This window comes from Salinicola salarius (genome assembly GCF_003206135.1).
GTDB lineage: Bacteria > Pseudomonadota > Gammaproteobacteria > Pseudomonadales > Halomonadaceae > Salinicola > Salinicola salarius.
The window spans coordinates 59,387-115,597 of the sequence record NZ_PZJT01000009.1 but is presented as its reverse complement, the minus strand read 5'-3'; the positions used below and the strand labels follow the sequence as shown (position 1 = coordinate 115,597).

Below are 56,211 nucleotides of genomic sequence, written 5' to 3'. Positions count from 1 at the left end.
GAGCGCGAGGCCACGCCGCGAGAGCTGTCCGGTGGCGTGATGGCCGATGGTCTTTCCAGCAGTTTCGCGGCACTGTTCGGTGCCTTCCCGCAGATCAGCTTCAGCCAGAACGTCGGGCTGGTTGCCCTGACCGGTGTCGCCAGCCGTTTCGTGGTCGCCATTGGCGGTGGCTTCCTGGTGCTGGCGGGGCTGATTCCCAAGCTCGGCGCGGTGGTTTCGGCGATTCCCGCCGCGGTGCTGGGCGGCGCAGTGATCATCATGTTCGGGATGATCGCCAGCGCGGGGGTGAAGATGCTTTCCCATGCCGCGTTCAACAAGCGCAACATGCTGATCGTCGGCGTCTCGCTGGCCGTCGCCATCGGCTTGCCGGCCCAGAGCGGGCTTTACGCGGGCGCGCCCGATCAGATCGGCGTATTGCTGGAATCCGGCTTGATCCCCGGCGCGCTGGTATCGATCGTGCTCAACCTGATCCTGCCAAAGGCCGCTGACGAATCGGCAAAGGCGGATGATCCGGCATTCTGAGCGCCCATGACCAACGGATTCGATCGGGGACAAGGACAAGCCGTCGCCGGTCGGTCTACGCTGGATGAGAGTTGGCTAATTCGGCAGCAAGGAGCATGCCATGGGCATTTACTGCCTGACCTTCGACAGACCGCTGGGAAGAATGGATAGCCATCGCCTGGAGTCGATGCTCGGACGGTTCGAATCCATCCCGCTGTTTCGCACGACCTGGCTGATCGAGTCGACCGATCCGATCGAGTTTCTGCGTTCGCGGTTGAACCGGGCGTTCGGCAAGCAGCCCCGCTTTTTCATCACCCGGCTGAGCGAGCCCTGGTGTACGGACGGGATCGGGCCGGTGGGCAAGTGGCTGAGCGACCCGAAGCGCCAGTGGTAGACGCTCAGCCTTTGGCCGCATCCTGCACGCCCTGGACATCCTTCTCCAGCTTGCAACGCACCAACGCGGCCATCAGCCTGGGGTAATCCTCGCGGGATACCTTGTCGGCCAGCTTGTCGGCGTCGGCCTTGAGCCCCAGTTTCTCGGCCGCGGAGAGCGCGGCCTTGTCAGCATAGGGGTAGCATTCGTCCCACACCAACTGGATCTCGCGCAGAAAGATATCGGCACCGGTGCCGCCGATTCCCTTGAAGGCCTTGAGCCGTTTCCGCAACGCCTTGGGGCTACCTTCCGCCGCCTCGCGCAACTTGCGCAGATCGCCACCGTAGGTCTCCAGCAGTGCGGCGTTCATGTCCGCCAGCTGCGTGGCGGTCTTTTCGTCGACGCGCGCGTAACCGGACTCGTTGAGTACCCGCGCTCGGGTTTCCCAGTCGCTCGCCTGCAGTTTCTGCGGCGTCGTCCAGCCGGCCCTGGCCATCGCCCTGGCGCCACGCATCGCCAGCTCGGCACTGATCGGCGCACTGGTCAGCAGCGAATAGCAGAGCAGACGAAACAGTGGCGACGGCGTGTTCTTGCGCAGGTCGATCCCCAGTTCGCTGGCGAAGGTGCGTCCATGACGCTGCATCAGTGCCGCGATGATCCGTTTTTGACTGGCCATGATGACTCCCGAGAGCGATGACGGCGTTTCAATGATGATGGAACTTCAACATGGCATCGCCGGGCCAACTGTCAAATCGGCAGGGACCACCACGACGAGTGACGAAAACGCGCGCCCCGCCGGCCTTGAGATCGACCGCGCGCCGCCGCATATTATTCCCCCGCCACGGCACACGCCCGTTCGCCAGTCTTCAACACCGGAGTCCCATGTCTTTCGATACCACTGCCCACAATCGCCGGATGACCTACTTCGACGATCACGAATCGGTATGGCTATTTGGTTACGGTTCGCTGATCTGGAAGGCGGATTTCGACTACCTGGAACGCCGCCCGGCCTCGATTCGCGGCTGGACGCGGCGCTTCTGGCAAGGCTCCCACGATCATCGTGGCACGCCGGAAGCGCCGGGGCGGGTCGTGACGCTTACGCCGGATGCCGATGCAATCTGCCACGGCATGGCCTATCGCATCTCTCCCCGCGTGTTCGAACCGCTGGATATCCGTGAGAAGAATGGCTATCTGCGCGTCGTGACAGAGATGACCTTCGAGGACTCGCCCTCGGATCATGTCAGCCGAGTCGAGGGCGTGGTGTACTTGGCGGGAGAGGATAACGCCGCCTATCTCGGTCCGGCCTCGGAAGCCGAGATCGCGCGCCAGATCGCCACGTCTCACGGCCCGAGCGGCCCCAACCGCGACTATCTGCTCAACCTGGCTGCCGCGTTGCGCGAGCTGGGATTCGAGGACGCCCATGTCTTCGCCCTGGAGCGCGCCCTGCTCGCGGATTGATCCATGGGTTGATCCGTGAGTTCGCCCGCTTCTCGCGGGCAGCGCTTTGCCTTGTCAGTGGCCGCTGCCGGATCGGAGCTTCTTGATCAGTTGCACCGCCCCGAGCACGACCGCCCCGGCCAGCAGGCCGCAAGCGAAGTTGAGCAGCATGGGAGCCAGCGGCTGGATGATCGCACCCACGCCGGGAATATCGGCCGGCGCTTCGGCGAGATTCTCGATGGCATGGTGAATGAAGGGCACGCCATGCGTCAGGATACTACCGCCGACCAGGAACATCGCGATGGTGCCGACGATCGACAGCAGCTTCATCAGATAGGGCGCCGCCCACAGAATCCCGCGACCGATCGACTGGGCGAAGCTCGCCGAGCGTTCGGTGAGATAGACGCCGAGATCGTCGAGCTTGACGATGCCGGCCACCAGGCCGTAGACCGCCGCGGTAATGGCGACGGCGATGATCGCCAGGACCACGACCTGCTGGGTGAAACTGGCGCTGGCCACCGTGCCCAGCGTAATGGCGATGATTTCCGCCGAGAGGATGAAGTCGGTCCGCACGGCGCCCTTGATCTTGTCCTTCTCGAACGCCAGCCGCTCCTCCTTCGTCTTCAGCTTCGCGGCGGCGCGGACATCTTCCTTGCTCGCCTCGGCGCCACCGTGCAGAAACTTGTGAGCCAGTTTTTCCGCGCCCTCGTAACAGAGAAACGCGCCGCCCAGCATCAGCAGCGGGGTGATCAGCCAGGGAGCGATCACGCTGATCAGAAGCGCCGCCGGCACCAGAATCAGCTTGTTGCGCAGCGACCCTTTCGCCACGGCCCACACGATTGGCAGCTCGCGGCTGGCGCGAACGCCGGTGACCTGTTGGGCGTTGAGCGCCAGATCGTCACCCAGCACGCCCGCCGTCTTCTTGGCGGCCACCTTGGTCATGAGGGAAACGTCGTCGAGCAACGTGGCGATATCGTCGAGTAGTGTCAGTAGACTGCCTGCGGCCACGAAGAATCCTCTATCGGTGAATCAGGAATGCGCCAAGCGTAGCGGAAATCCTCACGATGGCGTGACGACTTTCGCCAGCGCCTGCTTCAAGGGCGCCGTCGACTCCGGCCGGACACAGCGAGCGACCTCCTCGCCGTCACGCAGAAAGATCAGCGTCGGCCAGAGCTTGACTCGAAAGGCCCGCCCCAGCGGCCGGCCCTTGCCATCCTCGATCCTGAAGTACGGTAGCTCCTGCGCGCCTTCGAACGCTTCGGCGATCAGCGGCTGGGCCGCCTGACACCACGGACACCAGGGCGCGCCGAATTCGATCACGGCGGGCCCGGCGATGTCGTACAGCGCCTCCCGGGCGGGTTCGTCGGTCGTGTACTGGCTCGTCATGGCATCCTCCTGGGAACCGGTTTCTCGCAATATTGAGCGCAAGTTCGCTATGTCGAACACAAGCTCGCCGTGTTGAATACAAGATAGTCGCAAATGACAAAACCCTCGCCGATGACAAGGGTTTCATGCCGATATTCGGGAAGAAGCAGGAAAGCGGAATAGGCTTATCGGGGTTGGATCAGGGGCTGGATAGCCCTCGAATGTCAATCGATGTCGATCGGTTTCAAACCTCGGGAGAAGGCTTGCCAGCGTTCGACGTAATGCGCTGCCGAGGCCTTCAGCCCCTCGATCGCCTTGACGTCCAGTGTGCGCACCGCCTTTGCCGGCGCGCCGACGATCAGCGAATTGTCGGGGAAAGACTTGCCTTCGGTCACCAGCGCGTTGGCGCCGACCAGGCAGTTATTGCCGATCCGCGCGCCATTGAGCACGGTCGCCCCCATGCCGATCAGCGTGTTGTCGCCCAGGGTACAGCCATGGAGAATGGCGTGGTGGCCGATGGTGCAGCCACGACCGACACGCAGAACGAGCCCAGGGTCGGTGTGCAGCATGCAGCCTTCCTGGATATTGCTGCCTTCGCCGATCAGGATCCGGTCATTGTCGCCACGGATCACTACGTTGAACCAGACGCCCACGTCCTCTCCCAGTTCGACCTGCCCGATGACGTGAGCGCTAGGCGCGACCCAGTAGCGCCCCTTGTCCGGCAGATTCGGCACCGCATCGAAATAGGCATAGACAGGCATGGGCATGACTCCGGCTGAAAGGTGACATCATCCTCGCCTGCGGCCGCATCGGCTGCCAGCCGACTTTAGGCCCAGAGAATCTGCCTTACAGCGACACACGTCATATCCTGCGCAAACGAAAAGCCCCGATATCGTGTCGACATCGGGACTTTGTCGTCATTCGGGCACTTCATCGCGGCATTCAGAATCCAGGGATATTCAGGCCGACTCGTCGTCCTGCTTGTCCTCGCTGACCACGGAGGAATTGACGCTGGTGCCGCTGTAGGAACTCTGGTGCTGGCTGGCTTCGCTCTCCGCAGCCATGGAAAACGGCAACACGGCGGAGACGACGATGGCGGCCAACATCGAAAACAATTTATTGAACGCTTTCATGACCACTCCTTCGGTAATGGAACGCCCTGCGACGTTTTGTCGCGACGCCTAATTAGCATGCTAAACGAATATCCCCTCGTCAAGCACAGAATAGTCGTAGCGTCTCTGGCCTCGTCGTTCCCCGATGGTCGGTCAGCGCTCGACCCAGGGCTCGATGCCCAACGCCTGGGGCAGAGCGCGAAGCTGCTGCGTCAACTCGCGAGCATCCGCCGAATGGCAGCCACTGTCATGCTCGAGGGTCGCCGTTTCTCCGTCGCGATTCGTCCACGTCACGGTGTAATGGGGCAGATCCGTCGCGCGCGGACCGCAGTCCGGCGTGGCGGTCGTCGTCCCCATCGCCGGCTGCCACGGGGCGAGCCGCCTCTCGACCAACGTGAATCGCTCGGGATCGTTGATGCGAACACGCTCGCCCGCGACGGCCGTGAACCGCTCCCCGGTGAATCGGGTCGTGCCATCCTCGCTGATATCGACGCTGTAAACCGGGCACATGCCGTGACAGGGCCCGAGCTGGTAACGAATATCGGTCACGGCCTGACCACTGCCGGCCGGCTGGCTACCTGCCGTTTCGCCGTCCGGCAGTGTTCGCGACTGGGTGCATCCGGCGACCAGCAGAATCGTGATCGCCGTCATCAGATAGCGTGCCGCTTGTCGTGTCATGGCGTTTTCCTCGACGTTTCGATGATGTGAAGCCCGGTCGACATGCTCCGGCTAGCGCCAGCATTCGACGAGGCAATGCGGGCGTTCGGTGCCGTCTCCGGGTCCGCCAGCGTCCAGCCGTCTGGATCCGTCGTCATCCCGCGCTCCTTTCAATGTTGTAAAAATTCCGTAATTCAACAATAGATTATTGATTGATAAGATAAAAAAGGAGTTCACACCGCGCTCGTCGCCAAACCGGGGCCGTCATAATCATGGCACTAACGCCACGACCTCATTAAACTGTCGTCCTAGTCGCGTTCGCGCCTGTCCGTATCCATCAGACAGAGAACCTTCATGAAATTGCGTCACGGCATGACATTCTGTTCCAGCCTGCAGACCCAGCCTGGAGCCGAATCCGGCGACACTCAAAACGTCGACGTCGTCCTCATCGGCGGCGGCACCATGAGTGCCACCCTGGGAACCCTGCTCCAGTCACTGCAGCCCGATTGGACCATCCACCTCTACGAGCGTCTGGACAAGGCAGCCGAAGAGAGCTCCAACGTCTGGAACAACGCCGGCACCGGCCACTCGGCCTTCGCCGAGATGAATTACACCTCGCCTCAGCCCGATGGCAGCGTGGACATTCAACGTGCCGTCAAGATTACCGAGCAGTTCGAGGTGTCGCGTCAGTTCTGGGCGAGCCAGGTTCGCGAAGGCGTACTGGCCAATCCGCGCTCCTTCATCAATACCGTACCGCATCTGAGCTTCGTCTGGAGCGGCGAGCGCGTCTCGTTCTTGAAGACCCGCTTCGAGGCGATGCGCCAGAACCCGCTCTACGCCGGCATGGAATATTCCGAGGATCCCCAGAAGATCGCGGAGTGGATACCGCTGGTCATGACCGGGCGCGATACCAGCGAGCCCGTGGCCGCGACGCGGATGCCGATCGGCACCGAGGTCAATTTCGGCGAGATTACTCGCCAGATGATGAACGCGCTGGCCCGCCGCGATAACTTCCATCTGTCCGTCAATACCCAGGTGCAAGACCTGGAGCGCAACGTGGACGGCACCTGGAAAGTCACCGTGGCCAACACCAGCGACGGTGGTAACGAGCGCACCGTCAATGCCCGCTTCGTGTTCATCGGCGCGGGCGGTGCGGCGCTGCGCCTGCTGCAGAAATCCGGCATTCCGGAAGCCCGGCAGTACGGTGGTTTTCCGGTCGGTGGTCAGTTCCTCTTCACTACCAATCCGGAAGTCGTCGCCAAGCACGACGCCAAGGTCTACGGTCTGGCGCCCGCCGGTTCGCCGCCGATGTCGGTACCGCATATCGACAAGCGCATTCTCGACGGCACTCCGGCGATCATGTTCGGGCCGTTCGCCACCTTCTCGAGCAAGTTTCTCAAGAACGGTTCCTGGACCGACCTGATGCGCTCGATCACGCCCAACAATCTGTGGCCGATGACCAAGGTCGGCATCAACAACATGGATCTGGTGCGGTATCTGATCAGCCAGCTGCGCATGTCCGAAAGCGGCCAGTTCAAGGAGCTTCAGCACTACTATCCACAAGCCAACCGTGAAGACTGGAAGCTGTGGACCGCCGGCCAGCGGGTGCAGACGATCAAGGACATCGAAGGCAAGGGTGGCACGCTCCAGTTCGGCACCGAACTGGTCAGCGGCGCGGAAGGTTCCATCGCCGCGCTGCTGGGCGCCTCGCCTGGCGCCTCGACGGCACCCTCGATCATGCTGACGCTGCTCGAGAAAGTCTTCCCCGAACAGGTGGCTAGCGACGAATGGCAGGCCAAGCTGAAGGCGATGATACCCTCCTACGGCAAGGCACTGGCCGACAATCCTCAGCTGCTCTACGACGTGCGCGCCATGTCACGCGAGCTGCTGGAGCTGAGCGAGCCAGATCTGACCACGACCCCCGCCTCGACCTCGGAGCCGGAAATCAGCGGCAGCTGATATGGATCGCGTCTCCGGCAGCGACGACCGCCCGCCTCGGCCAAGCCGAGGCGGGCGGTTTGCGTTGGCAGACCTGAGTTTCCGTTGCGGGCGGGCTCGCCCCCACAACGTCCCGAGACTGGCTATTCCATGGCGCTGCTGGCGTCGATCACATTCAGCTTCGACAGCATCTCGTAGGCCGCCTTCACTCGCGCGTCGTTGGGATAGTTATGATTGGCCAGCATCACCAGCCCGACCTGCTTGCCGGGCACGAGAACCACGTAGCCGCCGAAGCCGTTGGTGGAGCCGGTCTTGTTGATCCAGACATCGCTGCGCGGCGCTTGCGGTGGTTGAATCGCCTCGGCCGCGTTGGGCTTCAGAATCATGTCGTAGCCGTTGCCCGCCAGCAGCGTATCCAGCGGGACCGGCAGCGGGTACTGCTCCCAGATCAGATCCTGGGTCATGTCGCCGACCTGGTAATAACCCTGGCGCGTGATGTCGACCGCCTGCTGCAGGTCGTCGTCGATCTCGAGCAGACCGAGGTTGGCCTGGACTAGCCGGGCCAGATCGCCGGCAGTGGTCTTGATGCCGTAGGCCTCGTCATCGAGCATGCCGGGCGCCACGCGAATGGGCTCGCCCTGCTTGTCCTCGCCCATGGCGTAATGCGCCATCTGCGCCTCGGGGACATCGTAGAAGGTGTGCGCCAACCCGAGCGGCTCCAGCACGCGAGACTGCATCGCCGGCACGAATGCCTGATCGAGACTGGCGGCGGCTTCCAGGCCCAACAGCCCGATGCCCAGGTTGGAGTAGGTGCGGCTTTTGCCGATCGGCTCGGTAGGCTGCCACTGGCGATACCAGGCCATCAGCGAGTCGCGGTCCGTCACTTCGTCGGGCACGAACAGCGGCAGCCCGCCGGTGGTGTGCGTGCCCAGGTTGCGCCCGCTGATCTCGTCGAAGGCGCTGCCCTCGAGCTCGGGCAGATAACGGCTGACCGGCGCGTCCAGGTCTAGCTTGCCTTGGACGGCGGCGAGCGAAGCCAGTGTCGCGGTAAAGGTCTTGCTGATGGAGCCGAGCTCGAACAGGGTGTCATCATCGACCGGTGTGCTGCCATCACGGTCGGCGACGCCGTAATTCAGGATCTGCGTCCCCTGCGGGCGAATCACCGCCACCGCCATGCCGGGAATGCTCTGCTGGCGCATCAGCGACTCGATGACCGGATCGACGGCTTCCCCGATATCCGCTCCGTCGCTCTGTGCCGATACGGCGGCCGGCGAACCCAGCAGCAACAATGACACCCCTAGCACGATTCCTTTCATGACGATTTCGATCCTCGGCACTGTGCGCCGACGGGCATCGTCGGGCGCAAAAACGGTGCCGCCCATCATGCGCGAAAAGCGTGAAGACCGGAACCGCCAGCCCGCTAAAGCGGCACCCTCCACGGCCTGCGCTCTGGCTGTTCAATACACCACGTTGCGGATGAAGCGCAGCCGACCCGGCCCTTCATTGCGGTAGCGGTAGGACTGGTCGCTGGGATAGACATGGAAGTCGCCGGCCTCGATCGTCACGCAGCGATCGTCCAGCTCCAGGGTCAGCGTGCCCTCGATCACCACCAGCATCTCGTGCCAGCCGGTGTCGTCGGCGGCCGATTCGTAGCTGTCTCCCGGCTCCAGCGACCAGGACCACAGTTCGACCTCCTGCCGCGCCGGCTTGCTCGCCATCAGCCGGGCGCGACTCGCGGGGTGCTTTCCCACCCAGGCGACTTCGTCGATGCGCGCCGAATCCTCGCTGCCCGGCGGCTGGACCAGCGCGTAGAACAGCACGCCCAGCGCTTCGGCCAGGCGATCGAGCGTGCTCAGGCTGACGTTGACGTCGCCCTTCTCGATATTGACCAGCATGCGCCGACTCACGCCGGCCTGATCCGCCAGCGCCTGCTGGCTCAGCCCCGCGGCCTGACGCAGGCGCCGGACGTTGGCCGCCACATGAACCAGCACGTCGGGGCGCTCGCTAGACTTGTGCAATATATTGCCCATCCGTACAATTGCGGCTCTCGTCGAATGCCCCTCGACCGCCGGTTCGGCGAGTGGCAACGTCTGGCGAGCCATCATGCCGCAGACCTCAGGAGGTGTCATGTCAGTCGCCATGCGTGAATTCGTGGCCAGAGCCTGGCCGGTGGCCATGCTGATCGTGGCAATGTGTTCGATCCAGACCGGCGCGTCCATCGCCAAATCGCTGTTTCCGGTCATCGGCGCCACCGGCACGACCTCGATTCGCCTGATTCTCGCTGCGCTGATCCTGCTGATCGTGATGCGGCCCTGGCGCCAGCCACTGAGCCGCCGCGCCTGGAAGTCGACGCTCGTCTATGGCGTCGCGCTCGGCATCATGAACCTGCTGTTCTACCAGGCGCTGCAGACGGTGCCGCTGGGTATCGCGGTGGCGCTGGAGTTTACCGGGCCGCTCACCGTGGCGCTGCTCTCCTCGCGACGCTGGCTGGACCTGCTGTGGGTGGCATTCGCCGTGTTCGGCCTGGCGTGTCTCCTGCTGCTGGGCGATGACAGCAACGGCCCGGTCGACCCTTACGGCGCGGCCTGCGCACTGGGAGCCGGCGTCTGCTGGGCGCTGTATATCCTGTTCGGCCAGAAGGCGGGATCGATCAACGGGGCCCAGAGCGCCACGCTGGGCATCACCATCGCGGCGGTAGTGATCGCCCCCGTCGGCCTGATCGACGTCGGCCCGGCGATTTTCGCCCCGGAAGTCCTCCCGCTGGCATTCGCCGTCGCCGTGCTCTCCACGGCCCTGCCCTACACGCTCGAAATGGTGGCGCTGCCGCGCCTGCCGACCCAGACTTTCGGCACGCTGATGAGCCTGGAGCCGGCGATCGGCGCGCTCTCCGGCCTGCTGTTCCTGAGCCAGCTCCTGAGCGGCCTGCAGTGGCTGGCCATCGGCCTGATCATCGTCGCCTCGATCGGCACCACGCTGACGGTGCGCCGACGCGATACCTTCGAGACCCCAGCCCCGGACTGAGGCGCCTCGGGAGCTGGCTCGAAGGTTTAGCCGCACGAACGTTCCAGACAAGCGTCGCTCGTGCTGGCATGCTGACGGATCGAGACGGCATACCGCATCGACCGTGGGGCGGGAGGCAGCATGACATCGACGAACTGGATCGACCTGCAACAGGATGGCGATACGGGCATCGAGACGATCCGCGCCCATTTCGAGGGCCATGCCTACGATCCGCACTGGCACGACAGCTACCTGGTCGGCTTCACCGAACAGGGCGTGCAGCAGTTCCACTGCCGACACTCGCGACACGACAGCACGCCGGGCCGCCTCTTCTTTGTCGAGCCGGGGGAGATCCATGATGGACACGCACCGGCCAGCGGCGGCTTCACCTACTCCATGCTCTACATCGATGCGGCCTGGCTGCAACGCGAACTGCGCCAGTTCGGTACGCCGGGCCTCGCCTCGGGGGAGCCGGGCTTTACCACGACCCTGGTCGACGACGCGCCATTGATCGCCGCCGTCGCCCACGCTTTTACCACACTGCGCGAGCCGGGCACGCGACTGCAGCGCGACGCTGCACTCGACACCCTGCTGCAGGGCATGCTTCCGCATCTGGGCTGGCGCCGGCGACGCCGGGACGACGACCCGCGCCTGCCCCGCGTGGCGCGACGTGCCCAGGCATACCTGCACGCCCATTGTGACAGCGATATCGGTCTGCAGACGCTCGCCGAAGAGTGCGGCGTCGACCGTTTCCGCCTGACCCGCGCCTTCAAGGCTGCCTTCGGCCTGGCGCCCCATGCCTATCTGATCCAGCTGCGCTTGAGTCTCGCCCGCCAGCGTCTCGCCACCGGCGAGTCACCCGCCATCGTGGCCAGCCAACTGGGGTTCGCCGACCAGAGCCATCTGGGCCGCTGGTTTCGCCGCGCCTACGGTTTGACGCCGGCCGACTATCGCCGTCGTTGCCGGCCATCGCGCTGACAATGGCTCACGGGGTCGAGTCGTTCAGCCCGCTCGTGCCGCACGGCTGCTCAAACCTTCCAGACGCCAACGCCCGCCGACGTCATAGTGACGCTCCCGACTTTCGAGGAGTTGTCCATGTCGTCCTGGCTGCCCTTCACGCTTTTCGCCTTCGTCGCCTCGATCACGCCGGGGCCAACCAACCTGCTGATCCTGACGCAGGGCGCGCGGCAGGGCTGGAAACGCGCGCTACCCGCGGTCTTCGGGGCCAGTCTGGCGGCCGCCCTGATCGTGCTGATCATCGGTGGGGGCCTGGCACAGACCCTGCTGGCCCATCCGCTCGTGCGCCACGTCATGGCGGTAGTCGGCGTCGCCTGGCTGAGCTGGCTGGCCTTGAAGCTCTATCGCAGCCCGCCGCCGACGCTGGAGAGCGAGGCATCTGGCCGGGCACCGCATTTCGGCGCCCTGCAGGCCGCCGGCCTGCAACTGGTCAATCCCAAGACCTGGATGATGGCGTTCTCGGTCGTCGGCGTGTTCACCGATGGCACCACCAGCACGATACATATTGCCGTGTTGGCGCTCATCTTCGGCGGCATCGCCGTGCCTTGTCTGGCGTGCTGGGCGCTGATGGGCAGCGGCGTCGGCCGGCTGTTTCGCACATCGCATCAATGGCAATGGTTCAACCGGGGGCTGGCTTTTCTATTGCTGGGCGTAGCGTGGTGGAGCGTGCTGATACCGGGCTGAAACAGATCGCCGACAGCGCAACGCCACGATCAGGCGTCCAGGCCCAGCCGCCGACAGTGGGCGCGAGCGTCGGCACGAAGCGCACCACAGCGCGTCTCCAGCTCCCGGCGCGACGCCTGGTCGGCCAGTGCTTCCAGGTTGGCCTCTACGCCGATCAACAACGCCTCCAGGGCTGCCCTGAGCATCGTGGCACCGGCCAGGGTATCGCTGCGCATCGCCTCGGATGTCATAGCCAACGCCTCGACCGCCAACGCCAGCCCTTCACGACACCGCTCGGCAGCGGCCAGCGGAATCCGGATCGAGGCGTCGCGGGCCTCGCGCAGCGCCGAATCACGCCGGTTCGCCTCGGCATCGGTGTCATGTGGCAGATGCTGCGCGTCGAGATAGTCGGCAAACGCCGCGGCATCGTCATCCACGGCGCTGGCCAACGCGTCATGGAGCGCATCACCCTCGGCAACCAGCCGGCGGTGAAGATCGCGATCGGATTCGCCGCGATGCAACCGCACCCCCTTGAGAATCAACGATAATCCCAGGCATCCATTCAGCGCGGCGGCGGCACCACAGCCCGGGGTGGAGCGCGTTTCGACGGCGTGCTGAAAATCGGCAAGCGAGCTCTGCCAGAGCGAAGACGAGGTCGACATGGGGACTCCCGGAGATGATCGATGTCTCAGCATAGACGCCGCCACGCGAAGCATGGCAAATCAAGAGGAGGTGAATGCGAGCCGGGAGAGAGCGGGCGGTGCGATAGCAGATGACGAGGAAGCGGATGGAGAGATAGCAGCAGGAAAAGAGAGAGGGGAAGGCACCATGGCGAAACAGCCCGAGACCGAAATTGCCTCAAGCCGCTTGGCGATAGTGCCCTCCCCGAGGCGCACGCCCCTTGCGCGAATAGCTGCCTTTGCCTTTCTTGGGCTTCTGTTGCTGCTGACGGAATTGAGGCGAGCGCAACGCCGCCTTGAGCGCGTTGTCCCGGATGGGATGCGGTTTCATATCGGCTCCTGAATAGCGGGAGAATGTCGAAGTATCAGACACGACACGACCGCATGGTCATGCGGCCGTGGCAGGAAGGTATGGGCCGGGAAGCGGCGCTTCAACCCACTTGGACGAACAGATGCTCGTAGACGACCGTGATGCCGATGGCGATCAGCACCACGCCACCCGCGATTTCGGCGCGCTTGCCGATCAGCGAGCCGATCGCACGGCCAAGCATGATGCCGATGGTGACCATCAGCGTCGTCGCCAGCCCGATCGCCACCGCCGCCACCACGATATTCACGTCGGCGAACGCCAGCGTCACCCCCACCGCCATGGCATCGATACTGGTCGCCAGGGCCGTGACGGCGAGCAGCCAGACCGACTTTCGCTCCGGCGCCTTCTCGTCGTTCGCCTCTGGCTCGACGGGCTTGAACCCCTCCCAGATCATGTGGGTACCGAGCGCGCCCAGCAGCACGAACGCGATCCAGTGATCCCACTCGGAGACGAAGCGAGTCGCCGCCAGCCCGATGGCCCAGCCAATGACCGGTGTGATCGCTTCGACCGTGCCGAAGATGACGCCGATACGAAGCGCTTCGGGGAAGCGAGTACGTCTGAGAGCAGCACCCTTGCCGATCGACGCGGCAAACGCATCGGTCGACATGGCAAAGGCGAGTATGACGAGAGAAGCAGGGTTCATGATTTTATCCAGCCGGTGGTATCACCACGACATCCACCGTGCCCGACTCTGCACCGCGAATGTCCATGGTCTCGCCAACCGGATCCGGCGTTCGTGCCACGGCATCGCCGAGCATGTTGACACGAACATCACCGCCGAGGTCTGGTCGGCGGTGATCGGCTACTCCCCAAGGAGGGTTCAGACTATAGACGCCTGCCCGCCAGATATCAATAAATGATTGAATTTAAAGAAAAAATTCACCCTGGTTAATTCGTGTCGTTGACGTTAATCAAGTTAACGCGGGTTGGACTTTGATCGCCGGGTTGCCAACTCGACAGTTCTGGCTCGCCGATGCGCAACCGGACGACCGCGAGCCATGGTCTTGGGATGCTGCGATGGCCGTCTCGGTGCCGACTCACTCCTCGTTCGTCAACGTGCCGGCGATCCATCGCTGCAGGTTGTCGGTCGTGGCCGCTTCCGGATCGTAAAGCAGCCGATAAGTCATCGGCGCGATGATGCCGTCGATGAGCCGTGCCACCGAGGGCGCGCCTTCACCGCGCACCAGGGCCCGCTCTCGCAGCGTGCCCATGAGCGACTCGCCGTAGCGATAGCAACGCTCCCGGCGCCCGCCGTCGGCGCTGGCCATGACGTCGTTGAGCGCGCGCTGCCCCGGCACCGAGGTCATCTCCTCGAGATACTGCTCGCCCCAGGCCTGCAGGTCGCCGGCCAGCGTACCGGTATCCACGGGGTCGTCGTCGGGGCGCATCCGCTCCAGCGAGACATCGGCAACCAGCTCCGAAAGGTTGCCCCAGCGGCGATAGATCGTCGATGGCGTGACACCGGCTCGCTCCGCGATTCGGGGCACCGTCAGTTCGTCGCGTGGCGTCACGGCCTGCAGTTCGCGAACGGCCTGGTGAACGGCTTCCTGCACCCGGGCGCTGCGGCCGCCCGGTCTGACGGCTTCTTTGATCGGCATGACTATCCACTACACGAAAGAACTATACGAAAGGACTATACAAAAGAACTATGCGAAAGATACAAACGCAAAATATTTGCTTTATGAGCCTGCTAAGCTCAAACTCCGCTAACGCAAAATTTTAGCATTAATGGATTCCTCGATGTCACCGCCCGCGTCTGCGCCCAAGACCAATGTCTATCCGTCTCCTCGTCTCGGTTCACTGGTTTACTACGCGATTTTGATGGTGACGTTTCTTGCGGCCTCCAGCGCACCCACGCCGCTGTATCAGCTCTACCAGACGACCTGGCATTTCTCGACCACCTGGTTGACGCTGGTGTTCGCCAGTTACGTGTTCGCGCTGCTGCTGGCGTTGCTGACCACCGGCTCGCTGTCCGACTACATCGGCCGGCGGCCGGTCGTCGCCATGGCGATCGTGGGCGAGCTCCTGTCGCTGGTGCTGTTCCTGGTTGCCGACGGGCTGGCATGGGTGCTGGCGGCCCGGATCCTGCAAGGCGTGGCCACCGGGATCGTGACCAGCGCGCTGGCAGCGGCGATGCTCGACAGCGACCATACTCGCGGCCCGGTGCTGGCAAGCATCGCGCCGTTATCGGGCATGGGAATCGGGGCGCTGTTTGCCGGCGTGCTGGTGGCTTACGCACCGGCGCCGATGCGTCTGGTCTATCTGATATTGATGGTGTTGCTCGTCGTGATGGGGCTATGGCTCACGCGGATTCCGGAGAGCGTGACACCGCGGCCCGGTGCGCTGGCGGCGTTGCGTCCGCGCGCGCATATTCCACCGGCAGTGCGCGGCCCGCTGTTTCGCGTCATCCCGGCGGTGGTTTCCTCCTGGGCGCTGGGCGGCTTTTCGCTGTCGCTGGGGCCGACGCTGGTGGAGAGAATCAGCGGCGTTCACAATCCGCTGGTCGGTTGCCTGATTACCTTCCTGCTGCCTTTCATCGGCGGTATCAGCGTGCTGACGCTTCGCGCCAGACCGCCAAGGCTGGCCGTATTGCTCGGCACCGCCTGCCTGATCGTCGGCATGCTGGGGCTGCTGCTGGGTGTCCATCAGCAGTCGGGCGCGATCCTGCTGGCGGGACGGCGATCGCTGGTATCGGCTTCGGCGCCGCGTTCATGGGCGCCATGCGCGTCGTCATGCCCCTGGCGCCACCCACCGAGCGTTCGGCGTTGATGGCGGCGTTCTACGTGATCTGCTATCTCTCCGCGAGCACGCTGGCGTTGTGCGGCGGTATCGCGACCCAGCATCTGGGGCTGATCCCCACCACCTACGTCTACGGCAGCCTGGTGGCCCTGCTCTCTCTCGCCGCCTTCGTCGGCACGTTGACGCAGCGCCAGCCCGAGTCCCGGCCCCGGGCTTGCAGCCGCACCCCCGCCTAACTAGCATCTGCAAATCTCTTCCGCTGGCGTTGCGGCACACGACGAAAATCATCGATCAGTCGCCGTGCCGTGACATTTCGTCGCCCCGGATGCGCCGCAAAATCGCGACGAATCCTCTTTTTCAGTGCCGATATCCTGCCAAAATCGTCGAAAATACCGCTCTCACCCTCTCCCTCCAGGCGGTCGAAGCTGCCGGTCTCGCCAGACTCGTTGCAAGTCTTCACGGGCAATGCCGATAATTCGGCAGGTAACCAGCGTGTAACGATCGTGCCGGCAGGCTACGCATAGCCTGGCAGGCTTTCCACTCATTGGGATGTTATCGCATGAAACGACTCGACGACCTGACGGTTAAAACCAGTTGGCTACTGGTGATATTGGCTTTTACCTTCCTGGTGCTCAGCGTTGCCGGGCTTGCCGCCTATGCGGCCAACGCTGGCCGCACGGTGTCGACGGGCTGGTTGAACCTCGCCATCGGCACCGCCGTCGTGTTCACGCTGGTTCTGGTCGCGATCATTCTCTGGGGCGTAGCCGTCAACGTCATTCGACCGCTGAAACGTCTGGTCGAGCATTTCGAGCGCTTGGCCGAGGGCGACCTTTCCGGCGAGATCGAAAGCCGGGGCAACAACGAGATCGGCCGCCTGTTCGCCGCACTGGAGCGCACCCAGGCGCATCTACTGCACACCGTCGGCAATACTCGGGATGCCAGCGACAACGTTCATCAGGGAGCCATAGAAATCGCCCAGGGCAATACCGACCTGTCGGCGCGCACCGAACAGCAGGCGGCGGCGCTGGAAGAGACCGCGGCAAGCATGGAGCAGCTGACCTCGACGGTACGCCAGAATACCGATAACGCCCGCCAGGCCAGTCAGTTGGCCGACGATGCCTCGGCCGTCGCTCGCGAGGGCGGCGATGTGGTGGGCAAGGTGGTCACCACCATGCATGACATCAGCGACCAGTCGCGCCAGGTGGTGGAAATCCTCGATACGATCGACTCGATTGCATTCCAGACCAACATTCTGGCGCTCAACGCCTCGGTGGAAGCCGCCCGGGCCGGAGCGCAGGGGCGCGGCTTCGCCGTCGTGGCCCATGAAGTCCAGACGCTGGCGACCCGCTCCGCCGATGCGGCGAAGAAGATTCGCGAACTGATCCAGCGTTCAGCGGAGCGCGTCGAGGATGGCGCCCGGCTGGTGGACAAGGCGGGGGCGACGATGAAGGAGATCGTCACGGCCATTGGCAATGTCGACGCCATCATGCATGAAATCGCCACGGCTTCGGAGGAGCAGAGCCATGGCATCGACCAGGTGAACCAGGCGATCACGCAGATGGACCAGGTCACGCAACAGAATGCGGCGCTGGTACAGCAGGCAGCCGACAACGCCCGCGCGCTGGAGCGGGAGTCGGAGGCGTTGCAGGCCGCCGTGGCGGTCTTCCGGCTCAGCGCCAGCGAAAGCGCCAGCAAAGGCGCCGCCATTCCGGCGATGCCGCAGCCGACACGACCCCAGCCCGGCAACCAATCCGGCAACCAACCCCTGCCGGCCAGCGCGCGTCAGGAAGAAGACGAGTGGGAGACGTTCTAGCCTCCGCCTTTCCCGCCCAGGTTCAGGAAGCGTCTGCTGCCTGGCGCTCCAGCGTACGGCAGAGATCGCCATCGAGATTGAGCGCCGCCGCCAATTGATCGAGCCAGGCCCGCTCCATCGGGTTCTGCTCGTCGATGATCGCCACGCTGGCCAGATAGACTTCCCGCGCAGCCTGCGGCGACTCGGTATCGCGGGCGATCGCCTCGGCGTCCAGCGGCGCGGACATCTGCTGCTCGACCCAGGCATGCAGCTCGGCGTCCGCGCCCAGCGCGTCGATCTGTTCGGCCAGTGCGGCCCGCTCGGCGGCGTCGATATGGCCATCGGCCCGCGCGGCGGCGATCATCGCACGCAGGATGACCAGGCTGCGGTTCTCCTGCCGATCGCCGGAGAGCTGCTCCAGTGGCTGATCGGCTCCGGTCGTCGGCGCGTGGGCCGGCGCTGCAGACGACTTCTCTTGATGGGCCTGCCAGGCTTTCCAGGCTAGTGCCCCCAGCCCGGCCAGCGCGCCGTACTTGATCGCCTTGCCGCCCATGCTGCGCCCCCGCTTGCTGCCAACCAGCATGCCCAGCGCGCCACCTCCCAGCAGCGACTTGGCATCGAAACCGCCACCGCTCGACGACGTTTTCCGGCTGCTACCGGCCTGCTTCATGATCTGCGAAAGGATTTTCTGCGCGTTCATCGATCCTCCATTACCCCGTTGCCTGAATGTTCCGCAATGCTATAGACCGTCTCGAGGCGAGGAGGTTTAACGCTGGCGTCGATTCGCTCAATCGATCAGCGCCGGACGCCGAGGATCGGCGTGAAACGCGAAGGCATCGACGATATCCCGGGCGATGACTCGGGGCTCGGAGAGCGGCGGCAGATCGTCCGGCGAGAAATAGGCGGCATCGAAGACTTCGTGACCGGGATCGAGCGGCTTGGTATCGAGCCGCTCGCAGAGGAAGAACAGCTTGTAGAAGTCGAGCACGTCTGCCGGGTAGGCGTGCTTGGCCTTGTGGCGAATGGCATAGAGCCGCTTGGCCTCGACCGTGACGCCAGCTTCTTCCCACACCTCCTTGACCGTGTTTTCGGCCGCCGACAGCCCGATCTCGGCATAGCCGCCGGGCATCGTCCAGCGTCCGTCCATCTTCTCCTTGACCAGCAGGATCCTGCCGTCGTCGATGATCGCCGCGCGCACGTCGATCTTGGGCGTGACGTGTCCTTCGCCGGCACCCAGCGCCAGATTCACGCGGCCGATGGGGATATCGCCCAGCATCGCCATCATCGACGTCGAAATCTCGGCGACCTCTTCATAGCGCTCGCGGTCGAACTTGTCGCGGCAATAGTGCAGCCCGGTGTCGGCCAGGGCCGAGAGCCGTTTGGCCCAGGCGAGCCATTGATCTTCCATGAGGCGGTTTCCGATTCAGGGGTAGGTAACGTTCACCTGAAGACTAACAACTGCGGCCGACAACGTCAGGCAGTGGCGGCATCAGGCACGAAAAAGCCCTTCCGGAGAAGGGCTCGTGTGGTGCGCGTCGATACAGTGTGATCGACGCAAGAGGCATTCGACCGTATCAGCCCGCCGTGGGCGCTTCGCCTTCCGGCTGCGGACCGTGGCGAGGCCCCTTGTGCATGCCGCGAGGCGGTTTCGTCAGCGCTTCGAAGGCGGCGAGCTGCTCGTCGTCGAGCACCTCGGAGAGTGCGCTGTGACGTTGCTCCAGCAGCTGCTTGAACTGCGCGCCTCGTGAATCCTTCATCGCTTCGTCCGCCTTGCCATCGGGACGCTTCAGCTGATGCAGCCCGTCGAAGAAGGTGCGCTCGGCATTCAGCACGGCGGCACTCTGCTCCTGGCTCAGGTCCCAGGTGGCGAACAACGGCGCGTAGCGATCCTCCAACCCGGCCGTCATCCGCTCGGGGTCCATCTTCGGGCCACTGCGATGGTGCATCATCGGCGGGCGCGGACGCTCCAGCATCTGGTAGGCGTGCAGCTGCTCGTCGGTCAGTACGTCGGCCAGTTGCTCGCGCTGCTGCTCGAGCAGCGACTCCATCGCGGCGCGACGTTGTTCGGGCGCTGCCTTGTCGTCACTGTCATGACGCAATTGCTGGAGGCCGGTACGGAAATCGCTGTCGGCCTGCGCCAGGCTGGCCAGTTGGTCTTTATCGAGATTCCAGCTGGCGACCACGGCATCCTTGAGCGGATTGCCGTGCGGCTTGTACTCACCATGGGCAGCTGGCGGTCGGGGTTGTTCGGTCTGCGCGGCCTGAGCGAGCGGTGACAGGATGGAGGCAGCAACGGCCAGCGCCAACAGGTTCTTTTTCGAAAAATTCATGACTTCACGCTCCTGGTTGCGCACCGAGACGCGGTGCAGGAACACTATCGCGTTGTTTCTTGCAGACAGTGTGCAGCGAACAAGGAAGCCTGAATCACGAAATCGTCAAAAGATGGGTAACGGAACCGCCTGCGCAGAACGCCACAGACGGCGGAACCCTGAACGTCAATCGCCCGCGCTCGGGTCGGCGCGAAAGGGCATCCTGCCCAACGCGCCTCTTGCGTCATCCATGACGCAAGATCCGGCACGGGTGACCGTCGTCCAGCACCATCTGGCAGGCGTCATTAGGGTGGCAAAACCAACCTGATCGACCTCGCCAGTATTTTCGGTTCGTCCAGGTGTCTCAGAACGCCCAGTCTTCGTCCTCGGTACTGACGGTCTTGCCGATCACGTAGGAGGAGCCGGAGCCGGAGAAGAAGTCGTGGTTCTCGTCGGAACCGGGCGAGAGCGCGGCGAGGATCGCCGGGCTGACGTCGGTGACGCTGGCCGGGAACAGCGCTTCGAAGCCCAGATTCATCAACGCCTTGTTGGCGTTGTAGTGCAGGAACTTCTTGACGTCTTCGGTCAGGCCGACATCGTCGTAGAGCGCCTCGGTGTACTTGACCTCGTTGTCGTAGAGCTCGTGGAGCAGCTCGTAGGCGTAGATCTTGATCTCTTCCTGACGCTCCGTCGGCAGCTGGGCCAGCTGACGCTGGAACTTGTAGCCGATGTAGTAGCCGTGGATCGCTTCGTCACGAATGATCAGGCGGATCAGGTCGGCGGTGTTGGTCAGCTTGGCGCGGCTGGACCAGTACATCGGCAGGTAGAAGCCGGAGTAGAACAGGAACGACTCCAGGAACACGCTGGCGATCTTGCGCATCAGCGGGTCCTCGGCGCGGTAACGCTCGAGAATCAGCTCCGCCTTCTTCTGCAGGAACGGGTTCTCCTCGCTCCAGCGGTAGGCGTCGTCGACATCGCGAGTCGCGCACAGCGTCGAGAAGATCGAGCTGTAGGAGCGGGCGTGAACCGACTCCATGAAGCTGATATTGGTGAACACCGCCTCTTCGTGTGGCGTGACCGCATCTTCGATCAGTGTCGGCGCGCCCACCGTGCCCTGGATCGTGTCGAGCAGCGTCAGGCCGGTGAAGACGCGAATGGTGAGCTGCTGTTCGTGCTCGGTCAGCGTGTTCCAGGCCGGGATGTCGTTGGAAAGCGGGATCTTCTCCGGCAGCCAGAAGTTGCCGGTGAGCCGGTTCCAGACTTCCAGATCCTTGTCGTCCTGCAGGCGGTTCCAGTTGATCGCATCGACCCGGCTCAGACGGCGGGCGGCGGCGGTAGCGGGCATATCCATGAGAGTGTTCTCGTTCGGTTGGCGCCGGGGCGGGTGATGCCTCATGAGACATCAGGCCCCGGCGCGTTCACGCAAAGTCGGTCGTTATCGAGAGGCAGGCGTCACAAGGTGCAGGAAACGCAACCTTCCACCTCGGTGCCTTCCAGCGCGGCCTGCCGCAGACGAATGTAATAGATCGTCTTGATGCCCTTGCGCCAGGCGTAGATCTGCGCCTTGTTGACGTCGCGAGTCGTCGCCGTGTCGCGGAAGAACAGCGTCAGCGACAGCCCCTGGTCGACGTGCTGGGTCGCCTCGGCGTAGGTGTCGATGATCTTCTCGGGGCCGAGCTCGTAGGCGTCCTGGTAGTACTCCTGGTTCTCGTCGGTCAGGTATGGCGCCGGGTAGTAGACGCGCCCCAGCTTGCCTTCCTTGCGGATCTCGACCTTGGCCGTCACCGGATGGATGCTCGAGGTGGAGTTGTTGATATACGAGATCGAGCCGGTCGGCGGGATCGCCTGCAGGTTACGGTTGAACAGGCCGTGAGCCATGACCGAGGCCTTCAGCTCGCGCCAGTCGTCCTGGGTCGGGATCTCGATGCCGCTCTTCTCGAACAGGCCGCGCACTTTCTCGGTCTTCGGCTCCCACGCCTTTTCGGTGTACTTGTCGAAGTACTCGCCGCTGGCATAGGTCGACTTCTCGAAGCCGGCGAAGCGCTGGTTGCGCTCGATGGCGATGCGGTTGGACGCCCGGATGGCATGGAACGCGATGGTATAGAAGTAGATGTTGGTGAAATCCAACCCTTCTTCGCTACCGTAGAGAATGTGCTCACGCGCCAGATAGCCGTGCAGGTTCATCTGCCCCAGGCCGATGGCGTGGGACTTGGCGTTGCCTTCGGCGATCGACGGCACCGAGGTGATGTTGCTCATCTCGGAGACCGCGGTCAGACCGCGAATGGCCGCTTCCACCGTGGTGCCGAAGTCCGGCGAGTCCATGGTCTTGGCAATGTTGAGCGAGCCCAGGTTGCAGGAGATGTCCTCGCCGATGTGACGATAGCCGAGGTCGTCGTCGTATTCGGTGGGCGTGTTGACCTGCAGGATCTCCGAGCAGAGATTCGACATGTTGATCCGGCCATGGATCGGGTTGGCACGATTGACCGTGTCCTCGAACATCAGGTACGGATAGCCGGATTCGAACTGCAGCTCGGCGATGGTCTGGAACAGCTCGCGGGCGTTGATCTTCTTCTTGCGAATGCGCCCGTCGGCGACCATCTCTTCGTACTTCTCGGTCACGCTGATGTCGCCGAACGGCACGCCGTAGATGCGCTCCACGTCGTAGGGCGAGAACAGATACATGTCCTCGTTGCGCTTGGCCAGTTCGAAGGTAATGTCCGGCATCACGATGCCCAGCGACAGCGTCTTGATACGGATCTTCTCATCGGCGTTTTCGCGCTTGGTATCGAGGAACCGCAGGATGTCCGGATGGTGGGCGTTGAGATAGACCGCGCCCGCGCCCTGCCGCGCTCCCAGCTGATTGGCGTAGGAGAAGGCGTCTTCCAGCATCTTCATGATCGGGATGATGCCGGAGGACTGGTTCTCGATGCGCTTGATCGGGGCACCGGATTCGCGCACGTTGGAGAGCGAGAACGCCACGCCGCCGCCGCGCTTGGAGAGCTGCAGCGCCGAGTTGATGGAGCGCCCGATGGACTCCATGTTGTCTTCGATGCGCAGCAGGAAGCACGACACCAGCTCACCGCGCTGACGCTTGCCGCAGTTGAGGAAGGTCGGCGTCGCCGGCTGGAAACGGCCGTGGATGATCTCGTCGACCAGCTGTCTGGCCAGCATCTCGTCGCCTCGCGCCAGGCTCAGCGCGACCATGCAGACACGATCCTCGAAGCGCTCGAGGTAGCGCTTGCCGTCGAAGGTCTTGAGCGTATAGCTGGTGTAGTACTTGAACGCCCCCAGAAAACTCTGGAAGCGAAACTTCGCCGCGTAGGCCTGATCGAACAGCGCCGAGACGAAGCCGAAGTCGTACTGATCGAGCACCTGCTGCTCGTAGTAGCCCTCTTCCACCAGGTAATCGAGCTTTTCCTTCAGCGAGTGGAAGAACACCGTATTCTGGTTCACGTGCTGCAGGAAATATTGACGCGCCGCTTCGCGATCCTTGTCGAGCTGCAGACGGCCATTGGCGTCGTACAGGTTCAACATGGCGTTGAGCGCGTGATAGTCGAGCGTCTTGGCGTTGTGTTCAGCGCCGGCAGCAGGGCGTGCTGACGTCTCTGACTCTAGGCTGAGCGTTTCCAAAATTCGTTCACCCCTGAAAGGACTCGGTGGACATCGTCTACGGTGCCCATCAGTTCAAAACGGTAGAGAAGCGGTACCTGACATTTTTCCGCGACGACCCGTCCGGCCAGCCCGAAGGAGGCACCGAAGTTGGTGTTGCCGCCAGCGATGACGCCGCGAATCAGGGACCGGTTATGTTCGTCATTCAAAAAGCGAATGACCGGTGACGGCACCGCAGAACGCGGGTCGCCATCACCGTAGGTCGGTACAACGAGAATATAGGGTGTTTCAACCCGCAGCGGTGGGTCGCTCCGGTTCAATGGAATCCGGCTGGCCGGCAAACCCAGCTTTTCGACGAAGCGACGCGTATTGCCTGATTTGGTCGAAAAGTAGACCAGCCCGGCCATGACGAGTCTCCTGCGCCCTGCGCGGTTCTCGGCAGCGCGATTCGAATGCCGCGCCAGCCGGAAAGATTCGAGTCAAAAAATTCGAAATCGTCGGATCAGGCAACCAGCGTGCTGATCTTGTCCGGGCGGAACCCGGCCCAGTGATCTTCACCCGCGACCACGACCGGCACCTGGCGATAGCCCAGGTTCTGGACGCGCTGCATCGCATCGGCGTCTTGCGTCAGGTCGACCACGGTATAGTCGATTCCTTGCTTGTCCAGAGCGCGATAGGTGGCGTTGCACTGGACGCAGGCAGGTTTGCTATAGATCGTGATGCTCATGATAACCATCCTTGACTGGGAAAGACGCCATCGAGATCGATGGTGCTGGCTTGGGGGGCGACGTGGGAATCACGCGTTTCTGCGCGTGGCCGCCGCTTCTGCAAAATACTATATATGGTAGCCGCGTCTTTTTCCAAGCATAGATGTGCTGTTTTTCTGTTAATTTCCTGTAGACAACTTTTCACCCTCGCGGAGCCCGCATGGTAGCCCGCTTCCCGTCATGTCAAGGATAAAAACGTCCTGCCCCGTAACCGGAAACGCGCCGGTGGCTTGTGCCAAACCGGCGCGTCGAAACACACTATGTGGTAGCAGGAAAGGAGAGATCCGGTATCGACAGCAGAGCCCAGATCACCCCTTCTTGATCGCGTGTCCGCCAAATTCGTTACGCATGGCAGACAACAGCTTGTCGCCATAGGAATCCTGCTCGCGGGAGCGCAGGCGCTCGAGCAGCGACAGGGTAATCACCGGCGCGCTGACGTCAAGCTCGATGGCTTCCGCCACGGTCCAGCGTCCTTCGCCGGAGTCCGACACGAAGGGCGCGATGCCCTCCAGCGACGGGTTCTTCTCCAGCGCGTTGGCAGTCAGATCCAGCAGCCAGGAGCGCACTACGCTGCCATGACGCCAGATCTCGGCGACCTGATGCAGATCGAGATCGAAATCCTTGCGCTCCATGATCGCGAAACCTTCGGCATAGGCCTGCATCATGCCGTACTCGATACCGTTGTGGACCATCTTGGTGAAGTGGCCCGCGCCGCTGGGACCGACATGGCCCCAGCCCTTGTCGGCGGCCGGCGCCAGACGCTCGAACAGCGGCCTGAGCGATTCGACGATCGGCGTCTCGCCGCCGACCATCATGCTGTAGCCCTCCTGCAGGCCCCAGACACCGCCGCTGGTACCGACGTCGACATAATGAAGGTGGCGCTCGCGCAGTGTCTCGGCCCGGCGCACCGTGTCCTTGTACATCGAGTTGCCGCCGTCGATGACGATGTCGTCCTTCGACAGCAGCGGTTCGAGCTCCCCGATGAGCGTATCGACCAGGGGGCCGGCCGGCACCATCAGCCACACGATTCTGGGCGACGGCAGGGCGTCGATCGCCGCCGTCAGCGAGTCCGACGGCTCGATCCCTTTCTCCGCCGCCTTCGCCATCGCTTCCGCGCTGGGGTCGTGCCCCACCACTCGGTGCCCGCCGCGCACCAGGCGCTCCGCCATGTTGGCGCCCATGCGCCCGAGTCCCACCATTGCAAGATCCATACGAACTCCTCCTGAGTCGAGAAAGGCGTCGTCGGCCGAGATGCTCCTCGCGCTCGGCGCCTACGGTTGGCGTGTGAGGCTAGCCGATCGAGCGTGTCAGATGACTCGCGATCAGGCGCCTGGCCGGCCAGGCCGCTTCACCGGCGCGCAGTACCGCCTTGCGCAGCCATCTGGCCGGGGTGCGGTCATCGGTGTAGAGGCCGACGATCGCCAGCGTGGCGGCGAACAGCGGCGCCGTCGCCAGACGCTGCTCGCGCTGATAGCGTGCCAGCAGCGTTGGCGAGGCGATATCCTGCCCTCGCGTTCGCGCCTCGCCGATCAGGTCTGCCAGTCGCGACAGCCCCTGCAGCCCGAGGTTGAAGCCATGTGCGGTTACCGGATGCATGCCCACGGCGGCATCGCCGATCAGCGCCTGGCGGTGCCCGACGAAGCGTTCGGCATAGACACTGACCAGCGGATAGCGATGAGGCGCCGCGACCCGGCGCATGGCGCCCAGCCGGCCACCGAAGCGCCGCGTGATATCGGCGCCGAAGTCCTCGTCGCTCAATGACAGCTGCTTCTCCATCTCTGCCGGCGACAGCGTCAGCACCAGCGACGAGCAGTGCGTATCCACCGGCAACAGCGCCAGCGTCTGGCCGTAGCCGAACCACTCCCAGGCCGTCTGGTCGTGCGGTTCTTCATGCTGCATCCGGCAGACCAGCATATGCTGACCGTGCTGGTAGGTATGGGCGGGGATGCCCATGGCACGGCGGGTGGTGGAAAAGCGGCTGTCCGCCGCCACCAGCAGCGAGGCCTGCAGCCGCTCGCCGCCGGCGAGAGTGATATCGACCTCGTCGTCCCGGGCCTCGAACCGCTCGATCTGCCGTTCATCCCGCCACAGGATCTCTCCCGCGCCCGCCGAGCCGGCCGGCAACGCCGCATAGGCGGCACGTCGAATCACCTGGTTGGGCACCAGGCAGCCGAGGGGCTCGTTGCGAGAAGCGCCAGGCGCAATTTCCATCGCGAACAGCGACTGACCATCGAAGACCTTGGCGGCACGCATCCGGGCGCGTTCGTCCGGCTCGACTCGCGACCATACGCCGAGCTTGTCGAGAATCTGTTGGGAAGCCCGGGTCAGCGCGATCTCTCGCCCGTCGCTGGCCGGCTCCACCATCGCCGACCGCGGCTGACGATCGATCAGCACCGAACTCACGCCATGACGCGACAGCGCGTTGGCAAAACACAGGCCGATCGGCCCTGCACCGACAATGGCGACGTCGACCTGCGTCACAGGGGTTGAATCATCCATTCGTGCCGCTCCCTAGCGTCAATGGGGCGTAACGGTAACGGAAAAAGGTGCCACGGCGAAGCCTCACCCGTCGCATCCCGGGTCAACGCCGCCATCGTCCCGCCGGTTCGGCATAGGATGGCCCATATTGCCTCTACCGGCGTTCGAACTGGCAGTGTTCACGCCAGCGGTGTTCGAGCCGATGCGATTTCCAAGGCCGACAGGCGCGTTCACTGCTTTTCGCTGTGAACCTTGACGTGGCCCAACTTGTCCTTGAAAACCTTCTCCTCGAACTCGACCTCCAGATGCTTTTCGCCCTTGGCTCGGAGGCGGTGGTACTCCAGACCGCTGAAGCTCAGTTCCAGCTGGTCATCGTACTCTTCGAGCAGTTTCCTGAATTCGCCAACGGTAATGATCATGACCTCTCCTTTTTTCGAGGGAACGGTTCGAGGAAACGTTCGAGGGAACGCCGAACGCCTCCCGATACCCCAAGACTAGACCATGAGGCCGGGCGGCGTTTCGCCATCGTGTCATTCGGTCACAGAATGACCGTTGCTACCCATCCCCGAACCACCGACCATGGTCACCCTAGCGCAGGATGGCGCTAGCGCGGCGCCTCATCGCCCTGTCGTCACCATTCGCGGATCGCTTCATCGAACCCTCGCTTGCAGGGTGTCTTTTCCGCCAGGAGTGTTAACTCATGAATCTTCGTTTCCTTTCCGCCGCCTTGATGGCCGCTTCCGTCGTCGCCTCCCCGATGGCCGCGGCCGTGAGCTTCGATAGCGTCAAGAAGAGCGCCGGCGAAATGCTGTCCGGCCAGTCCTCTCAGGACACCGAGTCCGCCGGTGGCGCCTCGCTGCTCGGCGCGCTGAGTTCCGGCTCCCTGAACCTGGGCAGCATGCAGAACGTGGCCGGCGTGCTCGGCTACTGCCAGGAACAGGGCTATACCGAAAGCACCACCGACAAGGTCAAGAACCGCCTGCTCGAGCAGATCGGCGGCCAGAGCCAGGCCGAGAAGAGCGACGGCTACCAAAAGGGGCTGGGCGGGCTGCTCGATAGCGGCAACGGCCAGACCTTCAGCCTGACCAACCTCAAGGATCAGGTCGGCGAGCGCGCCTGCGGCATGATTGCCGACAAGGCCATGTCCTCCTTCCTCGGCGGCTGATGCCCGCCGGCGCACGTACGCTGCTGCAATCCGGCGCCACGGCCCTGGCGTCATGGAAGAACGCCACGGCATGCGCCAGACTGGACGCATGCCGATACTGCCCTCGTTTCGATTCCCGACCGTCGCTGCCCGTTCCCGCGGGCGGCGTTTCGCCGTTGTCCTGTTGCTGGCGTCGCCGGCCCTGGCCGCCCCGCTGCCCGAGGCCGCTCGCGACAGCATCGCCGAGCAGGCGGGCACTCTGCCGCGCAGTCACTCCCTGCTGGTCGCCGTCGATGGCGACACCGTGATCGACGAAGGCTTTCGCGGCCACGAAACGAACGAGACGGCCAACATCAAGTCGCTTTCCAAGACGCTGATCTCGGCACTGGTCGGCGCGGCCATCGACCGCGGCGTGATCGAGAGCGTCGATCAGCCGGTGGTCGAACTGCTGGGCGACCGGGTACCCGCGGATATCGACCCGCGAGTGAGCGATATCACCGTCGGCAACCTGCTCTCGATGCAGGCGGGGCTCGAACGCACCTCCGGCGGCAACTATGGCGCCTGGGTGGCGAGTTCGAACTGGGTCGCCGATGCGCTGGAACGCCCCTTCGTCGCCGAACCCGGCGGGCGCATGCTCTACTCTACCGGTAACAGCCACCTGCTCTCGGCGGCACTCACCGAAGCGACCGGCCGCAGCACCCTGGCACTGACACGCGACTGGCTGGGCGATCCGCTGGGGATCGCGATTCCTCCCTGGACACGGGACCCGCAGGGCATCTATTTCGGCGGCAACGAGATGGGCCTGACACCGCAGGCGCTACTGCGTTTCGGCGAGATGATCCGCCAGCATGGTACCCGCGACGACCGCACGGTACTCTCGGCCGACTGGATCGAACGCTCCTGGCAGCCGCGCACCCGCTCGTTCTTCAACGGCGACGACTACGGCTACGGCTGGTTCATCACCCGCATCGCCGGCCAGCCCGTCTACTATGGCTGGGGCTACGGCGGCCAGCTGCTCTACGTGGTGCCGTCTCGCGCCATGACCGTGGTGATGACTTCGGATCCGACGCCGCCTTCCAGCGGCAGCGACTATCTGGACAACGTCGAAGCGCTGGTTGCCGAGTTGATCGAGGCGACCAATCGTCCCCATCAGGAATCCTCCCCGTGAAACATCCCCACCGAGACCGCGACAATTGGCACCTCACCACACCCGCCGCACGATCGACACGCGGCGCGGTGGCCTCGCAACATCGTGTGGCGGCGCAGGCGGGTGCGGCGCAACTGGACGCCGGCGGCAACGCCGTCGACGCCATCGTCGCCACCGCCTATGCGCTCAATGCCGTCGAGCCATGGATGTGCGGTCTCGGCGGCGCCGGCTTCATGGTGATCTGGCTGGCGAAGGAGCAGCGCGCCGTGGCGCTCGATTTCCAGGGCGTGCTCGCCGGCGATACGCGATTCGAGGACTATCCGGTCGATCCGGCTCTGCCGGCGACGCCGATGGGTTTTCCTGGGGTGGTCGACAACGCCAATATCGAAGGCTACCGCTCGATCACCATCCCCGGTGCCGTGGCCGGGCTCGAGCATGCGCTCGCCCGTTTCGGCTCGAAGCCGCGCGCCGAGGTCATGGCACCGGCGATCCAGTTGGCCGAGCGGGGCCTGCACGTCGACTGGTTCACCAGCCTGCAGATCGGCGTCTGCGCCAGAACGCTGGACCGGGATCCAGTATCGCGTTCGACCTATCTGCCCGGCGGGCACCCGGCGACACCGGAGAGCCGGCTGCGCATTCCGCAACTGGCCGACACCCTGCGCGAGATCGCCGAGAGCGGCGCCGACACCTTCTATCGCGGCGCCCTGGCCGAGAAGATCGTTGGCGATCTGCAAGCGGGCGGCTCGCGCATCTCGCGGGAGGATCTTGCCGCCTACGAGGTATTCGAATACGCCCCCATGGCCGCCGCGCATCGCGGCTACACGCTCTATACGCCGGGCGAGGTTTCCGGCGGCCTGCGCCAGCGCGAGATGCTGGCGTACGCGCTGGAGGCGATGCCGACCCCGCCGGAAACGCCGACACCGGAGACCTGGCTCGTCTATGCCGAAGCGCTGGAGCACTGCTGGAAGCGGCACAAGATTCGCAACGGCGTGCTGTCGCCCACGGATGGCGGTTTCGGTGGCATTGATATCGAGAATGGCGCCTGTACCTCGTCGATGTCCTCAGTGGACGCCGAAGGCAACATGGTGGCGCTCACCTATACCTTGCTCAACCGCTTCGGCTCCGGCGTCACGCTGCCCTCCACCGGCATGCTGATGAACGACAGCGTCAGCTACTTCGATCCGCGCCCCGGCTATCCCACCACCATGGCCGGCGGCAAGCGCATCAACTCCTCGAACATGTGTCCGACGGTAGCGGTGAAGGGCGGCGAGGCACGTTTCTCGGCGGGCGCCTCCGGCGGCAATCTGATCATGCCGGCGGTGACCCAGGTGGCCGCGCTGATGATGGACTTCGACATGAACCTGGAAGATGCCGTGCATCATCCGCGCCTGGACGCCAGCTATCGCGGTTCGGTACGTGTCGATCCGCGCTTCGATCCCGAGACGCTGGCAAAGCTGGGCGAGCGCTTCGAGCTGGAAATCGCCCAGCAACTGGTTTTTCCCAAGCTCTACGCCTGCGTCTCGGCGGTTTCGCGAGATCCTGAAAGCGGCGAGTGCATCGGCATCAACGACCCGACCCAGCCGATCGGCGGCGGTGCCACACCGGCGCCGTTTCAGATTGAACCGCTCGACGACGAGCCGGTCGTGCGGCCCTGATTCACTACCAGGATTCCGAGATGTCTATCGTTGTATCAATACCGGGTGTGGATAAAACGAACTGGTGGATCGAGCAGCTTCAGGCCCTGCTCTCTAACTGGACGATCCGCCCCATTCACGACCCGGGTGATGTCGAGGCCGTCACCTACGCCGTGGTGTGGAAGCCGGCGACGGGTGCTTTCCTGCCCTTCCCCAATCTCAAGGCGATCGTGTCGCTGGGCGCTGGTATCGACCACGTGCTGGCCGATGCCGAACTGCCGCGCCAGGTGCCGATCATCCGCACCGTGGGCACGGACCTGACCCAGCGCATGCGCGAATACGTGGCGCTGCACGTGCTGCGTCACCACCGCGACATGCCGGCCATCAGCGCCAATCAGCGCGAGCGGCGCTGGGCACAGCTGGTGGTGCCGCCAGCGACGCAGCGCAGCGTGGGCGTCATGGGTCTGGGCAATCTCGGCGGCACTGCGGCGCGCACGCTGGCCTCCCTCGGCTTCGAGACGCTAGGCTGGTCGCGCACGAAGCGCGAGATTGACGGGGTCACCACCTATGCCGGTCAAGCCGAGTTCGCCGACTTCCTCGCGCGCTGCGAGATCCTGGTCTGCCTGCTGCCGTTGACCGAGGCGACGATGGGGATTCTCGACGCCGACCTTTTCGCCAGACTGCCGCGTGGCGCCAGCGTGATCAACGCCGGTCGCGGGCCTCACCTGGTCGAAGACGACCTGCTCGACGCGCTGGAAAGCGGCCAGTTGAGCCACGCCACGCTGGACGTCTTCCACGTCGAGCCGCTGCCGAGCGAACATCCCTTCTGGGCGCATCCCGCCATCACGGTCACGCCGCACATCGCCTCGCTGATCGACGCGCCGACCGGCAGTCGCATCGTCGCCGCCAATATCGAACGCTTCGAGACGACCGGGCACGTCGAGGATCTGGCCAACGCCGAACGTGGATATTGATGGCGCCATCGATCAGCGGTGGCCGGCAGTAACCTCGGCCGCACGCCGAGGCGACAACTTGCTAAACTGGCGCCACAGATGAGCGGGATATCGACCAACCTTTCACGCGCATGCTAAGGGGACATATGGCTAGCAAAAAGGACAACACCACGAGTCGTCACAACATCAAATCGTGGCTGACCGATATGGATGGCGTGCTGGTGCACGAGAACAAGGCCATCCCCGGCGCGGCGGACCTGATCAACCAATGGCGGGAGCGGGAGATTCCGTTCCTGGTACTGACCAACAATTCGATCTTCACGCCGCGGGATCTCAGCGCGCGCCTGCGGCACAGCGGCCTCGAAGTCCCGGAGGAGAAGATCTGGACCTCGGCGCTGGCCACGGCGGCGTTCCTGCGCGACCAGGCACCGGGCGGCTCGGCCTTCGTCGTCGGCGAGGCCGGGTTGACCACGGCGATCCATGAAGCCGGCTTCATCATGACCGATGCCAAGCCGGACTACGTGGTGATCGGCGAAACCCGCTCCTACTCGTTCGAGGCGATCACCAAGGCGATCCGCCTGATCAATCAGGGTGCGCGCTTCATCTGCACCAATCCGGACGCCACCGGGCCCAGCCAGGAAGGCGTGCTGCCGGCCACCGGGGCGGTCGCCGCGCTGATCACCGAAGCGACGGGGCGCAAGCCGTATATCGTCGGCAAGCCCAATCCGATGATGTTCCGTTCGGCGCTCAACAAGCTGGGCGTGCACTCCGATGGCACCGGCATGATCGGCGACCGCATGGATACCGATATCGTCGCTGGTATCGAGGCAGGCATGCACACGGTGCTGGTGCTGAGCGGCATCGCCGACAAGGCCGATATCGAGCGCTATCCGTTCCGGCCCAAGGAGATCCTGTCGTCGGTGGCGGAGCTGGTGGACAAGTAACGCTAGCTGTCTAGTCGAGGCGGCGTTTCCCGCGCCGCCTCGGCTCAAGCCTCCGACAGCAGACGCTCACCCAGCAGTCGGCCATTCTCCAGGCAGTCCCCCACCGCGATACCGCCGCGCCAGTTGCCCGCCAGATGCAAGCCGGGATGCGCCCGCAGCGCATCGTCCAAGGCCTCGATTCGGGCCAGATGGCCGACCTCGTACTGCGGAATCGCCTGCGGCCAGCGCGTCACCTTCTGCCATACCGGTTCGCCGCGAATGCCCAGCAGATCGCGCAGCTCATCGAGCACTCGCGCGACCTGCGTGTCGTCGTCGCCGTCCGCCGCCGGCGGATCCTGCCGTCCGCCGATGAAGACGTTGAGCAGCTTGTGTCCGGCCGGCGCGCGGTTCGGAAACAGCGTCGACGAGAATAGCGCACCCAGCGTGCGCCGCTTTTCGGCGCGAGGGATCAGCACGCCGAAGCCGTCCAGCGGATGGGCGATGTCCTGCTCGCGAAAGCCCAGCGCGATGGCGTTGACCGGCGGATAGACGATGCGCTGGAGCGGCTCCGCCAACGCCGGGTCCAGCGGCTGCAGGAGCCGGGCCGCGACCGGTGCGGGCACCGCCAGCACCAGTGATCTGGCTCGCCACTCGCCACCCTGACCATCCGTGACGATCCACTGCTCGTCGTCGCGACGAATGCTCTGCACGGAGCAGCCGGTATGAATGGCGGCCGTCGGCTGCGCGGCGATGCGCTCCGCCAACCTATCGGCCAGATGCTGCAGCCCCTGCGGGAAGCTCACCAGCTTGCCGCGCCATTCGGCGGGAACGCCCGCGGGGTCGCGACGCGCCTGGCGCAGGCGCTTCACCCCGCCGAGGATCAGCGAGCGATCTTCCCTCTCGATGGCGGCCAGGCGCGGCATGGCGGCCTGAACGGACAGTCTGCGCGGATCGCCCGCGTAGACGCCGGAGACGAAGGGATCGACCATCCGCGCGAGAATCCGTGGACCGAGCCGCCGCTCGACGAAGGCGGCCAGGGTTTCCTCCGGCGCGCTCGAACGGCCGATGAACGGCTCGCGAGCCAGCCGTGCCCAGCCACGCCAGCCGATGAGCGGGCTGGTCAGGGCGTCGAGCGGTTTCATCGGCAGCGCCACCGGCTCGCCGTTCATCACGACGTAACGCTTGTTGGCAACGGCATTGGCGGGTTGCGCCTCGTCGAGCAGATCTAGCTCGTCCAGCAGCGCGTAGAGCGGTGGCTTCATGATGACGGTGTTGGGCCCGTGTTCGATCTGCCACTCGCCGTCGCGCTCGGTGCGAAGGTTACCGCCGACCTGGGAGTTGCCCTCCAGCAGGATGACACGCCGGCCACGGCTGGCCAGCGCCCAGGCCGCCGCCAGCCCGGTAGCGCCAGCGCCGACAATCAAGGTATCGGAAAGGGCCTCGCTGGGGGAACGAGGCGTCGCGGTCGAAACGTCTGCAGCCTGACTGTCCATGATGACTCGCACGAGAAAATGTCATTGGCAGTCTACGCAGACACCACGCAACCTGCATCCGGCCGGCATGCGACGACTTGCCGCCACGCCGGCCGATCGCGCGGCTCAGCCGTGGGACGAATCGTCGGACTCGCCCGGATGGCAGCCCGGCGCCGCCGGATAGAGGCTGCAGTCCGCCTTCACCGCGGTTTCCTCGTGTGGCGTGCCGTCCGGCGCCCAGTCGTAATCGACCAGCTGCGCACGGTAGACCTGGTTGGTGACGTAGTCGTCGCTCGGCATCGACTTGCCGAAGAACGGGCTCACGTACTCCCACACGATCTCGCCTTCCGGGGTGACCTGGAACAGGCGGCCGTTCTGGCCCTCGTCGATCAGCGTATTGCCGTTGGGCAGTCGCCGCGCGCTCGAGATGAACGAGCTATAGAAGGTATACGGCGAACCTCCCGACATGTTGCCGGTGTATTGCCAGACGATCTTGCCGCTGCTCGGGTCGACCTCGATCACGCGGGAGGACGAGAAGAAACCCTGCTTGGCAGGCGGAAAGCCGGCATTGCCCTGATTGTCGAAGATCAGCATGTTGCCCGCGCCCGGCAACCCTTCGGGAATCAGATGAACATCGTGGGAGCCCACGGTCTGGTCCACGGGGCGTCCGAGCTTGCCGTTGAGCTGTAGTGCCGGCAGGTCGGGGCCGATGCGCCAGACGATCTCGCCGCTCTGCCGGTCGACGATGAACGTGACGTTGGCGTTGCGGGAGTTGACCAGGATATTGTCCGGCGCGAAACGCTCGTCGCCGGCGTCGTACCAGTGATTGGGCCCGACGGGCACCGCCGTGTTCAGATGCAGGAAGTCGGGATCCTCGGAGTCCTTGAGCGACCGCAGGCCGGCGTCGGAAAACCCCATCTCGCCGAGATGGTCGCCCGCCTTCCATTCCCACACTACCCGGCCGTCGTCGTCGACCTCCTCGATACCGTTTTCGATGATCGGATAGTCGAACCCGTTGAGTTCGCGCATCTCGGCGGTCATCACCAGGTTGTTGCCGTTGGGCAGGCGACGCATGTCGTGGTGCTGATAGACCGGGTTCTGCTGGCTGCCCCACTGCCACTGCACTTCGCCGTCCCAATCCACCTCGGCGACCGTGGCATTGGTCAGCCCGTTGCCGGGGCTGGCGTGTTCCGGAAGTTCTTTCGCCCGTGCCAGTTGCACCAGCAGGTGGCCTTTCTCGCCGTTGGCCTGGTCGGCACTCAAGGCCACCGGCGGGAAGCTTTCGTAGTCCCAGCGGTGGACCTCGTTGCCGTTCATGTCGATCAGGTGGGTCTTGCCGTCGCCGCCGGGGAACAGCACGAAGCCGTTGTAGGCCCGCTCGGGATCATAGTAGGTCGTTCCGGTGGGAAAGCTGCTGGGCAAGGCGACCGCTGCGGTTGCCGTTGCCGTCAACAGGGCACCCAGTAACATCGAAACGGATCCTGTCCGTGACATCATCGCTCGTCGCTCCTTCGTCGAGTCCCGCCATGCGCGGGTTTGGCCGACACTTCGGTGTGTCGGCAATCTTGGTCAAGCCGATGACGGCGATTCATCGTCATCGGCTTTTCGATAGACCCTCGCAATGGCATTTCGATCCCTGATCCGGAACGTTTCGTGGCTAGACTGCGCTCGGTAACGCCTCGGCGAACTGGGCGATCGTCATTGGCCTGGAGAACATCGGGTAGTCGTAGGCGATCGCCGCATCGTGCTCGGCCTCGCTGGTAGCCGCCACACCGTCGGTCAGTGTCAGCACCTCGAAGCCTTTCTCGTAGCCCGAGCGCATGGTCGATTCCACGCAGCAGTTGGTCAGGAAGCCGGCCAGAGCGATCGTTTCGATACCCTTGCTGCGCAGGATGAAATCGAGATTGGTCGAGGCGAAGGTGTCCAGGCCACGCTTGCCTTCGATGACGATGTCACCGGCCTGCGGCGTAAGGGCCTCGCAGATCTCGGCACCCCATTCGCCTTTGACGAACGCCTTGCCGTTCACTACGCCGGCAAGAATACCGTAGGGCTGAGCGGTGATCTCGCCATAGCCCGGCGCGAAGTGGATAGGCGCGTGGAGAATGCTGACACCCGCGGCACGCGCCCTGGCGACGAGATCCTGCGTCTTGGCCAGCATGTCTTCACGGGCCATGACGCCTTTCACGGCGTCGTGCAGCACGCCGCCCGGCGTGGTGAAATCGTTCTGGAATTCGATCAGGACCAGGGCCGTTCTGGCGGGGTCGATCGTCTGGACGGAGTTGGCGGTCATGGCGGGGCGCTCCTTCACGGAAATGGACTCGCTGTCGTGCAGCATAGTCCATCTCCGGCCGGCGCGGTGACGGAGCGGGCGCTAGTCGTACACGCCCTGGCTGCGCAGATAGTCGTCGTAGCTGCCGCTGAAGTCGACGATACCATCCTCTTTCATTTCGATGATGCGTGTGGCCAGCGAGCCGACGAATTCCCGGTCGTGACTGACGAAGATCAACGTGCCCGGGTAGTTGTCCAGCGCCAGGTTGAGCGCCTCGATCGACTCCATGTCGAGGTGGTTGGTGGGTTCGTCCATCACCAGCACGTTGGGCTTCTGCAGGATCAGCTTGCCGAACAGCATCCGCCCCTGCTCGCCACCGGAGATCACCTTCACCGACTTGCCGATATCGTCGTTGGAGAACAGCATCCGCCCCAGCGCGCCGCGCACGGTCTGCTCGCCTTCGGTGGTCCACTGGCGCATCCAGTCGAACAGCGTCTCGCCGCCCTCGAAGTCGGCCGCGTGATCCTGGGCGAAGTAGCCCACTTCCGCCGCATCGGTCCACTTCACCTCGCCTGCATCCGGCGTCATCGTGCCGACCAGACAGTTGAGCAGCGTGGTCTTGCCGATGCCGTTGGGGCCGATGATCGCCACCCGTTCCCCGGCTTCGACCTGTAGGCCGAAACGCTCGAACAGCACGTTGTCGCCCCACGCCTTGGAGAGCTTGTCCGCCGTCAGCGCGTGACGGTGGATCTTCTTGCTCTGCTCGAAGCGGATGAACGGGCTGACACGCGAGGAGGGCTTGACCTCCTCGAGCTGGATCTTGTCGATCTTGCGCTGGCGCGAGGTGGCCTGCTTGGCCTTGGACGCATTGGCCGAGAAGCGGCTGACGAACTGCTGCAGCTCGGCGATCTCCGCCTTCTTCTTGGCGTTGTCGGCGTGCAGGCGCTCGCGGGCCTGGGTCGCGGCGATCATGTACTCGTCGTAGTTGCCCGGGAACAGCCGCAGCTCGCCGTAGTCGAGATCCGCCATGTGGGTGCAGACGCTGTTCAGGAAGTGGCGATCGTGGGAGATGATGATCATCGTCGAGCTGCGCGCCCGCAGGATCTCTTCCAGCCAGCGGATGGTGTTGATATCCAGGTGGTTGGTGGGCTCGTCGAGCAGCAGCACGTCGGGGTCCGAGAACAGCGCCTGGGCCAGCAGCACACGCAGTTTCCAGCCCGGCGCCACCACGCTCATCGGCTCATAATGCTGCTCCAGCGGAATGCCCAGCCCCAGCAGCAACTCGCCGGCGCGGGATTCGGCGGTGTAGCCCTCGAGCTCGGCGAAGCGCACTTCCAGGTCGGCGACCTTCATGCCGTCCTCGTCGCTCATCTCCGCCTGGGAATAGATGCGCTCACGCTCCGCCGTGACTTCCCACAGCTCCTCGTGGCCCATGATCACGGTATCGATCACGCGCTCGTTCTCGAACGCGAACTGATCCTGGCGCAGCTTGCCCAGCCGCGTGGTGACGTCCTTCATCACCTGACCGCCGGTCGGCTCCAGGTCACCGCCCAGAATCTTCATGAAGGTGGACTTGCCACAGCCGTTGGCGCCGATCAGGCCGTAGCGATGGCCATCGCCGAATTTGACGGATACGTTCTCGAACAGCGGCTTGGGGCCAAACTGCATGGTGATGTTGGCAGTAGAGAGCACAGCGGGGAATCTCGCGGGAAACGGCGTGAATGGAGCGACGACAGTATCGATACAACGACGAAAGCCGAGGCGAACTCGACTTCCGTCTTAGACGTTCGTATTAGCTGGATTATACGCGGATGCGGTGGCCGCTCATACGCCGCGAGCGAAATGATTCACGCCGCGGCACCCAGCGGCCACGATGTCACTCGCCACGCGGGAAGCGCTGGGACGCCTCGACGATATTGAGATCCATATGGTTGCGCATGTAGCGCTGGGAGGCGTCCTGCAACGGCTGGTGATCCCACGGATAGTAGTGACCATTACGCAGCGCCTGGTAGACGATCAGCCGCTGCGCCTGGCTTTCGCGGACCTCGGCATCGAAGCGCTGCATGTCCCAGCGCTCGCGAACCTTGGCCTGGAATTCCGCCAGTGTCTCGGCGTAGTCCGGGTCCTCGGCCAGATTGCGGGTCTCGTGAGGATCGGTCTCGAGATCGAACAGCTGCGGCGGGTCGATCTCGCAGTGATTGAACTTCCACTTGCCTTCGCGAATCGTCACCAGCGGTGCCTGCGTGCCTTCGGCGGCGTACTCCATGTAGACCGGCGCCTCGCGCGTGCCGCCGCGAGCCAGGGGCAGTAGCGACTCGCCGTCGGTCCAGGGTTCGATCTCGGAGAGATCGATGCCCACCAGGTCGGCCAGCGTCGCGTTGATGTCGATGGTCGACACCGGCGTCTCCACCGAGCGTGGCTCCAGCCCCGGCGCGGCGATCATCAGCGGTACGCGCGACGAGCCTTCGAACGGGCTCATCTTGAACCACAGCCCCTTCTCGCCAATCATGTCGCCGTGATCGGACGTCACCACGATGATGGTGTCGTCGAGCATCCGGGTGCGTTCGAGCACGTCCAGAATCGAGCCGACCTTGTCGTCGATGTAGGAGATGTTGGCGAAATACCCCCGCCGCGCCCGGCGTACGTCTTCCGGCTGGATGTCGAACTTGGTGTAGTCGTTGGCCTCGAAGATCCGCTGGCTGTGCGGATCGAGCTCGCCGAACGGCACCACGCCCTGCTCCGGCTCGAGGTGTTCGCAATCCTCGTAGAGATCCCAGAACTTGCGCCGCGCCACATACGGGTCGTGCGGGTGGGTGAAGCTCACGCACATCGCCCACGGCCGCGAATCGTGCCCGCGGGAGAGGTCGAACAGTTTCTGCTCGGCATGAAAGGCGACTTCGTCATCGTACTCCATCTGGTTGGAGATCTCGGCCACGCCGGCGCCGGTGACCGAGCCCAGATTGTGATACCACCAGTCGATGCGCTCGCCGGGTTTGCGATAGTCCGGCGTCCAGCCGAAGTCGGCAGGATAGACGTCGGTGGTCAGCCGGGTCTCGAAACCGTGCAACTGGTCCGGCCCCACGAAGTGCATCTTGCCCGAGAGGCAGGTGGAGTAGCCGGCGCGACGCAGATGATGGGCCCAGGTCGGCACGGCGGAGCGGAATTCGGCAGCGTTGTCGTAGACGCCGGTACGCGAGGGCAACTGGCCCGACATGAAAGCCGCACGTCCCGGCGCGCACAGGTAGCTCGGCGTGTAGGTGTTGTTGAAATTGACCGCGCGCTTGGCCAGCTTCTTCAGGTTGGGCGCGTGCAGAAAGTCCGCCGGCCCATTCTCGAACAGCGTGCCATTCATCTGATCGGCCATCAGCACCAGAATATTCGGTCGCGTCATGCTTCCCCCCCCTGCGTCGTTGTATTGGACATTCGAGATACGCCCAGCTTGCGCGCCACGCATGGATTAGCACAAACGATCAATTCGACGCCTGAGGCCAAGGCAGGCTTGGGCTGAACGTGGGCCAAGTCTAGGGCGGCAGCAGGAAGTTGCCCTGCCGGCCATCGCCGAGGTGGGAGTCGACTTCGCTGTCATCCTTCAATGCAACGCCGGAGGCGCCCAGCACCTGTGCCTCGCGCATCAGATAAGCCAGCAGCCTGGCGGCATTGGCGTAACTCAGACCGCGCGGGCGAATGTTGGAGATGCAGTTCCGCTCGCTGTCGCGCCGGCCCGACCGGGGTGCCCAGGTAAAATAGAGCCCGAGACTGTCCGGCGAGCTGAGTCCGGGACGCTCGCCGATCAGCACCACGCTCATGCGGGCGCCCAACGCCTCGCCGATGGGGTCGCCGATCGCGACCCGGCCCTGCTCCACCAGCGCGACCGGCCCCAGCGACAGCTCCAGCCGTTCGATCTCCGGTAGCGCGGCGTCGAGAAACGGGATGGCCTGCTCGTGAATCGCCCGCGCGGAAAGGCCGTCGACTATGCAGATCGAGACATCGCAGGGTTCGAGCGAGAGCTGGGCAAGCTCCTGCTTCGCTTGTTCGGACAGCTGCCGGCCGAGATCCGGCCGGCGCAGGTACTCGTCGCGGTCAATGGCGCGGCTGTGCAGACGCAGCGCCAGCGGGAAGCGCGCGTCCAGCTCCGGCATCAGGCGTTCGGTATCCAGCGCCATGTGCACGGCATCGCGTGCGCGGGCATGGTCGAGCTGAAAGGCCAGCTGCGCCGCCGTGGGCAGGCTGCCGCCGGCTCGACCCAGGCCGATCCGGGCGTCGGTGAGTTCACGCAGCCGCTGCCAGGGGTTGGTGACGGTGATACCCCCATCGCCATCGTGGAAATCCTCGTCGTTCATCGTGCCGTTCCCGTATCAACCGTGCCCGAGCCCATTGCCCCCAACACGTGCTGGAAGCGTGACGGCAAGTCTCGATCGAAGGCGATGCCTTGGCCGTGACGGTAGATGCCGCTGGCCTCGAGCCAGGCCTCGAACTCCGGCGCCGGGCGCAGACCGAGTACCTGGCGCAGGTAGAGCGCGTCGTGGAACGACGTGGTCTGGTAGTTGAGCATGATGTCGTCGGAGCCGGGAATGCCCATGATGTAGTTGCAGCCCGCCGCCCCCAGCAAGGTGAGCAGCATGTCCATGTCGTCCTGGTCGGCCTCGGCATGATTGGTGTAGCAGATATCGCAGCCCATCGGCACGCCGAGCAGCTTGCCGCAGAAGTGATCTTCCAGCCCGGCGCGGATGATCTGCTTGCCATCGAACAGATACTCGGGGCCGATGAAGCCGACCACGGTGTTGACCAGCAGCGGCTCGAACTCCCGCGCGACCGCGTAGGCGCGCGCCTCCAGCGTCTGCTGGTCGAGACCGTGGTGGGCATTGGCGGAGAGCGCGCTGCCCTGGCCGGTCTCGAAGTACATCACGTTATTGCTCAGGCCGTTGCTGTCCAGACCTCCGCGACCGAGCGACAGTGCCGCCTCGCGCCCCTCCCGCAGCAGGGCCAGGTCGATGCCGAAACCCCGGTTGGCAGCCTCGGTGCCGGCGATCGACTGGAATACCAGATCGGTGGGTGCGCCGCGCTCGATCGCCTCGATGGCGGTGGTGACATGGGTCAACACGCAGCTCTGGGTGGGGATTTCGTAGCGGGAGATGATCTCGTCGAGCATCTTCAACAGCGTCACCACCGTGGAGGTATTGTCGGTGGCGGGGTTGATGCCGATCACGGCGTCGCCGCTGGCGTAAAGCAGGCCATCGAGGATGCTGGCCGCGATGCCGGAAGCGTCGTCGGTGGGATGATTGGGCTGCAGCCGCGTCGACAGCCGTCCGGGCAGGCCGATGGTGTTGCGAAAGCGCGTGATGACCTCGCACTTTCGGCCTACCAGCACCAGATCCTGCACGCGCATCAGCTTGGAGACCGCTGCGACCATCTCCGGCGTCAGGCCGGGTGCCAGCGCCTTCAGCGATTCACCATCGGCCTGCTCGGAAAGCAGCCAGTTGCGGAATTCGCCGACGCTCAGCGAGGCAACCGGCGCGAACGCGGCACGATCATGACGATCGAGAATCAGCCGCGTGACCTCGTCTTCCTCGTAGGGAATCAGCGGCTCTTCCAGAAAGGTGGTCAATGGCAGTTCCGCCAGCGCCATCTGGGCGGCGACCCGCTCTTCCGCGCTGCTGGCAGCGATGCCGGCCAACTCGTCACCGGAACGGCGCGGCGAAGCGGCGGCCATCAACGTGCCCAGGCTGTCGAAGCGGTAGCGACGACCGCCGATGTCGATTGCATGTTCGGCCATGGAGAAACCCCGTGATCGTTGTCTTTATACGGTCGTCTCAGTTTATGCCATGAGCAAGACTTCGCTCGAGACAGGAAATGCGGAGTTCCAGACAAAGAAAAAGCCCTACCGAACGGGGTCGGTAGGGCTTTTGTCACCGATGGCACGAGGCCATCGGTTGTCGCGGATGCATGAGCCGCCGGATTCGACGGCCGAGCGATTTAGCGACGCAGGCCGAGCTTCTTGATCAGCGACTGATAGCGATCGAAGTCCTTGCCCTTGAGGTAGTCCAGCAGCTTACGGCGCTGGTTGACCATGCGGATCAGGCCACGACGAGAGTGGTGATCCTGCTTGTGATCCTTGAAGTGGCTCTGCAGACCGTCGATGTTGGCGCTCAGCAGTGCAACCTGGACTTCCGGGGAACCGGTGTCGCTTTCGCCCTGACCAAACTCTTTGACGATCTCGGCTTTCTTTTCAGCAGTCAATGCCATGAAAAACTCTCCAGCAAGCAATATGCCTGAATGATGAATGTCGGAGACCACGCATATTTGCAGCCTCCCGGTTGACCGTCACGGGGACGGGGTGCATCGAACCGATGCTGACAGATCGATCGGCTTCACCTGTCGGGTTTCGATCCCGGCTCAGGCTTGAACCGCATTCAATGCTGTCGTGTCGACCAGACGCCGGGGAGTGACTTCCCCCGGCGCGGTCAGTTCGACCAATCCCAGAAAGGATTCGTCGCGATACAATCTTGCCGTCGTGCCCGGCGTCAGCTCGGTATCCGCTAGCGATGCCCGCTGACCCAGCAGCAAGCGCTGGGCCACCGTCTCCGCCACGCTGAGCGTCGGCAGATGCTCGAGCATGACATCGACCGGCAACAGCTGCGCCAGCCGCTCTTCGTCGCTCATCGCCTCGAGCGTCTCGAAAGAGAGCCGCGCTGCACTGTCGAAGGGACCCGTTTCCAGGCGCTCCAATGCCGTGATATGCGCGCCGAAGCCGAGTGCTGCGCCGATATCTTCGGCCAGCGTCCGTATATAGGTGCCCTTGCTGCAGCGAACCTGCAACCAGACACCATCGGACTCCCACTCGAGCGGGCGCATATCATATATCGTCACGCGCCTAGACGCACGCGTTACCGTTTCACCCTGGCGCGCGAGCTCGTAGAGCTTCCGGCCCTGATGCTTGAGCGCCGAGTACATCGGCGGCACCTGCTCGATCTCGCCGCGAAAGCGTTCGAGCACGGCTTCGACGGCGTCACGATCCAGCGTCTCGGGCAACGGACGACGCTCCACCACTTCGCCTTCGGCGTCTCCGGTATCGGTCACTGCACCAAACTGGATCCGGGTGCGGTAGACCTTGTCGGCTTCGAGCAGATGGGCGGAGAACTTGGTCGCCTCACCCAGGCAGACCGGCAACAGCCCGGTCGCCATCGGGTCCAGCGTCCCGGTATGGCCCGCCTTGCGCGCCTGAAACAGCCGCCGGGCACGCTGGAGCGCATGATTGCTCGACACGCCCTTGGGCTTGTCGAGCAGCAGCACGCCGTTGATGGGCAACCCCTTGCGACGGCGTGCCATCAGCGTGGCTCTCCATCCTCTTTTCGAGGATCGCTTTCCCGCGCTTCATCCTGCGGCGCCGCTTCGTCACTCTCCTGCGGGCGGTTGCTGGCGACGGCCTCGTCGATCAGTGCCGACAGCTTGTGCCCGCGTACCACGCTTTCATCGTAGTGAAAACGCAGCTCGGGTACGTGACGAAGCTTGATGCGGCGCGCGATCTGCGAACGCAGAAAGCCGGCAGCCCGCTTGAGCACGGCCAGGTTTTCCTTGACCCGAGCCGGATCGTTCTCGCCCAGCAGCGTCACGTAGATATCGGCGTAGCCGAGATCCCGACTGACCGTGACCGAGCTGACCGTGACCATCCCCAGACGCGGATCCTTGATCTCGCGCTGGATCAGCACGGCCAGTTCCTGCTGCAGCTGGTCGGCGACCCGATCGGTTCGTTTGAATTCGCGCATCGTTGCCTCTCGAGATCCCGCAGGCGCCTATTTCGTGAAAACCTAGACGCCGGCGGGATCCTGTCGCTTACAGGGTACGCTCGACCTTGACCTGGTCGAAGACCTCGATCTTGTCGCCGACCTGAACGTCGTTGTAGTTCTTGACGCCGATACCGCACTCCATGCCGTTGCGGACTTCGTTGACGTCATCCTTGAAGCGGCGCAGGGATTCCAGCTCGCCTTCGTAGATGACCACGTTGTCGCGCAGGACGCGGATCTTCTTGTTGCGGTGGACGGAGCCCTCGATGACCATACAGCCAGCGATGGCACCGATCTTCGGCGCCTTGAACACGTCGCGCACTTCGGCGACACCGACGATCTCTTCCTTCCACTCCGGCGCCAGCATGCCGCTCATGGCCTGCTTGACCTCGTCGATCAGCTGGTAGATGACGCTGTAGTAGCGCAGATCCAGCCCTTCACGCTCGACGATCTCACGGGCGGAAGCATCGGCACGGACGTTGAAGCCGACCAGAATCGCTTCACTGGCCAGCGCCAGGTTGGCGTCGGTACCGGTGATACCGCCGACCCCGGAAGAGACGACCGCCACCTGCACTTCATCGGTGGAAAGTTCTTCCAGCGCACCGCGAATCGCCTCGAGCGAGCCCTGGACGTCGGCCTTGAGGACGACATTGACCTTGGCCACTTCGTCCTGGCCCATCTGGCTGAACATGTTCTCCAGCTTGGCCTTCTGCTGACGCGCCAGGCGAACTTCACGGTATTTGCCCTGACGGAAGTTGGCGATTTCACGCGCCTTCTTCTCGTCGGCCAGGACCATGAAGTCTTCACCGGCTTCCGGCGTGCCGTCGAGACCCTGGATCTCGACCGGCATGGACGGGCCGACCGACTCGACCTGCTTGCCGAGTTCGTTGGTCAGCGCCCGCACACGGCCGTAGTGCAGGCCGGCAAGGACGATGTCGCCACGCTTGAGCGTGCCGTTCTGGACCAGCACGGTAGCAACCGGACCGCGACCCTTGTCGAGGCGAGACTCGACCACCACGCCTTTACCCGGCGCTTCCGGCACCGCCTTGAGCTCGAGCACTTCGGAGACCAGCAGCACCGACTCCAGCAGTTGATCGATGCCTTCGCCGGTCTTCGCCGAGACCGGAACGAACTGGGTATCGCCGCCCCACTCTTCGGAGATCACGCCGTGCTGTGACAGCTCGTTGCGAATCCGGTCGAGGTCGGCACCTTCCTTGTCGATCTTGTTGATCGCGACGACCAGCTGTACGCCGGCAGCCTTGGCATGCTCGATCGCCTCGATCGTCTGCGGCATGACACCGTCGTCGGCGGCCACCACCAGGATGACGACATCGGTCGCCTGGGCACCACGAGCACGCATGGCGGTAAACGCTGCGTGACCCGGCGTATCCAGGAAGGTGACGCCACCATGTTCGCCTTCGACGTGGTAGGCACCGATATGCTGGGTGATGCCACCGGCTTCGCCAGTCGCGACCTTGGTGCGACGGATGAAGTCGAGCAGCGAGGTCTTGCCGTGGTCGACGTGACCCATGACAGTGACGACCGGCGAGCGGGTGATTTCGTCACCTTCGTAGGAGATGCCTTCGAGCACTTCGGTCTCGAGCGCATCTTCCTTGACCAGCTTTGGCTTGTGACCCATCTCCTCGACCACGATCGCTGCAGTATCCTGATCGATGGTCTGGTTGATGGTCACCGCCGCACCCATGCTGAACATGGCCTTGATCACTTCGTTGGCCTTGATCGACATCTTGTCGGCCAGTTCGGCAACGCTGATCGATTCCGGCAGCGCGACTTCGCGCACGATCGGCTGGGTCGGCTTCTGGAAGCCGTGCTGGTTGTCGCCACGACCACGACGGCTACCGCGACGCTCGGCACGCTTGACCTTCTTGGCCCCGCCGCCACGGCGACGCTCGGAACGGTCGTCGTCGTCATCACGGCGCCCACGGCGACCCTGATCACGCTCCTTGTCCTTCTTCGGATGGGCGCGACGATTTTCGGTGCGCGGCTCCTTGGGCGGCGGCTCGACGAACGGCTGACTGTTGGAAGTCGGCTCGTCATCCTCGACCTGCGGCTCATCGGGAATGTCATCCCCGGGTGCCTGGGGCTGAGGCGCCGGCGCGGCAGCCTTGTTGGAGCTTTCCTGACCTGCGGTCTGATTCTGAGCCGCTTCGCTCGCCGCCGCCTGGGCACTGGCCTGCTCGGCGGCCTGCTGTTGCGCCTGATCGGCCATGTCGCCAACCAACTGACGCGGACCAGTCTCTTCGACCGGCGCTTCTTCGGCCGGTTCTTCCCGCTTGACATAGGTACGCTTCTTGCGCACCTGCACTTCAATGGTCTTGCCGCGATCGCCCGAGCGGATCTTGCTGCGGGTGTTGCGCGTCAATGTGATGCGGTTACGCGGACCGCGTCCCCCACCGTGACTCTTGGTCAGGTGATCGAGCAGACGCTGCTTGTCCTCTTCGGAGACGGCGTCGCTTTCCTTCTGATGCGGCAGACCCGCATCCTTCATCTGTTCAAGCAGGCGGGACACATCGCGTCCCACCTTGCCGGCAAACTCTTTTACGGTCATGTCTGACATTACGACCCTCCTGAACCCGTGACCACGTTACTCTTCGCTCTGAAACCAAGGCGCACGGGCAGTCATGATCAGTGCCGCTGCGCGCTCCTCGTCCACGTCGTCGATATCCTTCAGATCCTCGATGGACTGTTCTGCGAGGTCCTCCATGGTGACGATGCCACGGCTGGCAAGAATGAAAGCCAGGTGGCGGTCCATGCCGTCCATCGTGAGAAGGTCTTCGGCGGGCTGAGCGCCATCCAATTGCTCTTCCGTCGCGATGGCCAAGTTGAGAAGCTCATCCTTGGCTCTTGCACGAAGTTCCTCGACCAGATCCTCATCGAACTCTTCGATCTCCAGCATCTCTTCGAGCGGCACGTAGGCCAGCTCTTCGATCGTCGTGAACCCTTCCTCGACCAGGATACGGGCGACGTCTTCGTCGATCTCGAGATGGTTGATGAAATATTCGACCAGGCTGTCGACTTCCTGCTCGCGTTTGCCCTCGGCTTCGTCAACGGTCATCACGTTGAGCGTCCACCCCGTCAACTCGCTGGCGAGTCTGACGTTCTGGCCGCTACGACCGATGGCCTGAGCGAGGTTGTCTTCGCCGACGGCGACGTCCATCGAATGGGCATCTTCATCGACGAGAATAGAAGCGACTTCCGCCGGCGCCATGGCGTTGATCACCAACTGCGCAGGGTTGTCGTCCCATAAAATGATATCCACGCGCTCGTTACGCAGCTCGTTGGATACCGCCTGCACGCGTGAACCACGCATGCCGACACAGGCACCGACCGGGTCGATGCGCCTGTCATTGGTCTTGACCGCGATCTTGGCGCGCGCCCCCGGATCGCGGGCGGCCCCCTTGATCTCGATCAGCTGTTCGGCGATTTCCGGCACTTCGATCTTGAAAAGCTCGACCAGCATGCCCGGTTTGGTCCGGGACAGGATGAGCTGGGAACCGCGCGCTTCCGCATCGACTTTCCACAACAGGGCCCGTACCCGCTCGTTCATGCGGTAGCGCTCGCCGGGGATCATCTCGCCCCGCGGCAAGAAGCCCTCTGCGTTCTCGCCGAGGTCGATGATCAGGCCGTCACGTGTCGTTTTCTTGACGATACCCGCGACCAGTTCGCCTTCTCGCTCGGCGTAATGCCTGACGATCTGGGCACGCTCGGCTTCGCGCACCTTCTGCACGATGACCTGCTTGGCGGTCTGCGCCGCGATGCGCCCGAAAGCCACCGATTCGATCTGTTCTTCGACGACATCGCCCACCGCCAGCGGCGGCTCGCGCTTTTCTGCCTCGGAGAGCGGAATTTCACGATCTTCGCTGAGGTACTCTTCGTCCTCGACCACGACCCAGCGACGGAAAGTATCGTACTCGCCGGTGCGGCGATCAATCTGGACGCGAATACTGACGTCCTGACCTTCGAAACGCTTGCGCGACGCGCTGGCCAACGCCGCTTCGACAGCCTCGAAAATGACGTCTCGGGGCACGCTCTTCTCGTTGGAGATGGCGTCAACGACCAGCAGTATCTCTTTGCTCATGCCTATGCCTCGCCGAAAAACCGGTTCTTGATCTCGAATAACTGAATCGGTGTCGAATCCTGAGTCAGCCACGAATAACTGGGTCACCAAATGATAGGTGGTCGAATCAATCGTCGAACTGCGGGACGACACGAGCCTGATCGATGCTTTCTATCGGAAAGCAGTACTCTTCCGAGTCGATATGCAGCAGCACTTCGTCGCCGTCGATGCCGGCCAGGCGCCCCTGGAACTTGCGTCGACCGTCAAACGCCGTGCGCAACTTGAGCTGCACCACGTGACCGCTGAAGCGCGAAAAATGATCGAGCGTATAGAGTGGGCGATCGAGTCCCGGAGAAGACACCTCCAGGTTGTAGTTGCCCGAGATCGGATCTTCGACATCCATGACACTACTGACCTGGCGGCTGACGTCGGCGCAATCGTCAACCGAGATCCCGTTGGGGCTGTCGATATAGATCATCAGCTTGGAATGCTTGCCCTGAGCCAGATAGTCGAGGCCCCACAACTCAAAGCCCATGGCAGTTACCACCGGCTCGATGATCGCATACAGTGCTGCGTCCTTGGTGACCACAAACGACTCCTACAGCAGTTGCATCAGGCACCTGACCGGGAGTTGAGAGAAATGCAAGGTGCTAGGTGGCTGACTGGCAATGACGTCAGCAGCGCCGTTAACAACGACAATGCGCTGACAATGACAAAGCTGCTAACAAAAAGCCCCTTCTCAGGAAGGGGCCTTTCATAAAAACTTGGTAGCGGGGGCCGGATTTGAACCGACGACCTTCGGGTTATGAGCCCGACGAGCTACCAGACTGCTCCACCCCGCAACATCAGGTTGGCGATTATAGGAACGACCTTGGGATGGGTCAAGGAAGGCCGCGATATCGCCTGATTCTTTTCACAAGAATCGTCTTGCGTATCGTTAAGAGGTCCGAATCAGCTCGACCGGAAGACTTGACGATGGTGCCGAAGGCGGGACTTGAACCCGCACGACCGTAAGGTCACTACCCCCTCAAGATAGCGTGTCTACCAATTCCACCACTTCGGCATCAGGGGTGTGCAGCGCCTAGGCGCCACACCAATTCACTGCTTTCAACCGTTTCATCGAAGGCTGTGAATTTCCTTTCCACTCAAGGATTTGACGATTTCTGACCGCCATCTTCCTCGAGTGCTGGCGCAGCATTATTCCCGCTTTGGTCGCCGTCGTCAAGGGTCGGCGCACCATTATGTTGCTGTTCGATCACTTGCGCATCGGGAATACCGCTCTGCGGCGCGCTGCTGGCGCTGGTCGCGAAATAGGCCAACCCCAGAGAGGTGACGAAAAAGAGCGCCGCCAGGCCGCCGGTCAGCTTGGACAGGAACCCGCCACTGCCGCGTGAGCCGAAGACGGTCTGCGAAGATCCGCCACCAAAAGCTGCACCGGCCTCGGCACCCTTGCCCTGCTGCAACAGGACCAGCACCACCAGTGCAATGGCGGCCAGAACATGAACCAACAAAATCGCTATCTGCATGAAATCAACCTGCTGACTGACAAATCGCTATGAAATCGTCGACCTTGAGCGACGCACCGCCGATCAGGCCGCCGTCGATATCCTGCTGCGCGAGCAACTCCTGGGCGTTACCCGCATTCATGCTGCCGCCATAGAGCAGACGCAATGCATCGGCCAGTTCACGATCGAAACCGGCCTGATAGCCGCGAATCGCAGCCATCATCTGCTGAGCCTGCTCTGGCGTCGCCGTACGCCCGGTGCCGATGGCCCAGACGGGCTCGTAGGCGATCGTCATTTGCTGGCGCTGCCCCGGCTCGAGCCGGGCCATGACGTATCCCACCTGGCGCAGCACGACATCCTCGGATCGGCCGGCATCACGTTCTTCAAGGGTTTCACCCACGCAGAGAATCGGCTTGAGCCCTGCGCCGAGCGCCGCTATCACGCGCTCGTAAACCTGTTCATCACTTTCATGATAGAGCTGACGACGCTCGGAATGGCCGACCAATACGTACTCGACCCCGAACTCGCTGAGCATCTGCCCGCTGACTTCCCCGGTCCGGGCACCGGAATGCAACGGATTGAGCGTCTGCGCTCCCAGGCCGACGAACGTATCCGCAAAGGCGCGGCGTGCAGCATCGAGATAGGGAAACGGAGGATGGATCACGACATCGACCGACGACGCCAGATCCGTCTCTGCAAATGCTCGACCAAACGTCTCGATCAATTCCGCCGAGCCATTCATCTTCCAGTTACCCGCGATCAGCGGCTTGCGCATGCAACCTCCTGTCGGTGGTGCGACATGGTATAAGAGCCTTGACAGCAAGACAACAAGTGCTCTTGGCTATCTGGTCGGCTCAGGCAATCAGAGTTTCGACACTATCGGCAATTCGCTGCGCCATGGCCTGGACGTCGAAGCGCGGCCGCCCCTCTACCATGACTCGGATCAGCGGCTCGGTGCCCGAAGGACGCAACAGCACTCGACCACTGCCGCCAAGCTCATCCTCGACCGAGCTCACCGTCTGGCGCAGCGCCTCGCTGTCCAGCAAGGTCCTGGCATCATAGTTGCTCGGCAGGCGCACGTTGACCAGCGACTGCGGTGCCTTTTCGAAGCCTTCCAGCAACTGCTCCAGCGGCACCTCTTCCCGCACCATCACTGCCAGCACCTGCAGCGCGGAAACGATGCCGTCGCCAGTGGTCTGCACGTTGCGGCAGACGATATGACCGGAGGCCTCGCCTCCCAGCAGCCAGTCGTTGGCGAGCAGACGTTCGACGACATAACGATCCCCCACCTTGGCCCGCTCGAAGGGAATCCCCTGCTTCTCGAAGGCTGCCGCCAGGCCGAAATTGGTCATGAGCGTGCCCACGACGCCGCCATTCAATTTACCGCGAGCGTGCAGGTCACGAGCGATGATATAGAGGATCTCGTCGCCGTCTACCAGCTTTCCGTGCCGATCGATCATCAGGACGCGATCGCCATCGCCGTCGAACGCGATACCCAGGTCGGCCTGGCGCGCCAGAACCGCCTCGCTCAAGCGTTCTGTATGCGTCGAGCCCACGTTCTGATTGATATTGAGACCGTCGGGCTCGCCGCCGATCACGCTGACATCGGCACCGAGCTCGCGAAAGACGTTGGGTGCGATGTGATAGGTCGCGCCATGGGCGCAGTCCAGCACGATTCGCAAACCGTGCAGCTCGAGGCGATTGTGAACCGTGGACTTGCAGAACTCGATGTAGCGTCCGGCGGCGTCATTGATACGGACCGCCTTGCCGAGCTGGTTCGGCGCCATGGTCTCCAGCGGCTTGTCGAGCTCGTTCTCGATCTCGGTCTCGACCTCGTCGGCGAGCTTCAGCCCTTCCGCCGAGAAAAACTTGATGCCGTTATCCTGATAGGGATTATGCGATGCCGAAATCACGATCCCGGCATCGGCTCGGAACGTGCGTGTCAGATAGGCAATGCCCGGTGTCGGCATCGGCCCCAGCAACGAGACATCGGCCCCGGCAGCCGAAAGCCCCGCTTCCAGCGCCGATTCGAACATGTACCCGGAAATGCGCGTGTCCTTACCGATAATCACCTTGGGCCGCGTCGACTGGGCGGACTTCTGCCGAGCCTGATGGCTGCTCAGTTTGCGCGCCAGCACTCGGCCCATGGCCCAGCCCAGCTTCAGCATGAAGTCGGCGGTGATGGGATACTCTCCAACGGTGCCGCGAATCCCGTCGGTACCGAAATAACGTCTACTCATGATCGCCTCGCTCCTGAAGCTGGTCGTTCCTGAAGTACTGCCCAAGCCATATTGATGGCATCGACCGTGGGCGCAACATCATGCACTCTGATGATTCTAGCGCCCCGCTCGACCGCCATCACGCTCAACGCCAGCCCGCCAGGCAAGCGCTGATCGACGGGGCGCTCCAGTACCTGTCCGATCATGCTCTTGCGCGACATTCCCACGAGCAACGGCAGTCCCAGCGCTTCCAGCGCATCCATGCGATTGAGCAACCGCAGGTTGTGCTCCAGAGTCTTGGCAAAGCCGAAACCCGGGTCCAGCAGCAGCCGCTCCCGCGCGATGCCCGCCGCCTCGCAAACCGCGATACGCTCGCGCAGGAAATCGGCGACGGCCGCTTCGACGGGGCGATCGTAGTGCGGCGCCTGCTGCATCGTCTGCGGCTCTCCCAGCATGTGCATCAGACACACGGGCAGACCAGTGTCCGCCGCCGCCTCGAGCGCGCCTGGGCGCGTCAGCGAGCGCACGTCATTGATCATGCCGGCACCGGCTTCGGCGACTTCCCGCATCAGTTCGGGCGCACTGGTGTCGACCGAGACCAGCGCATCGAACTCCGACACCAGCATCTCGACCACGGGCAACACGCGCTCCCGTTCGGTTTCCAGCGTCACCGGCTCGGCCCCCGGCCGTGTCGACTCGCCGCCCACGTCGATGATGGCCGCACCTTCCTGCAGCAGACGCTCGGCATGACGGCGAGCAGCATCCAGCCGGTCGTGTCGACCGCCATCCGAAAAAGAATCCGGCGTCACATTGAGAATGCCCATGACGCGGGGGCGTGAAAGGTCGAGATGATGATGACCACAGCGTAATTGGACGCCAGTGGATACCGAATCTGTCATGGGAGTCGTCGCTCAAAAAGCGTTCACTCTAGGCAGACCGAGAGTGTTGTGCAACCGTCCGAAATACAGCGGGGCGCCATCTCTGACGCCCCGCTGCAAGTCTGTCATTTCATTTCGTCAATGGGCCACATCAGAGCCCCGATGACCCGCCCAGCGGATCCGAAGGCCGTCGATTTCCCGACTCGTCATCCGGCGAACCTTCACCGCTCGGCTGCGGCTCCGGGTCATCGACAGGACGGCCGGAACCCGAAGTCGGCCCGTCGTCGCCCCAATCCTTCGGCGGACGCGGCTTGCGGCCTTCCATGATGTCCTTGAGCTGCGCGGCATCGATGGTCTCGTACTGCATCAGCGCCTCGGCCATCAGATCGAGCTTGTCGCGGTTGTCCTCGAGGATCTTGCGCGCCATCGCGTAGCACTCGTCGATGATGCGACGCACTTCCTTGTCGAGACGGGTCGATGTCTCGCCGGAGGTCAGCTTGCCGCCACCCTGGCCCGGCCCGCCGAGGAACTGATGGGACTCGTCCTCGTCGTACATCAACGGCCCCATCTCTTCGGACAGCCCCCACTTGGCGACCATGCTGTGCGCCAGCTCGGTAGCACGCTTGATGTCGTTGGAAGCGCCGGTGGTCACGCCATTCGGCCCCAGCGTCATCTCTTCCGCGATACGACCGCCGAACAGGGAGCAGAGCTGGCTGATGATCTGCTGGCGCGAGTAGCTGTAACGATCTTCCTCGGGAAGGAACATGGTCACGCCCAGCGCTCGGCCACGGGGAATGATGGTGACCTTATAGACCGGATCATGCTCCGGCATGATCAGGCCAATGATGGCATGCCCTGACTCGTGATAAGCGGTGTTCAGCTTATCCTTCTCCGACATAACCATGGAGCGACGTTCGGCGCCCATCATGATCTTGTCCTTGGCCAGCTCCAGCTCCTCCATGCCGACGGTGCGGCGATTGCGGCGAGCCGCGAACAGCGCTGCCTCGTTGACCAGATTGGCCAGGTCGGCGCCGGAGAAGCCCGGCGTACCGCGGGCGATGATGCTCGCCTGCACGCCATCGGCCATCGGCACCTTGCGCAGATGAACGTTGAGAATATGCTCACGCCCCCGAATGTCGGGAAGCGGCACGGTGACCTGACGGTCGAAACGACCGGGACGCAGCAGCGCCGGATCCAGAACGTCCGGACGGTTGGTGGCGGCAATGACGATGATGCCGTCGTTGGCCTCGAAGCCGTCCATTTCGACCAGCAACTGGTTCAGCGTCTGCTCGCGCTCGTCGTGACCGCCGCCCATGCCGGAACCACGATGGCGACCGACGGCATCGATCTCGTCGATGAAGATGATGCACGGAGCCTGCTTCTTGGCCTGCTCGAACATGTCACGAACGCGGGAAGCGCCCACGCCAACAAACATCTCGACGAAATCCGAGCCGGAGATGCTGAAGAACGGCACCTTGGCCTCGCCGGCGATCGCCTTGGCCAGCAATGTCTTGCCGGTACCCGGCGGCCCCACCATCAGCACGCCGCGGGGAATCTGGCCGCCCAGGCGCTGGAATTTCGACGGATCCTTGAGGAAGTCGACCAGCTCGACGACCTCTTCCTTGGCTTCGTCACAGCCCGCGACGTCGGCGAAGGTAGACTTGATCTGATCCTGGCTCAGCAGCTTGGCTTTCGACTTGCCGAAGCTCATCGGGCCGCCTCGGCCACTGCCGCCACCCTGCATCTGGCGCATGAAGAAGATGAAGATGCCCAGAATCAGCAGGATCGGGAAGCTGGCGATCAGCAAGCGCGTCCACAGGCTCTGCTCTTCGGGCTTCTGGCCGACCACGGTGACGTCATGCGCCAGCAGATCGTCCATCAGCTTGGGATCCTGCGCCGCCGGTCTGATCGTCTGGAACTGCGTGCCGTCCTTGCGCTCGCCATTGATGGTGTAGCCATCGATGGTCACGCTGCGCACCTGGTCGTTCTGGACCTGCTGCACGAACTGTGAATAGCTCGTCGTCTGCGGCGAGCTATCGACGCTAAAGTTGTTGAACACCGTCAGCAGCACAGCCGCGATGACCAACCAGAGAATTAAATTCTTCGCCATGTCGTTCAAGACACCACCCTCGTAGTACGAATCTTGCTGCCTGCGCTTGCCGTGATCTGACACTACACCAGATGGGGGCGTTCAACCACGCTTGCAAGCCTAGCCCTGAAATCCTTGCGCCAGCAGATAGACTTCGCGAGAACGGGCCCGTGATGCCTCCGGCTTGCGCGTTACCACCTTGCGGAAGCTGCCTCGCAGATCACGCAGGTAGTCATCGAATCCTTCGCCCTGAAATACCTTGGCCAGAAAATGGCCACCGGGCGACAATGTCTGTTTCGCGAGATCGAGCGCCAGCTCGACCAGATACATCGCCTGTGGCTGGTCGATCGCCGCCATGCCGCTCATGTTCGGCGCCATGTCGGAAAGCACCAGATCGACGGGGCGTCCGCCAAGCTCTGCCAGAATCGATTCCAGCACGCTTTCTTCGGTGAAATCGCCGTGGATGAAGCTGACGCCCGCCAGCGCATCCATTTCCAGGATGTCGGAGGCGATCACCAGACCTTCGCTGCCGACCTTCTCCGCGGCAATCTGGCTCCAGCCGCCAGGAGCAGCACCCAGATCGATCACCGTCATGCCTGTGCGCAATAACTTGTCACGCTCGTCCAGTTCCAGCAACTTATAGCTTGCACGCGAACGATAACCGTCTTTCCATGACTGCTGCACGTAGCGATCGTCGAAATGCTCCTTCAACCAGCCAGCGCTGCTTTTGCTCTGCCGGGTAGAAGAACCGGTCTTGTCGGGACTGGATTTGGGGCCTGAGCTTGAAGAGCGCACCACTGATGATCACCTGAAAGAATAGCCAAAGAACGTATAGCGGAGATGCGAGGCTCGAAGCCCGAAGCGAAAGAACCAGAGGCGCTGCCTTCATAAGTCCCGGGACATTTCTGCCGGTTTCGGGACACGCCTTCTGAACCGACGACATCTTTCCTGTTGCGGTCGAAACCCGTACCATGAGGCGTTTCGACAGTGCGGTGGTGAGACCGATGGCAGCACCGCTGACAATTATCGCGAAGTTCAACGGTCAGACTATCATGAGCCTATCATCCGCACAAAAGAAAGCCTTCCGCAGCATCGGCCACCACCTGCAGCCGATCGTCACCGTCAGTGAAAACGGTTTGAGCGAAGGTGCCCAGCAGGAACTCGAGCGCGCGCTACGCGATCATGAACTGATCAAGGTCAAGCTGGCGATCCCCGAGCGCGATGAGCGCCAGGCCATGGTCGAGGAACTGGTCGAGCTTTCCGGCGCGGAACTGGTCCAGACACTGGGCAAAGTGGCACTGCTCTATCGCCA

General features: G+C 63.4%; 58 protein-coding genes and 2 tRNA genes (1 of these 60 running past the window's edge). 17 read left to right on the top strand and 43 right to left on the bottom strand.

Going from position 1 to position 56,211, the window contains the following annotated elements; translation table 11 throughout:
- Together DOM32_RS10165 and DOM32_RS10160 are read left to right on the top strand one after the other, a co-directional pair.
- Nucleotides 1-522, top strand: the final stretch of a protein-coding gene (locus DOM32_RS10165; RefSeq protein WP_110634016.1) for a uracil-xanthine permease family protein. 864 nt of this gene lie to the left of the window's left edge; only the last 522 of its 1,386 coding nucleotides appear in the window; its start codon lies off the left edge, out of view; the stop codon is at nt 520-522.
- Between the two features lie 100 nt (nt 523-622).
- Nucleotides 623-895 (top strand): hypothetical protein, encoded by a 273-nt coding sequence (locus DOM32_RS10160; protein ID WP_071230896.1) that lies wholly within the window; start codon nt 623-625, stop codon nt 893-895.
- Nucleotides 896-899: 4 nt separating this feature from the next.
- On the opposite strand, the gene DOM32_RS10155 is transcribed toward DOM32_RS10160, so the two are convergent.
- Entirely contained in the window at nt 900-1,550 is a 651-nt protein-coding gene (locus DOM32_RS10155) for a hypothetical protein (protein ID WP_110634013.1), read from the bottom strand.
- 206 nt (nt 1,551-1,756) lie between these two features.
- Here DOM32_RS10155 and DOM32_RS10150 point away from each other — a divergent pair, with 206 nt between their 5' ends.
- Nucleotides 1,757-2,332 (top strand): gamma-glutamylcyclotransferase, encoded by a 576-nt coding sequence (locus DOM32_RS10150; protein ID WP_110634010.1) that lies wholly within the window; start codon nt 1,757-1,759, stop codon nt 2,330-2,332.
- Nucleotides 2,333-2,386: 54 nt separating this feature from the next.
- Here the strand turns inward: DOM32_RS10150 and DOM32_RS10145 are convergent, their stop codons facing one another.
- From DOM32_RS10145 to DOM32_RS10130, 5 genes are all read right to left on the bottom strand, one after another.
- Nucleotides 2,387-3,319 (bottom strand): DUF808 domain-containing protein, encoded by a 933-nt coding sequence (locus tag DOM32_RS10145; protein ID WP_110634007.1) that lies wholly within the window; start codon nt 3,317-3,319, stop codon nt 2,387-2,389.
- Nucleotides 3,320-3,370: 51 nt separating this feature from the next.
- Nucleotides 3,371-3,697 carry a thioredoxin family protein gene (locus DOM32_RS10140; protein WP_110634004.1) on the bottom strand — a complete coding sequence of 109 codons (327 nt, stop codon included), beginning with the start codon at nt 3,695-3,697 and terminating at the stop codon, nt 3,371-3,373.
- Nucleotides 3,698-3,900: 203 nt separating this feature from the next.
- Nucleotides 3,901-4,437: a gamma carbonic anhydrase family protein gene (locus tag DOM32_RS10135; RefSeq protein WP_110634001.1), complete on the bottom strand. Its 537-nt coding sequence runs from the start codon at nt 4,435-4,437 to the stop codon at nt 3,901-3,903.
- Nucleotides 4,438-4,635: 198 nt separating this feature from the next.
- Nucleotides 4,636-4,809 carry a hypothetical protein gene (locus DOM32_RS17780; protein WP_157957066.1) on the bottom strand — a complete coding sequence of 58 codons (174 nt, stop codon included), beginning with the start codon at nt 4,807-4,809 and terminating at the stop codon, nt 4,636-4,638.
- Nucleotides 4,810-4,941: 132 nt separating this feature from the next.
- Entirely contained in the window at nt 4,942-5,466 is a 525-nt protein-coding gene (locus DOM32_RS10130) for a DUF6438 domain-containing protein (RefSeq protein ID WP_110633998.1), read from the bottom strand.
- A 333-nt stretch (nt 5,467-5,799) separates the two neighbouring features.
- Here DOM32_RS10130 and mqo point away from each other — a divergent pair, with 333 nt between their 5' ends.
- Nucleotides 5,800-7,404, top strand: a complete 1,605-nt coding sequence (mqo, locus tag DOM32_RS10125; protein WP_071230903.1) for a malate dehydrogenase (quinone) — start codon at nt 5,800-5,802, stop codon at nt 7,402-7,404.
- 122 nt (nt 7,405-7,526) lie between these two features.
- Here the strand turns inward: mqo and ampC are convergent, their stop codons facing one another.
- Complete coding sequence (gene ampC, locus DOM32_RS10120; RefSeq protein ID WP_110634285.1) at nt 7,527-8,699, bottom strand: class C beta-lactamase; 1,173 nt, start codon at nt 8,697-8,699, stop codon at nt 7,527-7,529.
- A 141-nt stretch (nt 8,700-8,840) separates the two neighbouring features.
- On the bottom strand, nt 8,841-9,512 hold the full coding sequence (locus DOM32_RS10115; protein ID WP_244179880.1) for a helix-turn-helix domain-containing protein: 672 nt from the start codon (nt 9,510-9,512) through the stop codon (nt 8,841-8,843).
- On the opposite strand from DOM32_RS10115, the gene rhtA reads away from it, so the two are divergent.
- The 3 genes from rhtA (at nt 9,511) to DOM32_RS10100 (ending at nt 12,084) form a co-directional block, all read left to right on the top strand.
- Nucleotides 9,511-10,404, top strand: coding sequence for a threonine/homoserine exporter RhtA (gene rhtA / locus DOM32_RS10110; RefSeq protein ID WP_167400663.1), 894 nt, complete (start codon nt 9,511-9,513; stop codon nt 10,402-10,404). The two genes, DOM32_RS10115 and rhtA, sit on opposite strands and share 2 nt — an antisense overlap.
- Nucleotides 10,405-10,524: 120 nt before the next feature.
- Nucleotides 10,525-11,361 (top strand): AraC family transcriptional regulator, encoded by an 837-nt coding sequence (locus tag DOM32_RS10105; protein WP_071230907.1) that lies wholly within the window; start codon nt 10,525-10,527, stop codon nt 11,359-11,361.
- A 117-nt stretch (nt 11,362-11,478) separates the two neighbouring features.
- Entirely contained in the window at nt 11,479-12,084 is a 606-nt protein-coding gene (locus DOM32_RS10100) for a LysE family translocator (protein WP_110633990.1), read from the top strand.
- A 29-nt stretch (nt 12,085-12,113) separates the two neighbouring features.
- Here DOM32_RS10100 and DOM32_RS10095 read toward each other — a convergent pair whose 3' ends face one another.
- The 3 genes from DOM32_RS10095 to mntP all read right to left on the bottom strand — a co-directional run bounded on the left by DOM32_RS10095 (nt 12,114) and on the right by mntP (nt 13,756).
- On the bottom strand, nt 12,114-12,725 hold the full coding sequence (locus DOM32_RS10095) for a cyclodeaminase/cyclohydrolase family protein (protein ID WP_157957065.1): 612 nt from the start codon (nt 12,723-12,725) through the stop codon (nt 12,114-12,116).
- 196 nt (nt 12,726-12,921) lie between these two features.
- Nucleotides 12,922-13,074: an alternative ribosome rescue factor ArfA gene (gene arfA, locus DOM32_RS10090; RefSeq protein ID WP_083387240.1), complete on the bottom strand. Its 153-nt coding sequence runs from the start codon at nt 13,072-13,074 to the stop codon at nt 12,922-12,924.
- A 100-nt stretch (nt 13,075-13,174) separates the two neighbouring features.
- The gene (mntP, locus tag DOM32_RS10085; RefSeq protein ID WP_110633984.1) at nt 13,175-13,756 is read right to left on the bottom strand and encodes a manganese efflux pump MntP; all 582 of its coding nucleotides are present in this window, start codon (nt 13,754-13,756) and stop codon (nt 13,175-13,177) included.
- Between mntP and DOM32_RS10080 the strand changes: the two genes are divergently transcribed.
- On the top strand, nt 13,755-13,973 hold the full coding sequence (locus DOM32_RS10080) for a hypothetical protein (protein WP_110633982.1): 219 nt from the start codon (nt 13,755-13,757) through the stop codon (nt 13,971-13,973). The genes mntP and DOM32_RS10080 overlap by 2 nt on opposite strands.
- Before the next feature lie 177 nt (nt 13,974-14,150).
- Here DOM32_RS10080 and DOM32_RS10075 read toward each other — a convergent pair whose 3' ends face one another.
- Complete coding sequence (locus DOM32_RS10075; RefSeq protein WP_071230912.1) at nt 14,151-14,711, bottom strand: TetR/AcrR family transcriptional regulator; 561 nt, start codon at nt 14,709-14,711, stop codon at nt 14,151-14,153.
- Between the two features lie 142 nt (nt 14,712-14,853).
- Between DOM32_RS10075 and DOM32_RS10070 the strand changes: the two genes are divergently transcribed.
- The 3 genes from DOM32_RS10070 (at nt 14,854) to DOM32_RS10065 (ending at nt 17,665) form a co-directional block, all read left to right on the top strand.
- Nucleotides 14,854-15,882, top strand: coding sequence for an MFS transporter (locus DOM32_RS10070; protein ID WP_244179879.1), 1,029 nt, complete (start codon nt 14,854-14,856; stop codon nt 15,880-15,882).
- Nucleotides 15,846-16,088, top strand: coding sequence for a hypothetical protein (locus DOM32_RS18070; RefSeq protein WP_244179878.1), 243 nt, complete (start codon nt 15,846-15,848; stop codon nt 16,086-16,088). The genes DOM32_RS10070 and DOM32_RS18070 overlap by 37 nt, the downstream gene beginning before the upstream one ends.
- Before the next feature lie 323 nt (nt 16,089-16,411).
- Nucleotides 16,412-17,665 carry a methyl-accepting chemotaxis protein gene (locus DOM32_RS10065; RefSeq protein ID WP_071230914.1) on the top strand — a complete coding sequence of 418 codons (1,254 nt, stop codon included), beginning with the start codon at nt 16,412-16,414 and terminating at the stop codon, nt 17,663-17,665.
- Nucleotides 17,666-17,687: 22 nt separating this feature from the next.
- On the opposite strand, the gene DOM32_RS10060 is transcribed toward DOM32_RS10065, so the two are convergent.
- From DOM32_RS10060 to DOM32_RS10015, 10 genes are all read right to left on the bottom strand, one after another.
- On the bottom strand, nt 17,688-18,344 hold the full coding sequence (locus DOM32_RS10060; RefSeq protein WP_110633979.1) for a tellurite resistance TerB family protein: 657 nt from the start codon (nt 18,342-18,344) through the stop codon (nt 17,688-17,690).
- An 87-nt stretch (nt 18,345-18,431) separates the two neighbouring features.
- Nucleotides 18,432-19,052, bottom strand: a complete 621-nt coding sequence (locus tag DOM32_RS10055; protein ID WP_110633976.1) for an NUDIX hydrolase — start codon at nt 19,050-19,052, stop codon at nt 18,432-18,434.
- 166 nt (nt 19,053-19,218) lie between these two features.
- A complete protein-coding gene (locus tag DOM32_RS10050) occupies nt 19,219-19,974 on the bottom strand; it encodes a hypothetical protein (RefSeq protein ID WP_110633973.1) in 756 nt (251 codons plus the stop codon).
- 343 nt (nt 19,975-20,317) lie between these two features.
- Nucleotides 20,318-21,298, bottom strand: a complete 981-nt coding sequence (gene nrdF / locus DOM32_RS10045; RefSeq protein WP_110634282.1) for a class 1b ribonucleoside-diphosphate reductase subunit beta — start codon at nt 21,296-21,298, stop codon at nt 20,318-20,320.
- 107 nt (nt 21,299-21,405) lie between these two features.
- Complete coding sequence (nrdE, locus tag DOM32_RS10040; protein ID WP_110633970.1) at nt 21,406-23,583, bottom strand: class 1b ribonucleoside-diphosphate reductase subunit alpha; 2,178 nt, start codon at nt 23,581-23,583, stop codon at nt 21,406-21,408.
- Nucleotides 23,565-23,969: a class Ib ribonucleoside-diphosphate reductase assembly flavoprotein NrdI gene (gene nrdI / locus DOM32_RS10035; RefSeq protein WP_071230918.1), complete on the bottom strand. Its 405-nt coding sequence runs from the start codon at nt 23,967-23,969 to the stop codon at nt 23,565-23,567. Before nrdI ends, nrdE begins: the two co-directional genes overlap by 19 nt.
- A 95-nt stretch (nt 23,970-24,064) precedes the next feature.
- Nucleotides 24,065-24,289 (bottom strand): glutaredoxin-like protein NrdH, encoded by a 225-nt coding sequence (gene nrdH, locus DOM32_RS10030; RefSeq protein ID WP_071230919.1) that lies wholly within the window; start codon nt 24,287-24,289, stop codon nt 24,065-24,067.
- A gap of 348 nt (nt 24,290-24,637) precedes the next feature.
- Nucleotides 24,638-25,540 (bottom strand): phosphogluconate dehydrogenase (NAD(+)-dependent, decarboxylating), encoded by a 903-nt coding sequence (gnd, locus tag DOM32_RS10025; protein WP_110633967.1) that lies wholly within the window; start codon nt 25,538-25,540, stop codon nt 24,638-24,640.
- 79 nt (nt 25,541-25,619) lie between these two features.
- Nucleotides 25,620-26,828 carry a 5-demethoxyubiquinol-8 5-hydroxylase UbiM gene (ubiM, locus tag DOM32_RS10020; RefSeq protein ID WP_208625359.1) on the bottom strand — a complete coding sequence of 403 codons (1,209 nt, stop codon included), beginning with the start codon at nt 26,826-26,828 and terminating at the stop codon, nt 25,620-25,622.
- Nucleotides 26,829-27,037: 209 nt separating this feature from the next.
- Nucleotides 27,038-27,226 (bottom strand): hypothetical protein, encoded by a 189-nt coding sequence (locus DOM32_RS10015; protein WP_071230921.1) that lies wholly within the window; start codon nt 27,224-27,226, stop codon nt 27,038-27,040.
- A gap of 281 nt (nt 27,227-27,507) precedes the next feature.
- On the opposite strand from DOM32_RS10015, the gene DOM32_RS10010 reads away from it, so the two are divergent.
- From DOM32_RS10010 to DOM32_RS09990, 5 genes are all read left to right on the top strand, one after another.
- A complete protein-coding gene (locus DOM32_RS10010) occupies nt 27,508-27,972 on the top strand; it encodes a DUF2501 domain-containing protein (protein WP_110633965.1) in 465 nt (154 codons plus the stop codon).
- A 70-nt stretch (nt 27,973-28,042) separates the two neighbouring features.
- Entirely contained in the window at nt 28,043-29,119 is a 1,077-nt protein-coding gene (locus DOM32_RS10005; RefSeq protein WP_244179876.1) for a serine hydrolase domain-containing protein, read from the top strand.
- Nucleotides 29,116-30,753 (top strand): gamma-glutamyltransferase family protein, encoded by a 1,638-nt coding sequence (locus tag DOM32_RS10000; protein ID WP_110633959.1) that lies wholly within the window; start codon nt 29,116-29,118, stop codon nt 30,751-30,753. Before DOM32_RS10005 ends, DOM32_RS10000 begins: the two co-directional genes overlap by 4 nt.
- A gap of 20 nt (nt 30,754-30,773) precedes the next feature.
- Nucleotides 30,774-31,706 carry a 2-hydroxyacid dehydrogenase gene (locus tag DOM32_RS09995; protein WP_110633957.1) on the top strand — a complete coding sequence of 311 codons (933 nt, stop codon included), beginning with the start codon at nt 30,774-30,776 and terminating at the stop codon, nt 31,704-31,706.
- Between the two features lie 125 nt (nt 31,707-31,831).
- Entirely contained in the window at nt 31,832-32,629 is a 798-nt protein-coding gene (locus DOM32_RS09990; RefSeq protein WP_071230925.1) for an HAD-IIA family hydrolase, read from the top strand.
- A 44-nt stretch (nt 32,630-32,673) separates the two neighbouring features.
- Here the strand turns inward: DOM32_RS09990 and hemG are convergent, their stop codons facing one another.
- From hemG to rlmE, 21 genes are all read right to left on the bottom strand, one after another.
- Nucleotides 32,674-34,101, bottom strand: coding sequence for a protoporphyrinogen oxidase (hemG, locus tag DOM32_RS09985; protein WP_110633954.1), 1,428 nt, complete (start codon nt 34,099-34,101; stop codon nt 32,674-32,676).
- A 105-nt stretch (nt 34,102-34,206) separates the two neighbouring features.
- On the bottom strand, nt 34,207-35,550 hold the full coding sequence (locus tag DOM32_RS09980) for an aryl-sulfate sulfotransferase (RefSeq protein WP_208625358.1): 1,344 nt from the start codon (nt 35,548-35,550) through the stop codon (nt 34,207-34,209).
- A gap of 187 nt (nt 35,551-35,737) precedes the next feature.
- Nucleotides 35,738-36,370 (bottom strand): cysteine hydrolase family protein, encoded by a 633-nt coding sequence (locus tag DOM32_RS09975; protein WP_110634273.1) that lies wholly within the window; start codon nt 36,368-36,370, stop codon nt 35,738-35,740.
- 81 nt (nt 36,371-36,451) lie between these two features.
- Nucleotides 36,452-38,041, bottom strand: a complete 1,590-nt coding sequence (locus DOM32_RS09970; RefSeq protein WP_110633951.1) for an ABC-F family ATPase — start codon at nt 38,039-38,041, stop codon at nt 36,452-36,454.
- Between the two features lie 184 nt (nt 38,042-38,225).
- Nucleotides 38,226-39,740 (bottom strand): choline-sulfatase, encoded by a 1,515-nt coding sequence (gene betC / locus DOM32_RS09965; RefSeq protein ID WP_110633948.1) that lies wholly within the window; start codon nt 39,738-39,740, stop codon nt 38,226-38,228.
- A gap of 130 nt (nt 39,741-39,870) precedes the next feature.
- Nucleotides 39,871-40,689: an ethanolamine ammonia-lyase subunit EutC gene (eutC, locus tag DOM32_RS09960; RefSeq protein WP_110633945.1), complete on the bottom strand. Its 819-nt coding sequence runs from the start codon at nt 40,687-40,689 to the stop codon at nt 39,871-39,873.
- Nucleotides 40,686-42,122: an ethanolamine ammonia-lyase subunit EutB gene (locus DOM32_RS09955; protein WP_110633941.1), complete on the bottom strand. Its 1,437-nt coding sequence runs from the start codon at nt 42,120-42,122 to the stop codon at nt 40,686-40,688. The genes eutC and DOM32_RS09955 overlap by 4 nt, the downstream gene beginning before the upstream one ends.
- A 200-nt stretch (nt 42,123-42,322) precedes the next feature.
- Nucleotides 42,323-42,592, bottom strand: coding sequence for a 30S ribosomal protein S15 (gene rpsO / locus DOM32_RS09950; RefSeq protein WP_071230933.1), 270 nt, complete (start codon nt 42,590-42,592; stop codon nt 42,323-42,325).
- A 150-nt stretch (nt 42,593-42,742) separates the two neighbouring features.
- Nucleotides 42,743-43,675 (bottom strand): tRNA pseudouridine(55) synthase TruB, encoded by a 933-nt coding sequence (gene truB / locus DOM32_RS09945; protein ID WP_110633938.1) that lies wholly within the window; start codon nt 43,673-43,675, stop codon nt 42,743-42,745.
- Entirely contained in the window at nt 43,675-44,112 is a 438-nt protein-coding gene (gene rbfA / locus DOM32_RS09940) for a 30S ribosome-binding factor RbfA (RefSeq protein ID WP_071230935.1), read from the bottom strand. Before rbfA ends, truB begins: the two co-directional genes overlap by 1 nt.
- 67 nt (nt 44,113-44,179) lie before the next feature.
- A complete protein-coding gene (gene infB, locus DOM32_RS09935) occupies nt 44,180-46,708 on the bottom strand; it encodes a translation initiation factor IF-2 (RefSeq protein WP_110633936.1) in 2,529 nt (842 codons plus the stop codon).
- 27 nt (nt 46,709-46,735) lie between these two features.
- Nucleotides 46,736-48,229 (bottom strand): transcription termination factor NusA, encoded by a 1,494-nt coding sequence (gene nusA, locus DOM32_RS09930; RefSeq protein ID WP_087718607.1) that lies wholly within the window; start codon nt 48,227-48,229, stop codon nt 46,736-46,738.
- A gap of 106 nt (nt 48,230-48,335) precedes the next feature.
- On the bottom strand, nt 48,336-48,797 hold the full coding sequence (gene rimP / locus DOM32_RS09925) for a ribosome maturation factor RimP (RefSeq protein ID WP_071230938.1): 462 nt from the start codon (nt 48,795-48,797) through the stop codon (nt 48,336-48,338).
- 176 nt (nt 48,798-48,973) lie between these two features.
- Nucleotides 48,974-49,050: transfer RNA gene (locus DOM32_RS09920), tRNA-Met, on the bottom strand.
- Between the two features lie 134 nt (nt 49,051-49,184).
- Nucleotides 49,185-49,271: transfer RNA gene (locus DOM32_RS09915), tRNA-Leu, on the bottom strand.
- A gap of 82 nt (nt 49,272-49,353) precedes the next feature.
- The gene (gene secG / locus DOM32_RS09910) at nt 49,354-49,734 is read right to left on the bottom strand and encodes a preprotein translocase subunit SecG (protein ID WP_071230939.1); all 381 of its coding nucleotides are present in this window, start codon (nt 49,732-49,734) and stop codon (nt 49,354-49,356) included.
- Between the two features lie 4 nt (nt 49,735-49,738).
- Nucleotides 49,739-50,488, bottom strand: a complete 750-nt coding sequence (tpiA, locus tag DOM32_RS09905) for a triose-phosphate isomerase (RefSeq protein ID WP_071230940.1) — start codon at nt 50,486-50,488, stop codon at nt 49,739-49,741.
- A gap of 79 nt (nt 50,489-50,567) precedes the next feature.
- Nucleotides 50,568-51,953, bottom strand: coding sequence for a phosphoglucosamine mutase (gene glmM / locus DOM32_RS09900; RefSeq protein ID WP_071230941.1), 1,386 nt, complete (start codon nt 51,951-51,953; stop codon nt 50,568-50,570).
- Nucleotides 51,950-52,831: a dihydropteroate synthase gene (gene folP / locus DOM32_RS09895; RefSeq protein ID WP_110633933.1), complete on the bottom strand. Its 882-nt coding sequence runs from the start codon at nt 52,829-52,831 to the stop codon at nt 51,950-51,952. The genes glmM and folP overlap by 4 nt, the downstream gene beginning before the upstream one ends.
- 130 nt (nt 52,832-52,961) lie before the next feature.
- A complete protein-coding gene (gene ftsH / locus DOM32_RS09890; protein ID WP_071230943.1) occupies nt 52,962-54,929 on the bottom strand; it encodes an ATP-dependent zinc metalloprotease FtsH in 1,968 nt (655 codons plus the stop codon).
- A gap of 90 nt (nt 54,930-55,019) precedes the next feature.
- Nucleotides 55,020-55,694, bottom strand: a complete 675-nt coding sequence (gene rlmE / locus DOM32_RS09885; protein WP_110633930.1) for a 23S rRNA (uridine(2552)-2'-O)-methyltransferase RlmE — start codon at nt 55,692-55,694, stop codon at nt 55,020-55,022.
- 257 nt (nt 55,695-55,951) lie between these two features.
- Here rlmE and DOM32_RS09880 point away from each other — a divergent pair.
- Nucleotides 55,952-56,211, top strand: a 260-nt coding sequence (locus DOM32_RS09880; protein ID WP_110634270.1) for a YhbY family RNA-binding protein, incomplete at its 3' end; no start/stop codon positions are given.

Coding starts and splice junctions, on each gene's coding strand:
- ubiM (WP_208625359.1), bottom strand. CDS start 26,828: ATGGATGATTCAACCCCTGTGACGCAGGTCGACGTCGCCATTGTCGGT.
- DOM32_RS10100 (WP_110633990.1), top strand. CDS start 11,479: ATGTCGTCCTGGCTGCCCTTCACGCTTTTCGCCTTCGTCGCCTCGATC.
- DOM32_RS10115 (WP_244179880.1), bottom strand. CDS start 9,512: ATGACACCTCCTGAGGTCTGCGGCATGATGGCTCGCCAGACGTTGCCA.
- nrdH (WP_071230919.1), bottom strand. CDS start 24,289: ATGAGCATCACGATCTATAGCAAACCTGCCTGCGTCCAGTGCAACGCC.
- eutC (WP_110633945.1), bottom strand. CDS start 40,689: ATGAACGACGAGGATTTCCACGATGGCGATGGGGGTATCACCGTCACC.
- DOM32_RS10015 (WP_071230921.1), bottom strand. CDS start 27,226: ATGATCATTACCGTTGGCGAATTCAGGAAACTGCTCGAAGAGTACGAT.
- DOM32_RS09955 (WP_110633941.1), bottom strand. CDS start 42,122: ATGGCCGAACATGCAATCGACATCGGCGGTCGTCGCTACCGCTTCGAC.
- ampC (WP_110634285.1), bottom strand. CDS start 8,699: ATGAAAGGAATCGTGCTAGGGGTGTCATTGTTGCTGCTGGGTTCGCCG.
- DOM32_RS18070 (WP_244179878.1), top strand. CDS start 15,846: ATGCCCCTGGCGCCACCCACCGAGCGTTCGGCGTTGATGGCGGCGTTC.
- DOM32_RS10070 (WP_244179879.1), top strand. CDS start 14,854: ATGTCACCGCCCGCGTCTGCGCCCAAGACCAATGTCTATCCGTCTCCT.
- rpsO (WP_071230933.1), bottom strand. CDS start 42,592: ATGGCATTGACTGCTGAAAAGAAAGCCGAGATCGTCAAAGAGTTTGGT.
- DOM32_RS10055 (WP_110633976.1), bottom strand. CDS start 19,052: ATGGAAGATCAATGGCTCGCCTGGGCCAAACGGCTCTCGGCCCTGGCC.
- DOM32_RS10050 (WP_110633973.1), bottom strand. CDS start 19,974: ATGAATTTTTCGAAAAAGAACCTGTTGGCGCTGGCCGTTGCTGCCTCC.
- DOM32_RS17780 (WP_157957066.1), bottom strand. CDS start 4,809: ATGAAAGCGTTCAATAAATTGTTTTCGATGTTGGCCGCCATCGTCGTC.
- folP (WP_110633933.1), bottom strand. CDS start 52,831: ATGACAGATTCGGTATCCACTGGCGTCCAATTACGCTGTGGTCATCAT.
- glmM (WP_071230941.1), bottom strand. CDS start 51,953: ATGAGTAGACGTTATTTCGGTACCGACGGGATTCGCGGCACCGTTGGA.
- nusA (WP_087718607.1), bottom strand. CDS start 48,229: ATGAGCAAAGAGATACTGCTGGTCGTTGACGCCATCTCCAACGAGAAG.
- truB (WP_110633938.1), bottom strand. CDS start 43,675: ATGGCACGCCGTCGCAAGGGGTTGCCCATCAACGGCGTGCTGCTGCTC.
- DOM32_RS09990 (WP_071230925.1), top strand. CDS start 31,832: ATGGCTAGCAAAAAGGACAACACCACGAGTCGTCACAACATCAAATCG.
- DOM32_RS09995 (WP_110633957.1), top strand. CDS start 30,774: ATGTCTATCGTTGTATCAATACCGGGTGTGGATAAAACGAACTGGTGG.
- arfA (WP_083387240.1), bottom strand. CDS start 13,074: ATGAAACCGCATCCCATCCGGGACAACGCGCTCAAGGCGGCGTTGCGC.
- DOM32_RS10130 (WP_110633998.1), bottom strand. CDS start 5,466: ATGACACGACAAGCGGCACGCTATCTGATGACGGCGATCACGATTCTG.
- nrdF (WP_110634282.1), bottom strand. CDS start 21,298: ATGCCCGCTACCGCCGCCGCCCGCCGTCTGAGCCGGGTCGATGCGATC.
- rhtA (WP_167400663.1), top strand. CDS start 9,511: ATGTCAGTCGCCATGCGTGAATTCGTGGCCAGAGCCTGGCCGGTGGCC.
- DOM32_RS10105 (WP_071230907.1), top strand. CDS start 10,525: ATGACATCGACGAACTGGATCGACCTGCAACAGGATGGCGATACGGGC.
- DOM32_RS10010 (WP_110633965.1), top strand. CDS start 27,508: ATGAATCTTCGTTTCCTTTCCGCCGCCTTGATGGCCGCTTCCGTCGTC.
- DOM32_RS10075 (WP_071230912.1), bottom strand. CDS start 14,711: ATGCCGATCAAAGAAGCCGTCAGACCGGGCGGCCGCAGCGCCCGGGTG.
- secG (WP_071230939.1), bottom strand. CDS start 49,734: ATGCAGATAGCGATTTTGTTGGTTCATGTTCTGGCCGCCATTGCACTG.
- DOM32_RS10150 (WP_110634010.1), top strand. CDS start 1,757: ATGTCTTTCGATACCACTGCCCACAATCGCCGGATGACCTACTTCGAC.
- mqo (WP_071230903.1), top strand. CDS start 5,800: ATGAAATTGCGTCACGGCATGACATTCTGTTCCAGCCTGCAGACCCAG.
- DOM32_RS10005 (WP_244179876.1), top strand. CDS start 28,043: ATGCGCCAGACTGGACGCATGCCGATACTGCCCTCGTTTCGATTCCCG.
- DOM32_RS10135 (WP_110634001.1), bottom strand. CDS start 4,437: ATGCCTGTCTATGCCTATTTCGATGCGGTGCCGAATCTGCCGGACAAG.
- infB (WP_110633936.1), bottom strand. CDS start 46,708: ATGTCAGACATGACCGTAAAAGAGTTTGCCGGCAAGGTGGGACGCGAT.
- DOM32_RS09980 (WP_208625358.1), bottom strand. CDS start 35,550: ATGTTACTGGGTGCCCTGTTGACGGCAACGGCAACCGCAGCGGTCGCC.
- DOM32_RS09975 (WP_110634273.1), bottom strand. CDS start 36,370: ATGACCGCCAACTCCGTCCAGACGATCGACCCCGCCAGAACGGCCCTG.
- gnd (WP_110633967.1), bottom strand. CDS start 25,540: ATGGATCTTGCAATGGTGGGACTCGGGCGCATGGGCGCCAACATGGCG.
- betC (WP_110633948.1), bottom strand. CDS start 39,740: ATGACGCGACCGAATATTCTGGTGCTGATGGCCGATCAGATGAATGGC.
- DOM32_RS10065 (WP_071230914.1), top strand. CDS start 16,412: ATGAAACGACTCGACGACCTGACGGTTAAAACCAGTTGGCTACTGGTG.
- rbfA (WP_071230935.1), bottom strand. CDS start 44,112: ATGCGCGAATTCAAACGAACCGATCGGGTCGCCGACCAGCTGCAGCAG.
- DOM32_RS10160 (WP_071230896.1), top strand. CDS start 623: ATGGGCATTTACTGCCTGACCTTCGACAGACCGCTGGGAAGAATGGAT.
- tpiA (WP_071230940.1), bottom strand. CDS start 50,488: ATGCGCAAGCCGCTGATCGCGGGTAACTGGAAGATGAATGGCTCGGCG.
- DOM32_RS10095 (WP_157957065.1), bottom strand. CDS start 12,725: ATGTCGACCTCGTCTTCGCTCTGGCAGAGCTCGCTTGCCGATTTTCAG.
- hemG (WP_110633954.1), bottom strand. CDS start 34,101: ATGGACAGTCAGGCTGCAGACGTTTCGACCGCGACGCCTCGTTCCCCC.
- DOM32_RS10080 (WP_110633982.1), top strand. CDS start 13,755: ATGATTTTATCCAGCCGGTGGTATCACCACGACATCCACCGTGCCCGA.
- mntP (WP_110633984.1), bottom strand. CDS start 13,756: ATGAACCCTGCTTCTCTCGTCATACTCGCCTTTGCCATGTCGACCGAT.
- DOM32_RS10140 (WP_110634004.1), bottom strand. CDS start 3,697: ATGACGAGCCAGTACACGACCGACGAACCCGCCCGGGAGGCGCTGTAC.
- nrdI (WP_071230918.1), bottom strand. CDS start 23,969: ATGGCCGGGCTGGTCTACTTTTCGACCAAATCAGGCAATACGCGTCGC.
- DOM32_RS10155 (WP_110634013.1), bottom strand. CDS start 1,550: ATGGCCAGTCAAAAACGGATCATCGCGGCACTGATGCAGCGTCATGGA.
- DOM32_RS10060 (WP_110633979.1), bottom strand. CDS start 18,344: ATGAACGCGCAGAAAATCCTTTCGCAGATCATGAAGCAGGCCGGTAGC.